This window comes from Roseovarius sp. PS-C2, assembly GCF_018862045.1.
In the GTDB taxonomy this organism is placed as follows: domain Bacteria; phylum Pseudomonadota; class Alphaproteobacteria; order Rhodobacterales; family Rhodobacteraceae; genus Roseovarius.
Genome location: NZ_JAHKSQ010000001.1, coordinates 397995 through 455665 on the forward strand (window position 1 = coordinate 397995; position 57671 = coordinate 455665).

52 protein-coding genes, 1 tRNA gene and 1 pseudogene (2 of these 54 cut by a window edge) are annotated in these 57671 nt (G+C 63.7%); 30 read left to right on the top strand and 24 right to left on the bottom strand.

Annotated features, from left to right (window positions below):
* Positions 1-485 carry the end of a tRNA 2-selenouridine(34) synthase MnmH gene (mnmH, locus tag KPG71_RS01940; RefSeq protein ID WP_216336365.1) on the top strand. The gene continues 577 nt to the left of window position 1, outside the view, so 485 of the gene's 1062 nt are visible here — the last part of the coding sequence; the start codon falls outside the window, past its left edge; it ends in the stop codon at positions 483-485.
* Here the strand turns inward: mnmH and selD are convergent.
* Positions 482-2677 carry a selenide, water dikinase SelD gene (selD, locus tag KPG71_RS01945; RefSeq protein WP_216336367.1) on the bottom strand — a complete coding sequence of 732 codons (2196 nt, stop codon included), beginning with the start codon at positions 2675-2677 and terminating at the stop codon, positions 482-484. The genes mnmH and selD overlap by 4 nt on opposite strands.
* 75 nt (positions 2678-2752) lie before the next feature.
* The gene (idi, locus tag KPG71_RS01950) at positions 2753-3283 is read right to left on the bottom strand and encodes an isopentenyl-diphosphate Delta-isomerase (protein ID WP_216336369.1); all 531 of its coding nucleotides are present in this window, start codon (positions 3281-3283) and stop codon (positions 2753-2755) included.
* Between the two features lie 225 nt (positions 3284-3508).
* Here idi and KPG71_RS01955 point away from each other — a divergent pair, with 225 nt between their 5' ends.
* The 7 genes and pseudogenes from KPG71_RS01955 to KPG71_RS01985 all read left to right on the top strand — a co-directional run bounded on the left by KPG71_RS01955 (position 3509) and on the right by KPG71_RS01985 (position 10899).
* Positions 3509-4372: a LysR family transcriptional regulator gene (locus KPG71_RS01955; RefSeq protein WP_253196011.1), complete on the top strand. Its 864-nt coding sequence runs from the start codon at positions 3509-3511 to the stop codon at positions 4370-4372.
* A gap of 110 nt (positions 4373-4482) precedes the next feature.
* A complete protein-coding gene (locus KPG71_RS01960; protein WP_216336370.1) occupies positions 4483-5934 on the top strand; it encodes an aldehyde dehydrogenase family protein in 1452 nt (483 codons plus the stop codon).
* Between the two features lie 5 nt (positions 5935-5939).
* The gene (locus KPG71_RS01965; protein WP_216336372.1) at positions 5940-6923 is read left to right on the top strand and encodes a membrane dipeptidase; all 984 of its coding nucleotides are present in this window, start codon (positions 5940-5942) and stop codon (positions 6921-6923) included.
* Positions 6924-7045: 122 nt separating this feature from the next.
* A pseudogene (locus KPG71_RS01970) lies at positions 7046-7477 on the top strand (BCCT family transporter); the annotation flags it as partial.
* Between the two features lie 69 nt (positions 7478-7546).
* Complete coding sequence (locus KPG71_RS01975) at positions 7547-9241, top strand: hypothetical protein (protein ID WP_216336373.1); 1695 nt, start codon at positions 7547-7549, stop codon at positions 9239-9241.
* Entirely contained in the window at positions 9238-9894 is a 657-nt protein-coding gene (locus KPG71_RS01980; RefSeq protein WP_216336374.1) for a DUF3726 domain-containing protein, read from the top strand. Before KPG71_RS01975 ends, KPG71_RS01980 begins: the two co-directional genes overlap by 4 nt.
* 147 nt (positions 9895-10041) lie before the next feature.
* Positions 10042-10899 carry a DUF2189 domain-containing protein gene (locus KPG71_RS01985; protein ID WP_216336375.1) on the top strand — a complete coding sequence of 286 codons (858 nt, stop codon included), beginning with the start codon at positions 10042-10044 and terminating at the stop codon, positions 10897-10899.
* A gap of 25 nt (positions 10900-10924) precedes the next feature.
* Here the strand turns inward: KPG71_RS01985 and KPG71_RS01990 are convergent, their stop codons facing one another.
* Positions 10925-11896 carry an MBL fold metallo-hydrolase gene (locus tag KPG71_RS01990; RefSeq protein ID WP_216336376.1) on the bottom strand — a complete coding sequence of 324 codons (972 nt, stop codon included), beginning with the start codon at positions 11894-11896 and terminating at the stop codon, positions 10925-10927.
* 193 nt (positions 11897-12089) lie between these two features.
* Here KPG71_RS01990 and KPG71_RS01995 point away from each other — a divergent pair, with 193 nt between their 5' ends.
* A complete protein-coding gene (locus KPG71_RS01995) occupies positions 12090-13160 on the top strand; it encodes a phosphatase PAP2 family protein (protein ID WP_216336377.1) in 1071 nt (356 codons plus the stop codon).
* Between the two features lie 2 nt (positions 13161-13162).
* Here the strand turns inward: KPG71_RS01995 and KPG71_RS02000 are convergent, their stop codons facing one another.
* On the bottom strand, positions 13163-13750 hold the full coding sequence (locus tag KPG71_RS02000; RefSeq protein ID WP_216336378.1) for a riboflavin synthase: 588 nt from the start codon (positions 13748-13750) through the stop codon (positions 13163-13165).
* A 150-nt stretch (positions 13751-13900) separates the two neighbouring features.
* Here KPG71_RS02000 and KPG71_RS02005 point away from each other — a divergent pair, with 150 nt between their 5' ends.
* From KPG71_RS02005 to KPG71_RS02015, 3 genes are all read left to right on the top strand, one after another.
* Positions 13901-15184 carry a capsule biosynthesis protein gene (locus KPG71_RS02005; protein WP_216336379.1) on the top strand — a complete coding sequence of 428 codons (1284 nt, stop codon included), beginning with the start codon at positions 13901-13903 and terminating at the stop codon, positions 15182-15184.
* A gap of 98 nt (positions 15185-15282) precedes the next feature.
* Complete coding sequence (locus KPG71_RS02010; RefSeq protein WP_216336381.1) at positions 15283-16431, top strand: polysaccharide biosynthesis/export family protein; 1149 nt, start codon at positions 15283-15285, stop codon at positions 16429-16431.
* Positions 16431-18476: a capsular polysaccharide biosynthesis protein gene (locus KPG71_RS02015; protein ID WP_216336383.1), complete on the top strand. Its 2046-nt coding sequence runs from the start codon at positions 16431-16433 to the stop codon at positions 18474-18476. Before KPG71_RS02010 ends, KPG71_RS02015 begins: the two co-directional genes overlap by 1 nt.
* Positions 18477-18486: 10 nt before the next feature.
* Here the strand turns inward: KPG71_RS02015 and KPG71_RS02020 are convergent, their stop codons facing one another.
* From KPG71_RS02020 to KPG71_RS02030, 3 genes are all read right to left on the bottom strand, one after another.
* Complete coding sequence (locus tag KPG71_RS02020; RefSeq protein WP_216336386.1) at positions 18487-19809, bottom strand: TRAP transporter large permease; 1323 nt, start codon at positions 19807-19809, stop codon at positions 18487-18489.
* Positions 19802-20290 carry a TRAP transporter small permease gene (locus KPG71_RS02025; protein WP_216336388.1) on the bottom strand — a complete coding sequence of 163 codons (489 nt, stop codon included), beginning with the start codon at positions 20288-20290 and terminating at the stop codon, positions 19802-19804. The genes KPG71_RS02020 and KPG71_RS02025 overlap by 8 nt, the downstream gene beginning before the upstream one ends.
* Positions 20291-20368: 78 nt before the next feature.
* Complete coding sequence (locus KPG71_RS02030; protein ID WP_216336390.1) at positions 20369-21373, bottom strand: DctP family TRAP transporter solute-binding subunit; 1005 nt, start codon at positions 21371-21373, stop codon at positions 20369-20371.
* A 186-nt stretch (positions 21374-21559) separates the two neighbouring features.
* Here KPG71_RS02030 and KPG71_RS02035 point away from each other — a divergent pair, with 186 nt between their 5' ends.
* Complete coding sequence (locus KPG71_RS02035; RefSeq protein WP_253196013.1) at positions 21560-22381, top strand: IclR family transcriptional regulator; 822 nt, start codon at positions 21560-21562, stop codon at positions 22379-22381.
* 20 nt (positions 22382-22401) lie between these two features.
* Here the strand turns inward: KPG71_RS02035 and ribD are convergent, their stop codons facing one another.
* The 13 genes from ribD to KPG71_RS02100 form a co-directional block, all read right to left on the bottom strand.
* A complete protein-coding gene (ribD, locus tag KPG71_RS02040; protein WP_216336711.1) occupies positions 22402-23472 on the bottom strand; it encodes a bifunctional diaminohydroxyphosphoribosylaminopyrimidine deaminase/5-amino-6-(5-phosphoribosylamino)uracil reductase RibD in 1071 nt (356 codons plus the stop codon).
* Between the two features lie 23 nt (positions 23473-23495).
* Positions 23496-23981 carry a transcriptional regulator NrdR gene (gene nrdR / locus KPG71_RS02045; protein WP_073033007.1) on the bottom strand — a complete coding sequence of 162 codons (486 nt, stop codon included), beginning with the start codon at positions 23979-23981 and terminating at the stop codon, positions 23496-23498.
* Positions 23982-24356: 375 nt separating this feature from the next.
* Entirely contained in the window at positions 24357-24797 is a 441-nt protein-coding gene (locus tag KPG71_RS02050; RefSeq protein WP_216336392.1) for a hypothetical protein, read from the bottom strand.
* Complete coding sequence (locus tag KPG71_RS02055) at positions 24794-25237, bottom strand: secondary thiamine-phosphate synthase enzyme YjbQ (RefSeq protein ID WP_216336394.1); 444 nt, start codon at positions 25235-25237, stop codon at positions 24794-24796. The genes KPG71_RS02050 and KPG71_RS02055 overlap by 4 nt, the downstream gene beginning before the upstream one ends.
* 809 nt (positions 25238-26046) lie before the next feature.
* On the bottom strand, positions 26047-26430 hold the full coding sequence (locus tag KPG71_RS02060) for a hypothetical protein (RefSeq protein ID WP_216336396.1): 384 nt from the start codon (positions 26428-26430) through the stop codon (positions 26047-26049).
* 3 nt (positions 26431-26433) lie between these two features.
* Positions 26434-28431, bottom strand: coding sequence for an RNA polymerase sigma factor RpoD (rpoD, locus tag KPG71_RS02065; protein WP_216336398.1), 1998 nt, complete (start codon positions 28429-28431; stop codon positions 26434-26436).
* Between the two features lie 118 nt (positions 28432-28549).
* Positions 28550-30502: a DNA primase gene (dnaG, locus tag KPG71_RS02070; RefSeq protein ID WP_216336400.1), complete on the bottom strand. Its 1953-nt coding sequence runs from the start codon at positions 30500-30502 to the stop codon at positions 28550-28552.
* Positions 30503-30542: 40 nt separating this feature from the next.
* The gene (locus KPG71_RS02075; protein ID WP_216336402.1) at positions 30543-30839 is read right to left on the bottom strand and encodes a DNA primase; all 297 of its coding nucleotides are present in this window, start codon (positions 30837-30839) and stop codon (positions 30543-30545) included.
* Between the two features lie 110 nt (positions 30840-30949).
* Positions 30950-31501, bottom strand: coding sequence for a sarcosine oxidase subunit gamma (locus tag KPG71_RS02080; protein ID WP_216336404.1), 552 nt, complete (start codon positions 31499-31501; stop codon positions 30950-30952).
* Positions 31494-34424, bottom strand: coding sequence for a sarcosine oxidase subunit alpha family protein (locus KPG71_RS02085; protein ID WP_216336406.1), 2931 nt, complete (start codon positions 34422-34424; stop codon positions 31494-31496). The genes KPG71_RS02080 and KPG71_RS02085 overlap by 8 nt, the downstream gene beginning before the upstream one ends.
* Complete coding sequence (locus tag KPG71_RS02090) at positions 34421-34693, bottom strand: sarcosine oxidase subunit delta (RefSeq protein ID WP_216336408.1); 273 nt, start codon at positions 34691-34693, stop codon at positions 34421-34423. The genes KPG71_RS02085 and KPG71_RS02090 overlap by 4 nt, the downstream gene beginning before the upstream one ends.
* 63 nt (positions 34694-34756) lie before the next feature.
* A complete protein-coding gene (locus KPG71_RS02095; RefSeq protein WP_216336410.1) occupies positions 34757-36010 on the bottom strand; it encodes a sarcosine oxidase subunit beta family protein in 1254 nt (417 codons plus the stop codon).
* Between the two features lie 141 nt (positions 36011-36151).
* A complete protein-coding gene (locus tag KPG71_RS02100) occupies positions 36152-37582 on the bottom strand; it encodes a Glu/Leu/Phe/Val dehydrogenase (RefSeq protein WP_216336412.1) in 1431 nt (476 codons plus the stop codon).
* A gap of 363 nt (positions 37583-37945) precedes the next feature.
* Here KPG71_RS02100 and KPG71_RS02105 point away from each other — a divergent pair, with 363 nt between their 5' ends.
* From KPG71_RS02105 to KPG71_RS02115, 3 genes are read left to right on the top strand one after another with little or no spacing between them, the layout of a single operon-like run.
* Complete coding sequence (locus tag KPG71_RS02105; protein ID WP_216336414.1) at positions 37946-39874, top strand: VWA domain-containing protein; 1929 nt, start codon at positions 37946-37948, stop codon at positions 39872-39874.
* Positions 39871-40404 carry a TadE/TadG family type IV pilus assembly protein gene (locus tag KPG71_RS02110; RefSeq protein ID WP_216336416.1) on the top strand — a complete coding sequence of 178 codons (534 nt, stop codon included), beginning with the start codon at positions 39871-39873 and terminating at the stop codon, positions 40402-40404. Before KPG71_RS02105 ends, KPG71_RS02110 begins: the two co-directional genes overlap by 4 nt.
* An 11-nt stretch (positions 40405-40415) precedes the next feature.
* Positions 40416-40976 carry a TadE/TadG family type IV pilus assembly protein gene (locus KPG71_RS02115; protein ID WP_216336417.1) on the top strand — a complete coding sequence of 187 codons (561 nt, stop codon included), beginning with the start codon at positions 40416-40418 and terminating at the stop codon, positions 40974-40976.
* 5 nt (positions 40977-40981) lie between these two features.
* Here KPG71_RS02115 and KPG71_RS02120 read toward each other — a convergent pair whose 3' ends face one another.
* A complete protein-coding gene (locus KPG71_RS02120; protein ID WP_216336418.1) occupies positions 40982-41476 on the bottom strand; it encodes a hypothetical protein in 495 nt (164 codons plus the stop codon).
* Positions 41477-41646: 170 nt separating this feature from the next.
* Here KPG71_RS02120 and KPG71_RS02125 point away from each other — a divergent pair, with 170 nt between their 5' ends.
* The gene (locus KPG71_RS02125; RefSeq protein ID WP_216336419.1) at positions 41647-42558 is read left to right on the top strand and encodes a pirin family protein; all 912 of its coding nucleotides are present in this window, start codon (positions 41647-41649) and stop codon (positions 42556-42558) included.
* A gap of 286 nt (positions 42559-42844) precedes the next feature.
* Here the strand turns inward: KPG71_RS02125 and KPG71_RS02130 are convergent, their stop codons facing one another.
* Positions 42845-43282 carry an HIT family protein gene (locus KPG71_RS02130; protein ID WP_216336420.1) on the bottom strand — a complete coding sequence of 146 codons (438 nt, stop codon included), beginning with the start codon at positions 43280-43282 and terminating at the stop codon, positions 42845-42847.
* A 262-nt stretch (positions 43283-43544) separates the two neighbouring features.
* Positions 43545-44132: a TetR/AcrR family transcriptional regulator gene (locus KPG71_RS02135; protein ID WP_216336421.1), complete on the bottom strand. Its 588-nt coding sequence runs from the start codon at positions 44130-44132 to the stop codon at positions 43545-43547.
* 107 nt (positions 44133-44239) lie between these two features.
* Between KPG71_RS02135 and KPG71_RS02140 the strand changes: the two genes are divergently transcribed.
* The 5 genes from KPG71_RS02140 (at position 44240) to KPG71_RS02160 (ending at position 48928) form a co-directional block, all read left to right on the top strand.
* Positions 44240-44530 (top strand): hypothetical protein, encoded by a 291-nt coding sequence (locus KPG71_RS02140; protein WP_216336423.1) that lies wholly within the window; start codon positions 44240-44242, stop codon positions 44528-44530.
* Positions 44531-44625: 95 nt separating this feature from the next.
* The gene (locus tag KPG71_RS02145; RefSeq protein WP_216336424.1) at positions 44626-45912 is read left to right on the top strand and encodes a homoserine dehydrogenase; all 1287 of its coding nucleotides are present in this window, start codon (positions 44626-44628) and stop codon (positions 45910-45912) included.
* A gap of 77 nt (positions 45913-45989) precedes the next feature.
* Positions 45990-46955 (top strand): class II fructose-bisphosphatase, encoded by a 966-nt coding sequence (gene glpX / locus KPG71_RS02150; protein WP_216336426.1) that lies wholly within the window; start codon positions 45990-45992, stop codon positions 46953-46955.
* Between the two features lie 12 nt (positions 46956-46967).
* On the top strand, positions 46968-48719 hold the full coding sequence (gene recJ / locus KPG71_RS02155; protein ID WP_216336428.1) for a single-stranded-DNA-specific exonuclease RecJ: 1752 nt from the start codon (positions 46968-46970) through the stop codon (positions 48717-48719).
* A 134-nt stretch (positions 48720-48853) separates the two neighbouring features.
* A tRNA-Glu gene (locus tag KPG71_RS02160) sits at positions 48854-48928 on the top strand.
* Between the two features lie 81 nt (positions 48929-49009).
* Here KPG71_RS02160 and KPG71_RS02165 read toward each other — a convergent pair.
* Entirely contained in the window at positions 49010-49531 is a 522-nt protein-coding gene (locus KPG71_RS02165) for a DUF2478 domain-containing protein (protein ID WP_216336430.1), read from the bottom strand.
* A 442-nt stretch (positions 49532-49973) separates the two neighbouring features.
* Between KPG71_RS02165 and KPG71_RS02170 the strand changes: the two genes are divergently transcribed.
* The 8 genes from KPG71_RS02170 to KPG71_RS02205 form a co-directional block, all read left to right on the top strand.
* The gene (locus tag KPG71_RS02170; protein WP_216336432.1) at positions 49974-50117 is read left to right on the top strand and encodes a hypothetical protein; all 144 of its coding nucleotides are present in this window, start codon (positions 49974-49976) and stop codon (positions 50115-50117) included.
* Between the two features lie 10 nt (positions 50118-50127).
* Positions 50128-50814 carry an adenylate kinase gene (locus tag KPG71_RS02175; protein ID WP_216336434.1) on the top strand — a complete coding sequence of 229 codons (687 nt, stop codon included), beginning with the start codon at positions 50128-50130 and terminating at the stop codon, positions 50812-50814.
* 62 nt (positions 50815-50876) lie between these two features.
* A complete protein-coding gene (locus KPG71_RS02180) occupies positions 50877-51137 on the top strand; it encodes a DUF4212 domain-containing protein (protein WP_073033087.1) in 261 nt (86 codons plus the stop codon).
* Positions 51138-51149: 12 nt separating this feature from the next.
* Positions 51150-52937 carry a sodium:solute symporter family protein gene (locus tag KPG71_RS02185; RefSeq protein WP_216336435.1) on the top strand — a complete coding sequence of 596 codons (1788 nt, stop codon included), beginning with the start codon at positions 51150-51152 and terminating at the stop codon, positions 52935-52937.
* Positions 52938-53078: 141 nt separating this feature from the next.
* The gene (locus tag KPG71_RS02190) at positions 53079-54905 is read left to right on the top strand and encodes a DUF294 nucleotidyltransferase-like domain-containing protein (RefSeq protein ID WP_216336436.1); all 1827 of its coding nucleotides are present in this window, start codon (positions 53079-53081) and stop codon (positions 54903-54905) included.
* Positions 54906-54920: 15 nt separating this feature from the next.
* Positions 54921-55454 carry a hypothetical protein gene (locus KPG71_RS02195; RefSeq protein WP_216336437.1) on the top strand — a complete coding sequence of 178 codons (534 nt, stop codon included), beginning with the start codon at positions 54921-54923 and terminating at the stop codon, positions 55452-55454.
* Positions 55444-55827 (top strand): response regulator transcription factor, encoded by a 384-nt coding sequence (locus KPG71_RS02200; protein ID WP_216336438.1) that lies wholly within the window; start codon positions 55444-55446, stop codon positions 55825-55827. The genes KPG71_RS02195 and KPG71_RS02200 overlap by 11 nt, the downstream gene beginning before the upstream one ends.
* Positions 55820-57671, top strand: the 5' portion of a protein-coding gene (locus tag KPG71_RS02205; RefSeq protein WP_216336439.1) for an exonuclease domain-containing protein. Its footprint extends 209 nt past the window's final position; 1852 of the gene's 2061 nt are visible here — the first part of the coding sequence; its start codon is at positions 55820-55822; its stop codon lies off the right edge, out of view. Before KPG71_RS02200 ends, KPG71_RS02205 begins: the two co-directional genes overlap by 8 nt.

The following is a 57671-nucleotide window of genomic DNA, read 5'->3' on the forward strand; positions in this document are numbered from 1 at the left end:
AACTGTTCGAAGGGCGGCTGGCACAGGTCGTCGCCCGGCTCGACCCGGCCCGTCCTGTGGTGATCGAGGCCGAATCCAGCAAGGTGGGCGAACGCATCCTGCCCCCGTCCCTGTGGAAAGCCATGTGCGCCGCCCCCGTGGTCGAAGTCACGGCCCCCCTGCCCGAACGCGCCCGCTATCTGGCGCGCGCCTATGCCGACATCGCCGGTGACACGGCCCAACTGTTGCATCAGCTTGACCTTTTGCGCCCGCTACGCGGCCACAAACAGGTGGATGAGTGGCACACGATGGCCGAACAGGGCGAGTTGACCGCTCTGGCCGCCAGCCTTGTCGAATTGCATTACGACCCCGGTTATGAGCGCGCGCGCAAACGCGCCGCCTTCACCCCGCCGGACCGTGTGACACTGGAGCAACTAGACGACGAGGGCCTGCAAAGCGCTCTGCCCCGGCTCGAGGCCGCACTGACCCGCGCCGCCACGTCCTAAACCAGCGTCAGACCCGGCGGCCCATCTGTCACGCAGCCAATCCGCACCGCCGCGATGCCCTCGTCCCGCAATGCCGACAGGGCGGCATCCACATCTTCCGGCGCCACTGCCGCCAAAAGCCCCCCGGCGGTTTGCGGATCGAACAGCGCCTCGTATTCCGGCGCTCCCCGATCTCCGCCCGCCCCCATCAACGCTTCGGCATAGGCCGCATTCGCCGCGTGCAAGGACGATCTCTGCCCGTCCGCCAACAATGCCCCGGCGCCCTCCAGTAACGGCACATCCGCCAGCACCAGTTCCGCCCCGCACTCACTGGCCTTGCAGATCGCCAGCACATGCCCCGCCAACCCGAACCCGGTGACATCGGTCATCGCATGCGCTCGGCCCAAAGCGCGGGCATCCGGCGCAAGAGTGCGATCCATCGCGCGCAACGCCCCCATCACCACGTCGCCATCGGCCCGTCCCCCCATCTCGGCGGCCAGAATGACGCCGGTGCCGATGGGTTTCGTGAGGATCAGAACATCGCCGGGCCGCGCGCCCGCCACGCCAATCGGTGCCCCCTCGCACAGGCCCGTCACGGTAAACCCCAGCGTCATCTCGGCCCCTTGCGTGGTGTGCCCGCCGATGATCGTGGCGCCCGCCCCGGCCATGACCTGCCCCGCCGCCTCCATGATCTCGGCCAAGGTGCGGCGTTGCAGGCGCTCGGACATGCGCGGCAGCACGATATTGACCAACGCCGCCTGCGGCTCTGCCCCCATCGCCCAGACATCGCCCAACGCATGGTTCGCCGCGATCCGGGCCATGCGCCACGGATCGAGGATGAAACCACGCAAATGATCCGTGCTCAGCACCTGGCGCTGCCCGCCCATGTCCAGAACCCCGGCATCATCCCCCGGCAGGCTGATCACGTCGGGGCGCGCCACATGCGGCAGGCCGTCCAGCAGATCGCTCAGCGCCCCCGGCCCCACCTTGGCCCCGCACCCGCCACAGATCACCGGATGATCCAAGACTTCGGCGCGCACGCCCTCGGCCACCTTGGCAGGCAACTCAGGCGCGGGCATCGCAGGCAAGCTGCGGAATTTTTCCATGAACCGCTGGTCGATCCAGTCCTTCCAGCGCCACATACCCGGCAGGCGCAGCCCGACCCCGCCCTTGTCGGCCACGGCCTGCTTGCCCCCCAGTGACACCAGTTTCAGGAAATCGCGCTGCGGGCGATAGGCGCGCGCAGCCCCGCCCGTCAGCCCCGCACACAGGTTGTCATACAGCACCGGCGCGGCGCGCACCGCATAAACCCCCGCCTTGGGCCGAGGCGCATGGGTCAGATGCGCGCAATCCCCGGCGGCGAAAATGTTTGGGTCATCCACCACGCGCAATGTTTCATCGACCTTGATGAACCCATCCTGTAACGGCAGGCCGGTCTGCGCCAGCCAGCCCCAGGGCCGCGCGCCCGCCGCGCCCACGACCAACCCGGCCCCGATCAGGCCACCATCCGCCAGCACGACGCCCTGCGCTGTCACCTCGCTGGGGCTCACGCCCTCGCGCAACTCGATCCCGGCATCGGCCATTGCCCGGCTCAGCGCCTTGCGCGTCCCGCCTGCCGTGCCTTGCAGGCCCTCGGCGGCGTCCAGAACCACGACCTCGGGGGCCTTGTCCGCAACCTGCGCCAGCCGATGATGCATCGCCAACGCCAGTTCCACACCGGCCACTCCGGCCCCGATCACCACCACCCGCGGCACGGCACGCCCCTGCGCCACCTCTTCCACGAACCCGGCCCAACGACCGGCGAACGGCCCCAGCGGCTTGGCCGCGATGCCGTATTCCGAAAATCCCGGCAGGTCCGCCATGTCCGAGGTGATGCCGATGTCGATCGACAACAGGTCATAGGCGATCTCGCCCCGTCCCTCGACCGTGACGCGCTGCGCCGCCCGGTCCAGCCCCACCGCGCGCCCCTGCACCAACCGCGCCCCGGCAAACCGCGCCAGACGCAGCAGGTCGATATCCAGCGCCTCGCGCGGGTAATGTCCGGCCACATATCCCGGCAACATGCCGGTATAGGGCGCGCGCGGGTTCGGATCGATCAATGTCAGCCGCGCACCGGGCAACGGTGCCATGCCCCAACGCCGCAACACCAGCGCATGAGCATGTCCGCCACCGATGAACACCACATCGCGGGTCAGGGGAATACGGCTATCCATGCCGCTGTCTTACCCCCTCGCCCGGCGCAGAGCCAGACAGACACACCCGAAAGTGAAAGCCAACCCCGCACACCATCAGGCGAAAATCTGCCCCGCATGTCGATCCAGATAAATCCGCAACCACGGGGTAAAACGGTCGGGGGCTTCGGCGATACGCCGGCGCAGGTCGTCCAGCGTGACCCACCCGGTCTCCATCACCTCGTCCGGGTTCGGCTGGCAGGCGATCCGCTTCTCCACCCGAGCGGTGAAGATATCGACCAGTTCATGCTCGACCAGTCCGCCGCCGACATCGGCGCGATACTCCACCTGATCGCGATAGGTCAGGCTCAGCCCCTCGATGCCCAGTTCCTGTTGCAGACGCCGATGCGCGCAGGCTTCCGGCGTTTCGTCCCAATGCGGATGGGTGCAACAGGTGTTCGCCCACAAGCCCGGCGTGTGATACTTGCCCAACGCCCGGCGCTGGATCAGCAACGCCTCCCCGCACAACACGAAAACCGACACCGCCTTGTGCCGCAACCCGCGCCGATGGGTGTCCAGCTTGCCCACCGGGGTCAGCACGCCCGCCTCCCAGGCCGGGATCATATCGGTATCGTTGGGCCGTTGCATGGTTGGGGTCTCGATCCTGCCGTGTCATATCCTGCCGATTGCGGGGGCTTTTAATACGCCCTGCCCGCCAAGACCAGCGCCGCAAACACGCTGCGCTTTCCGGCAAACCCGCCAGTCAGGCACCTCGAAAAAGATAGACTATGGTGCCCTCTTGGCGTACTTCAATATCAAGGCATATCCGACCGCAAAAGTTAAAGGGTTCTGAAACTGGCGATTAAACTGGAAATGTTGCGCTGCTTCCGTGCCGTGGCGGAGCAAGGAAGCCTTGCCGATGCGGCCGAGATTCTGGGCCGCACACCATCGGCTGTATCAATGATGCTGCGCCAGTTCGAAGATCATGTCGGCGCGCCCCTGTTCGAAAGCACCCGTAAATCCCGCCTGACCCCGTTGGGCGAACTGATCCACGCCGAGGCGCGGCGCGAACTGGTGCATTTTGACCGTACCGTCGCCGCGATCACCGGTATGGCGCGGGCCGAACTGGGCCATGTCAGGCTGGCCGTCACGCCCTCGGTGGCGCAGGTCATCATGCCTCCGATCCTGCGCGATTACATGGCCACGCATCCCGGTGTGAATGTCGACCTGCGCGACGGGGATTCGGCCACCATCCAACGCGATCTGACCGCCGAACGCGCCGATATCGCCCTGGCCACACTCGGCCCGATCCCCGGTTTCACCCGGCACCTGATCCTGACCGACCGGTTCGGCGTGGTCTGCCGGGCCGATCACCCGCTGGCGCGCGACTGGTCCGATCTGGGATGGAGCGATCTTGCGGATGTGGACTTTATCGCCAATGGGTTATGCGATCATATCCGCGACGAAAGCTTTACCCCGATCCGCAATGGCGCGCGACTGAACGTCGCCAACACGGCCTCGCTCCTCAGCCTCGTGCGCGCCGGGGTCGGCGTGACACTGCTTCCCGAACTTGCCGTTCAGCCCGGCCAGGACGATCTGTGCTTCCTGCCGCTGATCGACAGCAGCGCAAGGCGCGAAATCTGGATGCTGACCCCACCGGACGAGATGATGACTCCCGCCGCACGGGCGCTGGTTTCCGCGATCCGTTCGGCCGATCTGCGCGATCCACAATCATAAATTCAATTTGACTGAAGTATAATTCAGAACATTGCGTTTGCCTGAAATGGCATCCCGTGGCCTTCTGTCGTGCATCAAGCTTGAACCGCGACTCAGCACGGGGCGACACCATGACCGACACAAAATTGAACTACATTGCCGGCGACTGGATCGCAGGCGGCAGCGAAATCGAAAACCGCAACCCCTCCGACCTCGGCGACCTGATCGGTCGCTTCGCGCAGGCCACCCCGGATCAGCTCGACACCGCGCTCGACGCCGCCAGCGCCGCCCAGGCCGAATGGGCCCGGTACGGGATGGAACGCAAGCAGGCCGTGCTGATGAACATCGGCACCGAGTTGATGGCCCGCGCCGAAGAGCTCGGGACATTGCTGAGCCGCGAAGAGGGCAAGCCCTTCGCCGAGGGCAAGGGCGAAGTCTACCGCGCCGGGCAGTTCTTTACCTACTACGCCCATGAATGCCTGCGCCAACTGGGCGAAAACGCCGATTCCGTGCGCCCCGATATCGAAGTCGACGTGCGCCGCGAACCCGTGGGCACCGTGGCCGTGATCAGCCCGTGGAACTTTCCCACCGCCACCGCAAGCTGGAAAATCGCGCCCGCGCTGGCCTATGGCAACGCCGTGATCTGGAAACCCGCCAACCTGACACCCGCCTCCGCCGTGGCCCTGACCGAGATCATCGCCCGTCAGGACATCCCCAAGGGCCTTTTCCAACTGGTGATGGGGGCGGGCCGCGACGTGGGGCAGCGCCTTGTCGAAAGCCCCAGGGTGGATGCCATTTCCTTCACCGGCTCGGTCCCGGTCGGCAAGGGCATCGCCGCCGCCGCCATCCAGAACCTGACAAGGGTGCAAATGGAAATGGGCTCGAAAAACGCGCTCGCCGTGATGGACGATGCCGATCTCGACCTGGCCGTGACCCTGGCGCTTGGCGGCGCATTCGGCGGAACGGGTCAGAAATGCACCGCCTCGTCGCGCCTGATCGTTCACGACACCGTCCACGACGCCTTTGTCGAAAAGCTCGTGGCGGGCGCGCAGGCGATGAAGGTCGGCCATGCGCTGGCCGAGGGCACCCAGATGGGCCCGGTGGTCAGCGAACAGCAGCTTCGCGAAAACCTCGACTATGTCGAACTGGGCAAATCCGAAGGCGCCGAACTGGCCTGTGGCGGCGTCCGCCTGAACATGGGCACCGAAGGCTATTACATGTCCCCCGGCGTGTTCCTGACCACCACCAACGCCATGCGCATCAACCGCGAGGAAATGTTCGCGCCGCTGGCCGCCGTCATCAGGGTCGGCAGCTATGACGAGGCGCTGGCCACGGTCAACGACACCAATTTCGGCCTGACCTCCGGGATCGTCACGCGCGACCTCGCCCGCGCCACCCATTTCCGCCGCAACGCGCGGACAGGAGTCGTCACCGTCAACCTGCCCACGGCGGGCACCGATTACCACGTCCCCTTCGGCGGGCGCGGCGACAGTTCCTACGGGCCGCGCGAACAGGGCATTCACGCCCGCGACTTCTACACCACGGTGAAAACCGCCTACATCGCCGCCGGACGGCCGGAGTAATCGACATGACCTACCGCATCGATTGCCTGCAATACGCCAACTGGTCCGAAAAGATCTTCCGCCAGATGCGCGAGGGGGGCGTCGATGCGGTGCATGTCACCATCGCCTATCACGAGACCTTTCGCGAAACCGTCTTCAACATCGAGAAATGGAACCGCTGGTTCGAACAATACCCCGACCTGATCTTTCACGGGGAATGGGCCAGCGACGTGGCCCGCGCCCGCGAAACCGGGCGTACCGCGATCTTCTTCGGCTTCCAGAATCCCAGCCCGATAGAAGACGATATCGGCCTTGTCGAAGTGCTCCACAAACTCGGCGCACGCTTCATGCAACTGAGCTACAACAACCAGTCCCTGCTGGCCACGGGCTGTTACGAGGCCGAAGACCCCGGCATCACCCGCATGGGCCGTCAGGTGATCCGGGAAATGAACCGTGTGGGCCTTGTGGTCGACATGAGCCACTCCGCCGACCGCTCGACCATCGAAGCGGCGGATATTTCCGAACGCCCCATCGCCGTCACCCATGCCAACCTGCATTCCTGGCAACCCGCCCTGCGCAACAAGCGCGACGACGTGATCCGCGCCGTGGTGGAAAACGGCGGCATGATGGGCTTTTCGCTCTACCCCCACCACCTCAAGGGCAAGAGCGACTGCACCCTGCAATCCTTCTGCGAGATGGTCGCCACCGCCGCCGAACGCTTCGGCGCGGATCATTTCGGTATCGGCTCGGACCTCTGCCAGGATCACCCCGACAGTATCGTCGAATGGATGCGCACGGGCCGCTGGAGCAAGGATATCGACTATGGCGAAGGCTCGGCCAGCGCGCCGGGTTTCCCGCCCCAGCCCGCATGGTTCCGCGACAACCGCGATTTCGGGAACATTGAACAGGGCCTGCGCCGCGTCGGCTTCAGCGACACCGAGGTCGCCGGGCTGATGGGCGACAACTGGCACCGTTTCTTTGCAGAAAACTTCACCCCGGCCAACGCGTAGCTGGACAGCTGAGGGCCACCGCGCCCTTTCGGGATATGCGCAGGGAGGGAAGAATGTCCGACATGCCCCAAACCGATGCCACCGCCGCCAAGGGCGACTTGCATCACATCAACAAACCCCTCTTTGCCATCAGCGGCGGCACCGGAGTGAATTTCGAGTTGACCAACCCCGGCTCGGTCTCGGCGGCCTTCGAGGGCTTCAACCTGCCCGCCGCACTTCTGGCCATCACCCAGCAACTGCCGATTGGCTTTCTGGTGTCGGTGCTGTTCCTGATCCTGACCACAGTTTTCGTCGCCACGACGGGCGACTCGATGACCTACGTGATCTCGGTCGCCATGTCGAACGAAGACCTGCCCGCCCTGCCCATCCGCCTGTTCTGGGGCGTGGCCATGGGCGTCATGGCGCTGATCCTGATCTACACCGGCTCGGGTGGGGTGGGCAAACTGCAAAGCTTCATCGTCGTCACCGCCGTGCCGGTGTCGCTGGTGCTTCTGCCGTCGCTCTGGGATGCGCTGCGCATCACGCTGGCCAAAGGCCGCGAGGCCAAGAACTGACATCAGGTTCGGGGCGGCCTTTGCGGGCCGCCCCGTTTTGTTTCAAACTGAGAGGATGGGAGGAGCCCGATGGAGCAGACCCAAAGCAAAACGATCCCGCCGCGCGACCCCAATGTGGTGATGACGCTGGCCCGCCTCGGCTCGTTCCATCAATCCCGCCTCAGCTTCATGCGTATCCTCCTGCGCCGGATGGAGGCCGAACAATGGACCTTCGAGCGCCCCGTTTTCGACATCGACGCGCAGGGCGTGGGCCGTGCCGTCTATACCGCCCACGGCCCCGAGCGCAGCTATTCCCTGGTGGCTTTCGCCAACGACCTGCCCCCCGAAAAACGCTCGGACCGGGTGATCGCCACCGAATGGGACGCCACGTTCACCCTGTTCGACGGCATCCCCACCCCCGCCGATCTGGACCGCCTGCAAGATAACGTGCCAAAGCAGGAGGCGGGCCGCGTCACTGACTCCGAGCTTTCGCTCAGCCGCGCCAACCGCTCCGTGCGGCTGTGGGACGACGTGGTCGGCAAACTGGCGGCAGGCGAACAGCCTGATCGAGCCACCGTCGAGAAGGTGGGCTACCTGATGCGCACCACCGCCGTTTACGGCTCGGGCAAGTTCGGCGCGGCGGATCGCGAAGACACCGCCGAACGCCCGGAATTTCAGGCCCCCTTCCAGATCGAGATGCTGTCGGTCTACCTGACGCGCGCCTTCGTGATGGATCTCGTCGAACACATGGCCCGGATGCGCGCCCCGGACACCGCCGTTCCGCTCGATCCCGACCTGCGCCGCCGCTTCGGCATCGGCAATTCCACCGGCCTCGGCATGGCCCCCTTCCTGCTGACGCACCCGGCGCTTCTCAACAACTGGATCGCCGCGCGCGAAGAGGCCCTTGCGCGCATCCGCTCGCTGCCCGATGCGCATATGTCCGAGGTCGATATCTTCCGCAACTTCGCCCTGCGCGCCCGCCTGCACATGCAGGACTGGTATTCGGAACATCCCGTTCAGATCGCCAGGATCGACGCCCTGCGCAGGGACACCGCCAGGCTTCTGGCCCATCTCGATTCCGCCGAGCTCAGCGCCGATCATCCGTGGAACCGCCTCTGGCTCTGGGCCGAGGACGCGCTGTCGCTCGAAGGGCAGGAGCTGCTGGCCTCCTTGCTGATGGAGCCCTATCCCCATCTGGTCGACGGCCTGTCCGCCTGCATGGCGGCGGACGAAGCCGCCACCTGGCGCATCGACGGGGCCATGAGCACCGACCGCCTGCGCACCCTGACCCAAAACATCTACCGCTGGGCGCTCGACACCGACTGGACGGTCCCCGAAGCGCAGGCGCGCGTCTGGTATACCTCCGAGGAAAAGCTGGAGCCCCGCCTCGGCGACCGGCACACAGACCCCGTCGAACCCTACGAACAACCGCTCTGCCCCGGTCGCGATGCCGCGCGCATGTATGGCGACCTGACAGCCACCGGCGAAACCACCGTCGCGGGTTTCCTGATGCGTCACCCCGAACACCGCCATATCGTGCGCCGCGCCCAGATCGCCGACCGCCTGCCCTATGCCGAAATCCGCGACAACACCATCGCCGCGACGGTTCTGCCCATCGACATGCTGCGCATGAAGCTCGCCTTTTTCGGGGCCAGCCACTTCGATCCCCGCTCGGATCGCTGGGTGCGCATCAACATGTACCAGCACGCGCCGTTTCCACACGAGTTGGGCGCGCGCTCGGGCGACGACTGGGCCTATCCCTTCCTGACGGGAGCCGCGTCATGACCTGGTCTCTGAACGAAATCGAAACCCTGTCCCGCAAGGCCGCCCGTGGCGCGGGCCTCAGTTGGGGACTGGCCGAAGAGGCCGGCAAGGCCACCCGCTGGCTCAGCGCCGCCGGGCTGCCGGGGCCGCAGGTGCTCGCCGAGCTGCTGATCCGTAACGACGGCACGGATTACGATACGCTCTGCCCGCTTGAACACAGCGAGGGGCACTGGACCGCCAAAGAGGGCACGCTCTGCCCGCTGATCTCGGGCGCGGCGCTTTGCGACAGCGCGGCGCGGCTTGCCTCGGGCGACGATCTGCACCTGGGCCGCACCGCCTGCCCGGTATTGCTGCTGCCCTATCTCGCCGCCGCCGTCGGCATGACCGGGACGCGCCTGACCGTGACATGGAGCGATGTCAGCATCACGCTGGACGCCGATACGCATATCGGCCCGCACGACCCCGAAGCGCTGAACGCTGTCGTGGTCGATGCCGTGCACATCGCCCGCGCCGAAACCAACGAACTGACGGCACCGCTGACACCGGGCAACCGTGGCGAGATGCCCGCCGAAACCGCCCGGCAACTCACCGCCTTCGCCCGGCGCACCTATGCACCCGCCACCTCGGAAGGCCGCCTGTCCGGGGCGGGCGCGGGCCTCACCGACAACGACTGACCCGAACGCGCAGTCCCGAAATCGTGAACCCGTTCCGCGAGCAGGCGTGTTATCCTCATGCCTGCGCGGGTCTTCCGCCGCTGCCCAAGTCCCGCCATTTGCCCGGCCCGAGCCATTGCTCGACCGGCCAGAAACAGGAGGGACCAAATGGTCAGGACAATCGGAAATCCACTGTCATGGGCCGCCCAGGGCCTTTCCAATGCCGGCCACGCCGTGGGCGATGCGACATCCGCACTGGGAAGCGAAATCATCGAACCGCCCGAGGTGCGCCAGATCACCCGCGACGACCTGCGCGAGGCGCTGCGCAAGGGCTATGCCGATTTCGCCCGCTTCCGCAGCGACGTGATGTTTCTCGTGCTGATCTATCCCGTGATCGGCATCTGCCTCGCCGTTCTGGCCTTCCATCAGGCCCTACTGCCGATGCTGTTCCCGCTCGGCGCGGGTTTCCTGCTGCTTGGGCCCATCGCCGCCATCGGCCTTTACGAAATGAGCCGCCAGGGCGAGCAGCGCGAGGATGTCGGCTGGACGGCGGCGCTCTCGGTGCTTCGGGCGCGCAATATCGGCCCGGTCTTCGTGATGGGGGTCTACCTGCTGGGGCTGTTCCTGCTGTGGATGCTTGCGGCAGTACAGATTTACAACTGGACACTCGGCCCCGGTGCCCCCGCCAGCGCCACCGATTTCGCAATCGAGGTGCTCACCACCGGCCCCGGCTGGCTGATGATCGGGCTCGGCATGGGCGTGGGCTTCGTCTTTGCCGCGCTGGTGCTGGTCGCCAGCCTGACCACCCTACCCATGCTCATCGACCAGCGCGTCGGCCTGCCTGTCGCCGTCATGACCTCGGTCGCGGTCATGCGCAGGAACCCCGCCACCGTGGCCACCTGGGGGTTGATCGTGGCCACCCTCATGCTCTTGGGAACGCTGCCGTTTTTCCTTGGGCTGATCGTCGTGCTGCCAGTTCTGGGGCACGCCACATGGTATCTCTACCGCGCGGCGGTGCCCCGCTGATCCGGCCCCGCACCGGGCCTCGCGCTCAGGTTTCGAACTGCCAGAGCGCGGGGATGAACCGATACACATCCCCGTCGCGCTGCACATGGCCCACGCCGGGAAACGGGAAGTGATAGCCCAGAATGGCGATCCCGTCCTCGGCGGCCATGTCCAGCAGCCGCTTGCGGGTCGCCACCGTCTGATCGCCATCGGCATCGAACCCGTTATACCACTCGGGATGGGCAAAGTTCGTATAGGCGTGGCTCATGGAATCGCCCAGCGCGATCAATGATTTGTCGCCACTGTCCACCCGCAGGCTCATGTGCCCCGGCGTGTGTCCCGGCGTGTCGATCATGGTCAGGCCCGGCACCACCTCGTGACCGTCCTGCACCAGCGTCCATTCCGCACCGTCCACGTTGATCGAATTGACCGCCCCCAGCACGAATTGCTGGTCTTCGGCGGGAACGCGATCCACCAGCCCGTCCTGCATCCAGTAGCCATGTTCGGCCTCACCGAGCAGATATTCGGCATCGGGGATGATCGCCTCGTCGAAATCGTCGCGAATGCCCCAGACATGATCGGGATGGGCATGGGTGATCACCACATGGGTGATCCCGTAGGGGTCGATTCCGGCGGCATCCAGGTTGTTCATCAGCCGCCCCGTGGTTTCCATGAACCGGTTGCCCGAGCCGACATCGACCAGCACCTTCGCATCGCCGATCTCGACATACAGATGGTTGGTATGCGAATAGCCCAGTTCGGGCGACAGGAAATGCCGCTTCAGAAACGCCTGCACCTCGGCAGGATCGGCATTCACCCCAAGGCCGCTGGCCGGCAGGCGGAAAAAGCCGTCCGACACGATGGTGATGCGCGCATCCCCCACCGAAAAACGGAAATGCGACGGATTCTCGCCCTGCGGCACGCCCAGTTCCGCCCGCACGGCAGCCGGCATTGCAAAAGCGGGCGCCGCGGCGGCCATCTTCAGAAGATCGCGGCGCGTCGGTTTCAGCACAGTCATGAATAGCCTCCCTTGGTTTCCCCCCAAGGATAGGGCGCGCTGACATTTACGCAATACGTTTCGTGAATATGATCGCTACAGAAATCCCGTGCCAAACGCCCCTTAATCGCCAGAATTGCGTCCTACCCACGCCCAGAACCCCCTTGATGCTGCCCACAAGTGATCTACCGCGCGAGACAGGAAGTCCCGGACCATGAGTGCAACGAGTTTCTACAACGATCAGGCCCGGACACCCCGGCGTTTCAGCCGCAACCGCCTGTTGTATCTGATCGTCAGCCTGTACATTCTCGTCGTCAGCGCAATCGGCCTCATGGTGGGACAACCCCTGTTCACCCAGACGATGACGGGCCTTCTGACGATGGGCCTGACCCTCGCGCCCACCTTCCTGCTGGTCCTCTATATCTGGCATTTTTTCAACCTTGCCGTCATCGTTCGCCCCGAGCGCCCCATTCAGCGTTTCTTCGGCGACATGCGCGCAGGCGTGCTCGATGGCGACAAGATTCTGAACGGCACCCTTGCCCTGATCGCGATGGTGTTCTTTTTCAGCACCTTCAATTTCGCCAAGGACAAGATAACCTATTTCCAGCCCTTCGTCTGGGACAGCTATTTCGCCGATCTCGACCGCATCCTGCATTTCGGCCGGGCCCCGCATGAATGGCTTTACCCGCTGTTCGGCACACCGCTGGCCACCACGGCCCTGAACGCCGCCTATCATTTCTGGTTTTTCCTGATGTATTTCCTGGTGTTCATGGCCTGCTATGACCGCCGCTCGCGCGCCCAGAGCACCGCGTTCCTGTTCGCCGTGGTGATCTGCTTCGTCTTCGGGGGCAACATTCTGGCCACCCTCCTGTCCTCGGCGGGGCCGGTCTATTATCAGGAAATGGGGTTCGGGACGGATTACGTGCCCCTGATGGACATGCTCTACCGCTTCAACGAAATCAGCCCCGTCTGGGCCCTGCACGTACAGGAAATGCTGCTCGAAGCGCATCACATGGGCGGCGCGATCAAGGGAATCTCGGCCATGCCCAGCATGCATGTGGCCACGACCGTGGTCATGACATGCTACCTGTTCACATGGCGCCGCTGGGCCGGCTGGCTGATGGTGGGCTTTACCACGATCATCATGATCGGGTCGGTTCACCTTGCATGGCATTACGCGGTGGACGGGTATCTGGCCATCCCTGTCGCGCTGGTGTCATGGTGGCTGGGCCAGAAACTGACCCGCCTCGTGACCGTCACGCCCGAACCCGGCGAAACCGCCTGATCCTACAGCGTTTCCTGCAACCGCGCGACATAGCGCGCCAGCGTGTCGATCTCGAGATTCACCCGATCCCCCACCGCAACACCGCCCCAAGTGGTGGCCTCCTTGGTGTGCGGGATGAAGTTGATCCCGAAATCGCACCCGTCCACCTCGTTCACCGTCAGCGATGTGCCGTTCAGCGCGACCGATCCCTTGGGCGCGATGAACCGCGCCAGCGTCTTGGGCGCGCACAGGGTCACGCGGGTGCTGTCGCCCTCGTCGCGAATGGCCACCACCTCGGCCACACCGTCGACATGGCCCGACACGATATGCCCGCCCAGCTCGTCGCCCACCTTCAGCGCGCGCTCAAGATTGATGCGGCGCTCTTCGGCCCAGACATCGAGGTTGGTTTTCGAAACGGTCTCGGCGCTGATATCCACGTCGAACCAGTCCGCGCCCTTGTCCACCACCGTCAGACACACCCCGTCGCAGGCAATCGAGGCCCCGATCTCGACACTGTCCATGTCATAGGCGGTGCCGATCCGCGCCCGCAGATCGCCGCGCTTGTCCAACCGGCGCACGCGCCCGACATCGGTGATGATCCCTGTGAACATGGCTGACCTCCGGTTGCTCCCTGTCCGAGTTAGCCCCGCCGCGCCCCCGTGACAAGGTATCGCCACGCCCCGGACGGGACTTATTTTTGCCGGGAATATGCGCTAACGGTAAGCAACGGGTAACGGTTTGACGCGTAAGGTGCGATTTCAATGACAGGCAGCGGGCGGACATTTCTGTTTCTGCAAGGGCCGCACGGGCCCTTTTTCCATCGGCTCGGGCAGATGCTCACGCGCGCCGGGGCCACCGTCTGGCGCGTGGGTTTCAACGCCGGGGACCGGGTGTTCTGGCCCGACCGGCGCAGCTATGTCGCCTTTCAGGACACACCACAAAACTGGCCCGCCACCTTCACCCGGCTGCTGGCCGACAAGGGCGTCACCGACCTCGTGCTGTACGGCGATACCCGACCCATCCACGCACAGGCCGTGGAAATCGCCCGCAACGCGGGCCTGCGCATCCATGTCTACGAGGAAGGGTATCTGCGCCCCTACTGGGTCACCTATGAACGGGGCGGCTCGAACGGGCATTCGCGCCTGATGGACATGACCGTGCCGGACATGCGCGAGGCGCTGGAAAACTCCGACATGGACACCGCCCTGCCCCCGGCCAGTTGGGGCGACATGCGCCAGCACGTCTTTTACGGCGCGCTCTATCACGGCTTCGTCCTGCTGCCGAACCGCCGCTACCGCAATTTCCGCCCCCACCGCGCCCTCGGCGTCGGCAAGGAATTCCAGCTTTACCTGCGCCGCCTGCTGCTGATGCCCGCACAGGCCATCGAACGGCGTCTCGCCACCCTGCGCGTGCGTCATGGCGGGTTTCCCTATCACCTCGCGCTGCTGCAACTGGAACACGACTCCTCGTTTCAGGCGCATTCACCCTTTTCCACGATGACCGAATTCCTCGAATGCGTGATCGAAGGCTTCGCCGCCGGTGCGCCGCCGCATCACCACCTCGTGGTCAAGGCCCACCCGCTCGAAGACGGGCGCGCCCCCATCCGGCGCGAGCTGCGCCGCCTGTCGCGCGCCCACGGCGTGCCCGACCGGGTGCATTACGTGCGCGGGGGCAAGCTGGCGCAACTGCTCGATGAGGCGCGCAGCGCCGTCACCGTCAATTCCACCGCCGGTCAGCAGGTGCTGTGGCGCGGCATCCCCCTGCGCACCTTCGGGGCCGCGGTCTATGCCAAGCCCGAATTCGTCTCGCAAAAGCCCCTGCCCGAATTCTTCGCCGGGGCCGAACGCCCCGACCGGCGCGCCTATACCGATTACCGCCGCTTCCTTCTGGAAACCAGCCAGGTCGCGGGCGGGTTCTACTCGGGGCGCGGGCGGCGGCAATTGCTGCGTCAGGCCGTCGACATGATGCTGGCCGACGAAGACCCCTACGATGCCCTGCGTTCGGGCACCGCGGCACCACGGCAACAGTTGCACATCGTGAACTGATCGCCCCTGCGCGAACCGCTGGATTTTTCGACCGGATTCCGTTAGGTTGCGGAAAAAATACCGAGGCAGAACAATAACAGGTCGAGGAGACCGAAGCAGTGAAACCCCAAAACAGCGGATGGGCCAAACCCATCGCAGCATTTGTCGTTGTATCCCTGGTTGCGTCCTGTGGGGTATTGCCGCGCGTCGGCCCGAACAAACGTGAAATCTATGCCGGTTCCGTACAACGCGAGGGCGATGCCTTTGTCGTCACCGTGAACGACCGCGTCACGCGCGCCACGGCCGTGCAACCGGCGCTCGGCTTTTCCGAAACCTTCCGCAATGCCGGGCGTCTCGGATCGGACACCATCCGCCCCGGCGACGTGCTGGGGCTGACCATCTGGGAAAACGTGGATGACGGCCTGCTGGCCGGGGAAACCGCCAATCAGACCGTTCTGCAAGAGGTGCAGGTCGATGGCTCGGGCTTCATCTTCGTCCCCTATGCCGGGCGCATCCGCGCCGCCGGCAACACGCCCGACGGTATCCGCCGGATCATCACCTCCAAGCTCGACGAACAAACCCCCGATCCGCAGGTCGAGGTCCGCCGCCTCGCTGGGGATGGCGCGACGGTTTCCATCGTCGGCTCCGTGAGCGGTCAGGGCGTCTATCCGATCGAACGGCCCACCCGCACGCTGTCGGCCATGCTGGCCGCCGCCGGGGGCATCGCAATCGAACCCGAAATCGCCCTGATCACCGTGATCCGCGGCGACCAGCGCAGCAAGGTCTGGTTCCAGGACCTGTACGAAGACCCCTCCTTCGATATCGCCCTGCGCGGCGGCGACCGCATCCTTGTCGAACAGGATACGCGCGCCTTCACCACGCTTGGCGCCACCGGCGCACAGGCCCGCGTTCCGTTCAAGACCCAGACCCTCAGCGCGGTCGAGGCCCTGGCCCAGGTCGGCGGCCTCAACCCCAACGCCTCGGACCCCACGGGCGTTTTCGTGATGCGCAACGAACCGGATGTCATCGCCAATCAGGTGCTGGGCCGCAACGATCTTCAGGGCGCGCAACGCATGGTCTATGTGCTGGACCTGACCAAGCCCAACGGCATGTTCATGGCGCGTGACTTCGCGATCCGCGACGGCGACACGATCTACGTGACCGAAGCCCCCTTCGCCCAATGGAGCAAGGTGATCTCGGCCCTGACCGGCACGCTTGGCGCGGTCAGTTCCGTCGCCACCTCGGCCGACGCCTTCAGCGGCAATTGATGCAGGCGCCTACCGCGCCCGACCTCGCCGCAGAGCCCACCGGCCCGCGGCGGGTTTTCTATTTCAACGCCGGGTTCCTGCGCCAGCGCCGCCTGCGCCGCATCCTGCAACTGGCCGGGTACGACCTGCGCCTTGGCCGCCCCGGCGCGGACGACCTGATCGCCGTCTGGGGCCACAGCCCCTATGCCCATCGCGGCGAAACCATGGCCGAACGCAGCGGCGCCAGCCTGATCCGGCTCGAGGATGCCTTCCTGCGCTCGCTCCACCCCGGCCGCAGCGGAGAGCCCCCACTGGGCCTGTTGATCGACCACAGCGGCGTGCATTTCGACAGCTCCACCCCCTCCGATCTCGAAACCCTGCTGGCCACCCATCCGCTGGACGACACCCCCCTGATGGAGCGCGCCCGCGCCGCCATCGCCCGCCTGCAAGAGGCACATCTAAGCAAATACAACGCCTTCGATCCGGCCACGCCCTGCCCCGATCCGGGCTATGTTCTGGTGATCGACCAGACGCGCGGCGATGCCTCGGTCACCCACGGCGCGGCGGATGCCAACAGCTTCCGTGAGATGCTGTATTACGCGCAAGAGGAAAACCCCGGCGCACGCATCCTGATCAAGACCCACCCTGAAACCGTGGCGGGCCACAGGCAGAGCTATTTCACCGCCGACGACGAAACCGACCGGATCACGCTGTTTTCCGATCCGGTCAGCCCCTGGGCGCTGCTCGGCGGCGCGGTCGGGGTCTATACCGTCAGTTCGCAACTGGGGTTCGAGGCGATCTTTGCCGGGCACCGCCCCCGCGTCTTCGGACAGCCTTTCTATGCGGGCTGGGGCCTGAGCGAGGATCGCAATCCCAAACCCCTGCCGCGCCGGGGCCGCCAACTCAGCCGCGCACAACTCTTCGCCGCCGCGATGATCCTCTATCCCACATGGTACGATCCCTACCGGGACAGGCTGTGCCAGATCGAACAGGTCATCGACACGCTCACCGCCCAAAGCCGCGCCTGGCGCGAGGATCGCACCGGCTGGATCGCCTCGGGCATGCGCCTGTGGAAACGCAAACCGCTGCAAGGGTTCTTCGGCCAGTCCGGCAAACTCGTGTGTTTTCGCGCCACACCGCAATCGGCAAACGAACTGGCCGCCCGCACCGGCCGCCGCCGCATGATCTGGGCCAGCCATGCCACACCGGACGACGACGCCACCCGTGTCGAAGACGGCTTTTTGCGGTCTCGCGGTCTGGGGGCCGATCTGGTGCCGCCACTGTCGCTGGTCTGCGACGATCTGGGCATCTACTACGATCCCACACGCCCCAGCCGGCTTGAACACCTGATCGCACAGCGCGCCACCCTGCGCCCCGATCAGCACGCCCGCGCCACGGCCCTGATCGCCACGCTGACCGGCGCGGGGCTCAGCAAATACAACCTTGGCGGCGCCACCCCCGCCCTGCCAGACGGCCACCGCATCCTTGTCCCCGGCCAGGTCGAGAACGACGCCTCGATCCGCCTCGGCGCGGGCGAGATCGCGACCAACCTTGCGCTTCTGCAAAAGGTGCGCGCCGAACATCCCGGCGCCGTGATCCTCTACAAGCCCCACCCCGATGTCGAAGCCGGACTGCGCCCCGGCGCGGTCCCGCCGGAGGACCTGCACGGGCTGGCCGACATGGTGCTGTCCGGCACCGATCCCGCGCTCCTGTTCGGCGAGGTGCAGGAGGTCTGGACCATGACCTCGCTCATGGGGTTCGAGGCGCTGTTGCGTGGGCTGCCCGTCACCACCACCGGCGCACCCTTCTATGCGGGCTGGGGCCTCACACGCGATCTGGGGCAGGTTCCGGCCCGCCGTGCCGCACGGCCCTCCCTGGCCGGTCTGGTCCATGCCACGCTGATCGACTACCCGCGCTACCGCGATCCGCTCACCGGACAGCCCTGCCCGGTCGAGATCGTCGCCGACCGTCTGGCCCAGGGCCCCCTGCCCCGGCGCGGCCTCGCAAACCGGGCCTTGTCGAAACTTCAGGGGGTTTTCGCCAGCCAGTCCTGGCTCTGGCGCTGAGGTCGCCCCCTCACTGCGGCTGCCCCAGCAGAACCAATGACAGCTGCGGATAAAGCCCGATCACCGCCAGCCCCAGCAAGCACACCACCAGAAACGGCAAGGCACCGCGCGCCACCTTTTCGATGGACATGCGCGTCACGTTCGCCGCGACATAGAGATTGATGCCCACCGGCGGCGTGATCAGCCCGATGGCAAGGTTCACCATCACCAGCACCCCGAACCAGACAGGGTCCCAGCCCAGTTCCCGCACCACCGGCAGGAAGATCGGCAGGGAAATGAACATCACCGTCACCGCATCCATGAACATGCCCGCGACAAGCAGGATCAGCATGATCACCAGAAGGATCACCATCTCGTTCCCGCTCAGCCCCAGCAGCGCGCCGGAATAGGTGCCAATCAGGTCTTCGACCGTCACCACCCAGCCGAACAGGCTGGCATAGGCCACGACCAGCATCACCGTGGCCGAGGATGCCGCCGCGCCGGTCAGGCTGTCGTAAAGCCCCCGGATCGTCAGCGTGCCATAGGCCAGCCAGCCCACCGCCAGCGCATAGACCGTGGCCACCAGCGCCGCCTCGGTCGGGGTGAAAACGCCCGAATAGATACCGCCCAAAATCACCACCGGGGTCATCAGCCCCCAGAAACTGTCCTTGAACGAAATCCACAACCGAATCGGATAGGGTTTGTCGGCATGCGGCATCGGGAACATCGCATCCAGCGCCTCGGTCCCGCGCGCCTTGGCAAACGGCAGCGTCAGCAGCATCATCACGCCCATGAACAGGCCGGGCAGGATCGCCGCCAGAAACAGCTTGGAAATCGAGGTTTCGGCAATGACGCCATAGATCACCAGCCCGATCGACGGCGGGATCACGATGGACAGCGCCGCACCGGCACAGACAAGCCCCGCCGCATAGGCGCGCGAATACCCGTCCTCTTCCATGCCTTTGATGATCATCGGCCCGATGGCCGCAACCGAGGCCGGGCCCGAACCGCTGACCGCGCCCCAGAACAGACAGACAACCGTGCCCACAACCCCCATGCCGCCGGGCGTGCTGCCCACCAGCACCCGGAAGAACCGGATCATGCGCTCGGCGATCCCGAGCGACCCCATGAGCGTCCCGGCCAGGATGAAGAACGGAATCGCCAGAAGCGAGAATTTCGACACCCCGGTCGCGATCAGGTCGCCCGCCAGTTCCAGACCGAACCCGATCTGCCACATGGCATACATCGCCGACAGGCCCAGCGAAAAGGCCACCGGAACCCGAAGGGCGATCAGGATGAAAAACAGGATGATCATCTCGGTGCCCGCGGGCACGGACGGGAACAGGTCAAACATCGGGAATAACCTCATCGTCCGGCGCGCCGCGCATGACATCGACCGCATGTTCGAGATACCGGATCAGGATCAGCCCGAAACCGAACGGCACCGCGATCTGGTAATACCACGCCGGGATGCCCAACCCGTAAGAGCGCATGCCGTTGCTGATCAGGTTGGCCACGGACTGCCACGAAAACCACGCCGACAACGCCAGAAGGCCCAGCGACAGCACCAGGGACAGCAGAAAGACCACACGTTGCAGCACCGGCGGCAACAAATCGTGCACCAGCGTCACCGCCAGATGCTCGCCCCGCCGCGCAGCCACCGCAGCGCCGAACACCGTCAGCAACAAGAACCCGTTGGTCAGAAGTTCCTCGGTCACGGCCAGCGAATAATTCGTGCCGTACCGCACGACGACATTGGCAAACCCGAGAAAGGTCATGGACAGGAAAAGCACCGCACAGATGATCTTTTCCGCCTCGCGCAGAATGAAAGACATCACCCCTCCCGCCAATTGATTGATGCCGCGCAAAAAGACGCGCCCGGATGATCCGGGCGCGTTTGGTTCAGGTCAGGCTCAGTTGGTCGCCGCGACCGTGTCCTCGAAGGCCTTGACGATCTCGTCACCGACCTTGGCCGCCCATTCGTCATAGGCGGGTTTGGTCGCGGTCTTGAAGGCCCCCAGTTCCTCGGCGGAGGGCTGATAGACTTCCATGCCCTTTTCCTCCAGGAACGCGATCCCGCTTTCGGTGGCCTCGCGCGAGATTTCACGCTGGTAGGTCATCGCCTCCTGCGCAGCGGCGCGCAGCTTTTCCTGCGTTTCGGCATCGTAGCCGTTCCATTTCTGCTCGCTGATGCCGACAAAGATCGGGTCATAGGAATAGTGCCAGGTGGTCAGGTACTTCTGCACCTCATAGACCTGCTGCGGAATGATCACCGCGCCGATGGGGTTTTCCTGCCCGTCCACGACACCCTGTTGCAAGGCCGTCATGGTTTCGCCCCACTGCATCTGCTGGGGGTTCGCGCCAAGCGCATTCATCACGTCGATATACATCGGGCCGGCGACCCGCATGTTCAGGCCCTTCATGTCGTCAGGCGTCTTGATCGGACGAATGTTGTTGGTGATCTCGCGGAACCCGTTCTCCCCCCATGCCAGAACGACGATTCCCTTTTCACCAAGGATCTCGGCCAGCATCTCGCCCGGCGCGCCCTGCGTGGTGGCGTCGACCTGGTCGTAGTTCGAATACATGTAAGGCAGCGAGAAGACCGCCATTTCAGGCACCAGGGGAGTCACGTTGATCGCCGAGGTCACCACAAGGTCCAGCGCGCCGCGCCCGACCATCTCCGCCTGGCGCATCTGGTCACCGCCCGAAAGCTGCGCGTTGGGGAACACACGCACGCTGATATCGCCGCCCGTGGCGTCCGAAATCAGTTCCGCGAATTTCTCGGCGCCCTTGTGCCATGTCGTCGTGTCGCCGGTATTGTGCGACAGGCGCAGGGTTTCCGCAGCCGCACCGCCAACCATGAGACCGCCTGCCAACATGCACGCCAGCGCAGATTTTCCGAAGTTCAAAATTGTCATGTAGTCCTCCCAAACTATTACCCCATGACGGGCAAGATATGCGCCGCAACAATCGGCACCACGTGATCCATATAATGGAATATTATGTCCAACAAGAGAAATAAAACCTTGAAAAGTTTTCCCAAACCTCAAAGATATCAGGAAAATAGGAAAATCCACCAAACGCAAGGCGTAGAACTGGTCCACATGATGGAACACGACGGGTTATCTCTCGACGCACCCAAGGCCGCCGGGGCCCAGACCGTGGACCGTGCGCTGGCCGTGCTCAGCGCCGTGAGCCGCCATTCGACCGACGGGGTCAGCCTTGCGGAACTGGTCGGGGAAACGGGGCTCAACAAACCCACCGTGCGGCGGCTGCTGCTGGCCCTGATGCGTGGTCGCATGGTCGAACAGAACGCCGGCACCCGCAGGTATTTCCTTGGCGAAGAGGCCTATATCCTCGGCACGTTCGCGGCCCAGCGCCACGGGATTCTCGAACATTGCTCGCAATCCCTGACCCGTCTGGCCCGCGACACCGGCGATGCGGCCTTCATCTCGGTCAGGCGCGGCCACTCGTCCCTCTGCCTGCACCGCGAAGAAGGCTCCTATCCCATTCGCACCCATGCGCTGACCACCGGGCAACTCCACCCCCTGGGGGTCGGCGCCGGGTCGCTGGCGATGCTGTCCGCCCTCCCCGATCCCGAGGTCGAGGCCGTGCTCGACGCCAATGCGGCCGTACTGGCCAGCGACTATCTAGAATTTTCTCAGGACACGCTGCGCAAACACATCGCCATAACCCGTGAAAACGGGTTCGCGCTCAATCCCGGCCTGATCTATCCCGATTCATGGGGCCTCGGCGTGGTGCTGCGCCGCTTGGATGGGGCCATCGCCGGGGCCTTGTCGCTGGCCGCGGTCGAAAGCCGCATGCAGCCCGCGCGCCGCGCCGAACTGCTCGGCCAGTTGCAACGCCACGCCCGCACCATCGAAGACTCCCTCGCCCGGCTCTACGCCCCGCGCCTCGGGACGTGATCAACCCGCCGTTCCGGCGGTCAGTCGCGCAGCCAGCGATGCATCACGTCGCCACCCACTGCGCGCGTCTCGGCCAGGCGGAAGCGATGCGCGGCCTCCAGCCGCTCCAGCCCCAGCGCGCCGATCCCCGGCAGGCCCTCGGCCCCGATGGCCAGCCCGGCGGTGAACCCCACCAGTTCGTCCACCAGCCCCGCCTGCAACAGCGACGCCGCCAATCCGCCGCCGCCCTCGCAGAAAATCCGCGTCAGCCCGCGGTCGCCCAGTTCCTCCAGAACCGACGCCACATCCAGTTGCCGCCCCACCAGATCGCAGGCGATCCGGCTCGCCCCGACACCGTCCCACGCCTCGGCCAATACGTCATCGGGGTCCGGCCCGTGGCACAGCCATAGCGGAATGTCCTGCGCACTGCGCGCCAGTTGCGACATCAGCGGCAGGTCCAGCCGCCGCGACACGACCACCCGCACCGGCTGGCGCACCGCGCCATGCCCGCGCACCGTCAGCATCGGATCGTCGGCGCGCGCCGTGCCCGCGCCCACCATCACCGCGTCATGGCGCGCCCGCAGCCCATGCACCAGATGCCGCGCCGCCGGGCCGGTGATCCACTGGCTGTGCCCCGTCGCCGTGGCGATCCGCCCGTCGAACGAGGTGGCCAGCTTCAGCGTCAGATGCGGCCGCCCGCCGGACTCCCGGCGCAGGAACCCGCCCAGATCGGCCATCGCCTGCTCGGCGCAGACACCTGTCGTCACCTCGATCCCCGCCGCGCGCAGCCGCTCGAACCCCTTGCCCGACACCCTTGGGTCGCTGTCCGGCACCGGCGCGACCACCCGCGCCACACCGGCCCCGATCAGGGCATCGGCGCAGGGCGGGGTCTCGCCGTGATGCGCGCAAGGTTCGAGGCTGACATAAACAGTGGCGCCGCGCGCCGCCGCACCGGCCCGCGCCAGCGCCTGCGGCTCGGCATGGGGCCGCCCGCCCGGCGCGGTCCAGCCGCGCCCGACAATCCGCCCGTCCTTGACGATCACGCAGCCCACCGCCGGGTTGGGCCAGCACCGGCCCTGCCCCCGCCGCCCCAGCGCCAGCGCCAGGGCCATGAAGCGGGCGTCGCCGGCGCCGCTCACTCGTCCGATTGCTTGGCTTCGGCGATCGCCTCGTCCGGGCGCAATTCGCTCACGAACTTGTCGAAATCGTCCGCCGCCTGGAAGTTCTTGTAGACGCTGGCAAAGCGCACATAGGCCACGGTGTCGATCCGCGCGAGGCTCTCCATCACGATCTCGCCCACGGTTTTCGACGGAATGTCCGTCTCGCCCATGCTTTCCAGCCGCCGCACGATGCCGGAAATCATCTGCTCGATCCGCTCCGGCTCGACCGGGCGTTTCTGCAAGGCGATCCGGATCGACCGCTCCAGCTTGTCACGGTCGAAATCCTCGCGCCGCCCATTGCTCTTGACCACCACCAGATCGCGCAACTGCACGCGCTCATAGGTGGTGAACCGCCCGCCGCAGGCCGGGCAGAAGCGCCGCCGCCTGATCGAAACATGATCCTCGGCGGGCCGTGAATCCTTTACCTGGGTATCGATATTTCCGCAAAACGGGCAGCGCATCGGCCGTTCCCCTTTTCTTCATCTGCCTCTCGGTCATGGGTCTGTTCGCCCACTTATCCACAGGCACTATAGGACACCCTCTATCAATTGTGTAGGGGGGAAATGCAGCCCCCAGATCATGGGGCCACCGGCCTGAAAATCCGGCGTAAATCGCCCGATACGGAACGCCCGGCAACATGTATCCCGACAGATCCGAAACAGAACAACGCCAGGGTCGCGCCCGACCCCGAGGGTGGGCGCGGTGACATCCGCACCGGCATCGCCTCACAAGGCCAACGTCATAATCTGTTGAAACGCTCGTACAATTCGCGCCCGCCCTGGGGGGCGGGGTCGGGCGCGAACCGGATCGCACGCGATCCGGGATATCTTCGAAACCTAGTACCCGTATTCCACCGTCCCCGCACGGCACCGCAGATGCGCGATCTCGCCCATACCGTCGCGGTGCACCACGATCCCGCCGAACAGCCCGTCGGGCGGCCCCGGCTCCACCGCGTCGATCTTGTCGATCCCGGCATAGACCTCATAGACCACATCGTTGTTGCGCAGCCGCATCGCCTCCCAGATGGTGCGCCCGATGCCCGGCCACGGCTCATGGTCGGCCCCCTCGCCAAACCGCAGGCTCAGCGCAAGCTCCGGCGCGCCGCCCTTGGGTCCGAACCGATAGCTCAGCCTCCGCTCGTCATGGCAGAGTTCCACCGCCTTGCCGCCCCCGTCGATATCGCAGCGCAGGAACACCTCCTGCCCCGCCGGGCAACCGGCCCGGACCGGCGCGGCCCACAGGCCCAGCACCGCAAGACCGGCGCAAACCGTCCTCATGGCTTCCACTGCGGATTGTGGCTCTCCGAGATATGCGCGGCCACCTGCCGACTATGCGGGGCGTCGCGATGCTCAACCACGTAAATCCCCTGCCACTGGCCCAGCACGGGGCGGCCATGCGCCACCGGAATTTGCAGGCTGACCGGCAACAAGGCCGCCTTGATATGGGCCGGCATGTCATCGGGCCCCTCCAGCGTATGGGTCAGGTAAGACATCGACGGATCGTCGCCGCGCGGCACCAGACGGTTGAAATAGGCCATCAGATCACGCCGCACATCCGGGTCGGCGTTTTCCTGTATCAGTAAACTGGCCGAGCTATGGCGGATGAACAGCGTCAGCAACCCCTGCTGCACCTGCACCTGCCGCACCCAGCCAGCCACCTGATCGGTGATCTCATAGAGCCCCGGCCCATGCGTCGGAATGGTAAAATGGGTTTGCATGGCGCTACGCTGCGCCAAAGCGCCCCCCGGCGCAAGGGGAACGGCCCGGCCCGCCGCACGCCTTGGGGGACGCGTGGCGTATCGGTCTTGCGTTGCGCCCGAAGCCGGCCTTGCGAGCCGGGCAAGGGCAAGGTCCGGTATGTCCGGTATTGTTGCACACGGCACCATGTCCGACGGTTGTTCGGATCGAGCGCATTGGAGCCTTTCCCCCAAGCGCGAAACAGCGGCCGCAGGTCGCCGCGCATCGCCGGGCCACCCGTCGCACCAAAGGTGCGCCGACTATGATTGGCACGCCTTTGGCGTGACGGCACGGCGATTTGTCTGATGTAAGCGCCACGCTCTGACCATTTCATGATTTGGCTGCCATAAAGTGCCACTACCCACAGGAAGGATCGCCGCACCGCGGCCCAGCGATACCCGGCTCTGCACCAGAAACGTTAAGCGACCGCACAAACCGGGCACAAATCCAGCCACGCTCTAACCGCCGCCCGCCCTGTTCACCATTACCCACCGCACGCCCCGTTAACCCGGCCCCGCAAAACCACGCGCCCCCCTGCCTCATCCTCCCGCCGGTTAACAGCCCGCCCGCAAACTCCGCCCCCCAAACCCGCCGAAACCGTCCATTGCGTCCATCATGGAGACACCTCCACCGGATCACCCAGAGTTTCGTACAAAACCCGCGTACACTTCGTACGTTTTGTACGAAACTCGAACGAAAAAGGGCCGCGCGATGCGCGACCACATATCCAGCCCAAACTATGAAGTTACGACTAAGTTCCACAAAGGTAGCAAAGTAACATCATTTCAAGTCAGGTGAGCTTTGCAATTACAAAGTCCAGAACGGCGTTTGCTTGAACCGCATCCCGAACAAACAACTTATACTCCCCATTGGACACGATTTCTCCGTTAGGAAATTTGGCAACAACTTCACGCTTATCAAAAAACCCCGCATTAAATGCAGGATTTCTAAAATAGCATGTGAGCCTATCTCGCGCGCCCTTGAAGGCAAAGCAGTTTTGATTGTCTTTCAACACCCTAAAATCTGAAAATGCACCATGAGGTCCTGCCTGACATTGCAAAGATGAGCAGCTTAGAAAACCCACAACAAGCATGAAGAATGCTCGTTTAGCGTCGTGATTTTCCAAGCTGCCATACAAGGCAATGAATCTGTCAAGTTCTTCAAGTGAAGTCATCACTTACTGATCCAGGAAACTCCGCAGCTTCCGGCTCCGGCTCGGGTGCTTCAGCTTGCGCAGCGCCTTGGCTTCGATCTGGCGGATACGTTCGCGGGTCACGCTGAACTGCTGGCCCACTTCCTCCAGCGTATGATCGGTGTTCATCCCGATGCCAAAGCGCATCCGCAGCACCCGTTCCTCGCGCGGGGTCAGCGATGACAGAACCCGCGTCGTGGTTTCCTTGAGGTTGTCCTGAATGGCGCTGTCCAGCGGCAGGACCACGTTCTTGTCCTCGATGAAATCGCCAAGCTGGCTGTCTTCCTCGTCCCCAATGGGGGTCTCCAGCGAAATCGGTTCCTTGGCGATCTTCATCACCTTGCGAACCTTTTCCAGCGGCATCTGCAGCTTCTCGGCCAGTTCCTCGGGGGTGGGTTCGCGGCCGATCTCGTGCAGCATCTGGCGGCCCGTGCGCACCAGCTTGTTGATGGTTTCGATCATGTGCACCGGAATACGGATGGTGCGCGCCTGATCGGCGATCGAGCGGGTGATCGCCTGACGGATCCACCATGTCGCATAGGTGCTGAACTTGTAGCCCCGGCGATACTCGAACTTGTCCACCGCCTTCATCAGGCCGATGTTACCTTCCTGAATGAGATCAAGGAATTGCAGGCCGCGGTTCGTGTATTTCTTGGCAATCGAGATCACCAGCCGCAGGTTGGCCTCGACCATTTCCTTCTTGGCCAGGCGGGCCTCTTTCTCGCCCTTCTGAACCTGCGCGACGATGCGGCGGAATTCGCTGATATCGAGGCCCACATACTGGCCCACCTGCGCCATGTCAGCGCGCAGTTCGGCCACCTTTTCGGGGCTGCGTTCCATGAACATCTGCCAGCCGCGGCCGGGCTTTTGCGCCATGTCCTCCAGCCAGTTCGGGTCCAGTTCGCGGCCCCGGTACTCGTCGATGAACTCGCGGCGGTTGATGCGGGCCTGATCGGCCAGCTTCACCATGGCGCTGTCGATCTGCATGATCCGGCGGTTGATGCCGTAGAGCTGGTCGATCAGCGCCTCGATCCGGTTGTTGTGCAGGTGCAGCGAGTTCACCAGTTCCACGATTTCCGAGCGCAGCTTCTGATAGGTCGCTTCCTGCTTGTCGCTGAACGAGCCATCCTCGTTCAGCGTGGCGGAAATGCGGCTGTCCTGCATTTCGCTCAGCATTTCATAATCGTCGGCGATCCGGTCCAGCGTCTCCAGAACGCGCGGCTTCAGCGCCGCCTCCATGGCCGCAAGGCTCATGTTGGCCTGTTCGTCGTCCTCGTCGTCGTCATCGTCCTTGGCGATGGGGTTGCCATCAGCGTCCAGCTCGGGCTGGTCGTCGTCCTTGCCCTTGCTGCCCGGCGCGTTGGACACATTGGCCGCCTCGACAACCGGCTGCCCGTCGTCGTCCCCGTCCTCGCCCATCTGGTTGCCAAAGGTCGTCTCGAGGTCGATCACATCGCGCAGCAGGATGTCTTCGCCCAGAAGTTCGTCGCGCCAGATGGTGATCGCCTGGAAAGTCAGCGGGCTTTCGCACAGCCCCGCGATCATGGTGTTGCGCCCGGCCTCGATCCGCTTGGCGATGGCGATCTCGCCCTCGCGGCTCAGCAACTCGACACTGCCCATCTCGCGCAGGTACATGCGCACCGGATCGTCGGTGCGATCCAGCTTCTCTTCCTTGCCCGAGCCAAGCGTCAATTCGCCCCGGCGCCCCACTTCGGCCACCGCGGTGGATTTCTGCTCTTCCTCTTCGGCCTCGTCATCCTCGATGATGTTGATGCCCATCTCGCTGAGCATCGACATCACATCCTCGATCTGCTCCGACGAGACCTGCTCGGGCGGCAGAACCTTGTTCAGCTGATCGTAAGTGATGAACCCCTTCTCACGCGCCTCCGCGATCATCTTCTTGACCGCAGCCTGGCTCATATCCAGAGACATCTCCGTGTCCTGATCGTCGGGCTTCTGGTCTTCGTTATCCTTGGCGGCCATGAAGGTCTCCTGAGCAGTGGGCGGTCGGGCGATTCGCAATTCCGAATCAATACCGTCACAAAGTGATTCGCAAACCCGTTTACCCTGTTTTCTTTACCTATTCCTCACCAAACCGCAATCAACGCGTACGCTTGGTGTAACTGATCTTCTCCAAAAGCGCATCGAACTGCTCGCGCTCGTCGCGATTGATTCGCGCTCCGTTCTCGGCAAGATCGTATTCCACACGGTCCTCGGTCTGGTTGCGCAGGGCGCGCTGGCGTTCCTCGGCGGCCTGCCCCAGACGCCATGTCACCGCCTCGTCGGCCAGCCCGGCCAGATCCTCGGCCGCTTCACTCACTTCGGCACTCAATCCGCGCTCGGACGACAATTTGGCCAGTTCCGCAGCGATCGTCAAACGTGCCATCTCGGCATCGCCCGGATGGCGCACCGGCGGGGCCAGCGCGACATGGGGCAGCCGCAGCAGGTTTTCAAGGGCCTCGGGGCCCATTGCCGCCTCGATCTGGGCGTGCAATGTCTCGACCCCCGCAACGGCATGGTTCAGGATCAACTCGCGCAAACGGTCATGCTCGGGGTCCGAGCAGACCATCACTTCAAGCGCGCTTTCGAATTCCTCGAACACCTCGGGCGTGCAGATCAACGAGGCCAGGATCGCGGCCTCGCGCAGGCGCGTCTGCGCCGCCTCGTCCGCCGCCACCAGAAGCGAGGATTTGGTCGAGGGCATTGCCGTCGGGATCGGCTGCCACTTGCCTCCGCGCGCCCGCGCGCCGGGCTTGAAACTATCCCGCCGCGGGTTGAACAACTGCCAGCGCAAATCCTTGATTGCCTGCCCGTAATGGCTGCGGATCGACGGATCGCGGATCAGCTTGATCTTTTCGCGCAGGGCCTTGTCCAGCGCCGCGCGCCGCTCGGGGCTGTCGAACACCCGGCCTTCGGTTTCGCGCTGCCACAACAGTTGCACCATGGGCAGCGCACCGTCCAACACCGCCTGCACCGCCGGGGCGCCCTTGGCGCGCAACAGGTCGTCCGGGTCCTGCCCCTCGGGCATGATGGCAAACCGCAGCGATTTTCCCGCCTCCAGCAGCGGCAGCGCAAGGTCGATCACCCGATGCGCCGCGCGCAGGCCCGCCGTGTCGCCGTCCAGTGCGATGATCGGCTCGTCGGAGATACGCCACATCATCTGCAACTGATGTTCCGTCACCGCCGTGCCAAGCGGCGCAACCGAGGCCCCGAACCCCGCCAGCGCCAGCGCGATCACGTCCATGTACCCTTCGGCCACGATCAGCGGCTGCCCCTTGCCCGCCGCCTCGCGCGCAGGGCCGTGATGATAGAGCGTGCGGGATTTGTCGAACAGTTCGGTCTCGGGCGAGTTCAGGTATTTCGCATTGTCGTTCGGGTCCATCGCCCGGCCACCGAAGGCAATACACCGCCCGCGCGGATCGCGGATCGGAAACATGATGCGGTTGCGGAACGTATCATAGGGCCGCCCGCCCTTCTGGCTGGGCTTGGCCAGCCCGCAGGCGAGGATCAGGTCATCCTCGACCCCTTTGCCCTTCAGATGATCCCACATGCCCTGCCACGCATCGGGGGCGAAACCGATCTCGAACCGCTCAAGGGCCGCCTCGTCCAGCCCCCTACCCGCCAGATACGCGCGCGCGGCAGCGCCTGCGCCGGTTTTCAATTGCAGACGGAAATGGCCCACGGCCATGTCCATGACCTCGGCCAGTTGGGTGCGCCGGTCGGCCTTTTGCTGCGCCTGCGGATCGCGTTCGGGCATGGGCATGCCCGCCTCCTGCGCCAGAATGCGCACGGCCTCCATGAAATCCACGTTTTCGGTTTCCCGCACAAAGCTGATCGCATCACCCTTGGCGTGACATCCGAAGCAGTAATAATACCCCTTGCGGTCATCGACATGGAAACTGGCGGTCTTTTCGTGATGGAACGGGCACGGCGCCCACAGATCGCCCTTGCCCTGATTGGACTTGCGCGTATCCCACATGACCTTGCGGCCCACCACTTGGGCAAGCGAGGTGCGCGTTCGCAGTTCGTCCAGAAATCCAGGGGGCAGGCTCATGTCTCAATATATGGGCAAAGCCCCGCCTTTGGGCAAGGGACTACTGCGCCAGACATTGCTCTTTGTAGGACACTTCCACCGCATCGCCCAGAACTTCCTCAGGCAGAGTGTAAACCCAATCCACGATAGGCTGCACGGCAGGCCTGTACCGCGCATCGGTATCGCCGATCGTGCCGGTAACGGCCTTGACGGTGGCCTCCGCCGCCGCCCCGTCGGCGCGGGACGTCACGGCCTTGCCGACGATATCGGCAGTCTTTTCGCACATGGTTTCCTTGTCCTGCGCCGCAACTGGCGTGGCCATGAGCAAAGCGGCGGCAAAGGCGGCAAGACGTGTCATAAAACCCTCGAATCCGTATCACTTGATCCCCCAAGGTAATGCAGTGATCCGAAATTGAAAGGGCCGGACGCGGGGAATGCACCGCCCGGCTTCCCATCCGCCACCCCCCCCTATCGACCGGCACGGGCCGCCACGCTCTCCATCACGTCGCGCAGGTCATGCACCAGCGCGCGCGCCATGCTGCGAAAGACCATGATCTCGAAAGCGTCGCCCGACAGCCGCGTGATCGCGGCCTGCATATGCCGCAGCTCGCTGCGCGCCGTGGCGCCCGGCGCAAACGCACTCTCCCGCAAGTCGACCGGCACCAGCCGCGCCAGCACATCCACCGCCCCCGGCCCTTCCAGCCGCACGACGGCCCAGGCATCGGAGTGATCGGCCACCGCCGCATACTGCGCCAACTCCGGCGCAGGCTCCGGCCCGATCAGCAACAGCGTCTCGCGCCCGAACCACAGGATACGCGCGCCATCCGACACCGTGCTGCGCCCCGGCGCAGGGGCCGCGATGCCACAGGCGGCCTCCAACGCCCCGGACAGCGCCCCCGCCCGCCCCTTGTACGGCATCAGGCAGGTCATCGCGCCCGGCGCGCCTTCGGACAGGGTGACCCCGCCAATACTCAGCGGCAGCAGCCCGTCACACGGGGATTTCGCCCTCAGTTCAATCACGCAACCGCCCTCCGTCCGGGTCGTACTGCACCGGGTCCTGCACCTCGCACAGGGTTTGTGACCCCTTCATGCGATCCACCATGCGGATCACCTCGCCATGCCGGGCGCGCCCGTTTTTCAGAAACCCCAGCCCGATCATATGCCCGAAGGTCGGCGAAAACCCGACCGAGGTGACATAGCCCTGATCGTTATCGCTGACCGCCTCGGCGGCGCGCGCAAACAGATGCGCCCCGGCCACCAGTTCCCTGACCGCGCCAACGGGTTTCAGCCCCACCAGTTGTTCACGCTCCTCGCCCAGCAATCCGGGGCGCGCGGCGGCGGCCTTGCCGATGCATTCCTTGGCGCTGCTCATCATACCGCCCATTCCAATGTCGAACGCCGTGGTGCGCCCGTGAATTTCGGCATGGGTGATGAACCCTTTTTCCAGCCGCAGCACGTTCAGCGCCTCCATCCCATAGGGGCCGCCCCCTGCGGCCTCGGCCCGATCCACCAGCAGATCGAACAGCGCCGCGCCGTAACGCGCCGGCACCGCGATCTCATAGCCCTGCTCGCCCGAGAACGAGATACGAAACAGCCGCCCGGCAACACCGCCAAGGCCGACCGCCCCGCATGACATGAACGGCCAGTCCCCGCCCTCGATCGGCGCATCCAACACCGCGTTCAGCACCTCGCGCGCCCGCGGCCCGGCCACGGCAAACTGCGCCCATTGCTCGGTGACCGAAGTGAACCGCAGATCCCATTCCGGGTGCAGGCACTGATGCACGAATTCCAGATGCCGCATCACCTGCCCCGCCGCCGCTGTGGTGGTGGTCATCAGGAAATGATCCTCGGCAAGCCGCGCGGTGGTGCCGTCATCCATCACATGCCCGTCCTCGCGCAACATCAGCCCATAGCGCACCCGCCCGACCTTGAGCGTCGAGAAGCGATTGGCATAGACGAAATCCAGAAAACGCCCGGCATCCGGCCCCTGAATGTCGATCTTGCCAAGGGTCGAGACATCCGCCACCCCGACCGCCTGTCGCACCATCCGAACCTCGCGATCGCAGGATTGCCGCCAATGGGTTTCGCCCTTGGCCGGGAAATAGCTGGGCCGATACCACAACCCCGCCTCGACCATAGGCGCGCCGCGCTCCACGCTGGCCGTGTGCGAGGTGGTCAGCCGCTCCGGCGCAAAACCGCGCCCCCGCCCGCCCGCACCGAGCGCGGCAATCGCCACCGGCGTATAGGGCGGGCGATAGGTGGTCGTCCCGGTCTCGGGGATGCCCTGCCCGGTGGCGTCGGCCAGCACCGCCAAAGCCCCGATATTGGAATTCTTCCCCTGATCCGGGGCCATGCCTTGGGTGGTGTAGCGTTTCATGTGCTCGACCGAGCGGAAGTTTTCAGCCACCGCCAGTTGCACGTCCTTGACCGTCACGTCGTTCTGGAAATCCAGCCAGGCGCGCCCCTTACCCGGCACATGCCACAGCGGCTGAATGTCATAGGCCCCATCCTCGGCACGCGGCACCGGAACCTCCGGCACGCTCAGGCCCATGTCCTCCAACTCCGCCCGCGCGGCCTGCGCACCGCTCTCCAGACAAGCCTGCGTCGAGAACGCACCGTTGCACGCCCCTGCGGCGCGCAACCCCGGCACCGCGCCCTCGCGCGGGACGAACCCGGCGATCTGCGCGTTCCAGTCGGGCCGCCCGCCCATATGACAGGTCAAATGCACCGTCGGGTTCCAACCGCCCGAGATGCCCAGACAATCCGCTTGTATCCGGTCCATACCGCGCGGCCCGGTCAGCGTGATCGCTTCCAGCCCCTTGCGCCCATGTGCATCGCTCACCTGCATTCCGGGATAAAACGGCACGTCCAGATCGCACCTGGCCCCGTGCCGCGCGTCGATCAGCGCGGCCACATGCACCCCCGCCGCCAGCAGATCGGCCGCCGTGCGATGCGCGCTGTCGGTATTGCCGAACACCGCCACACGCTGCCCCGGCGCCACCCGCCAGCGATTGACATAACCCCGCACGGCCCCCGCCGTCATGATGCCGGGCCGGTCGTTATTGGCGAATGCCACGGGCCGCTCCAGCGCACCCGCCGCCAGCACCGCGCGCCGCGCCACGATCCGCCAGAAACACTCGCGCGGAGCACCGTCCCGTGCCGCCACATCGGGGGCCAGCCGCTCCAACGCGCCATAGGTGCCCTGATCGTAGGCTCCGATCACGCTGATGCGCGGCATCAGGCGCACATTGTCCATCCCGGCCAGTTCCGCCCAAATGTCTGCAGCCCAGACATGCCCCGGACGCCCGTCCACCTCGATCCGCTCCAGCGTCAGCCGCCCGCCGGGGCGCGTATCCTCGTCGGCCAGGATCACGTCCGCCCCGGCGCGTGCCGCCATCAATGCGGCCATCAGCCCCGCAGGCCCCGCCCCGATCACCAGAAGATCGCAATGCGCAAAGGCCTTTTCGTACCGCTCCGCCGCCGCCTCGCGCGACAGCGCCCCCAACCCGGCGGCGCGGCGGATCACCGGCTCGTAAACGCGTTCCCAAAACGCTTTGGGCCACATGAAGGTCTTGTAATAAAACCCAGCCCCCAGAAACGGCGCTGCAAGGGCGTTGATGCCCATCACGTCGAAATCGACCGACGGCCAGGCGTTCTGGCTGCGCGCCTCCAACCCCTCGTACAGCTCCAGCGTGGTCGCGCGCAGGTTGGGTTCCTGCCCCGGCCCCTTGCCCACCGTGACCAGCGCGTTCGGCTCTTCGCTGCCCGTGGTGAACACGCCGCGCGGGCGATGATACTTGAACGAGCGCCCGACCACGCGCAACCCGTTGGCCATCAGGGCCGAGGCCAGCGTGTCGCCCTCGAACCCCCAGTACTCGCGCCCGTCAAAGCGGAATTTCAGCCGCCGCTCGCGGTTGATCAGGCCCTCGCCGCCGATCCTCATGCGCCCGTCCTCTTCGCATCCGTGGCCAGTTCGACCTCCAGCACCTCGTGGGTGGCGGTGTTGCGCGTCACCACCAGCCACGCGCCACAGCCCATCTCGTGATGCCATAGGTCACGGGTCACGCCGCAAGGGTTCTCGCGGTTGTGGATGTAATCGTCCCATGCCGCTTCTCCGGCCTCCGCTCCGGGCCGGTCCAGCGCCACCGCCGCGCCCTGATACCAGAACTCGCGCCGGTCCCGCTCACCGCATAGCGGACAGGTGATCCTCATTGCGCCCTCCCCGGCTTTGTCTCGGTCAAAATTCCCATATCCCGCGCCCTCGATCCTGCGCCGTCAGTGCAGGTTGTGCTGGCTGCCGGTGCCTTCTTCGTCCATCAGCCCCCGGCCCGTGCGGAACCGGTCCAGCCGGAACCGCGCCGCCGGGCCGTGGTGGCGATCCGTCGCCACCAGATGCGCCATGGAAAAGCCCGAGCCCGGCACCGCCTTGAACCCGCCATAGCACCAGCCGCAATTCAGATAGAGCCCGCCGATCCCCGAATGGTCGATGATGGGCGACCCGTCCGGCGTCATGTCCATGATCCCGCCCCAGCTGCGCAGGACCTTGGCCTTGCCGATCATCGGCATCAGGGCCATGCCGGCCTCCATGACATGCTCGACCAGCGGCAGGTTCCCCCGCGCCGCGTAAGAGGCATACATGTCCAGATCGCCCCCGAACACCAGTCCGCCCTTGTCCGACTGGCTGATATAGAAATGCCCCATGCCGAAACTCACCACATGGTCGATCACCGGCTTCAGCCCCTCGGTGACGAACGCCTGCAGGACATGGCTTTCGATCGGCAGGCGCATCCCCGCCATCGCCGCCACCTGGCTGGATCGCCCGGCCACGATCACCGCGACCTTCTTTGCCCGGATCGCGCCGCGGCTGGTCTGCACCCCGGTCACGCGCCCGCCCTCGATGTCGATCCCCGTCACCTCGCAATTCTGGATCAGGTCGACGCCCCGGTCGCTGGCGCCGCGCGCATAGCCCCAGGCCACCGCGTCATGACGCGCCGTGCCCGCGCGCCTCTGCAGAATGCCGCCATGAATCGGAAACCGCGCCTGTTCATAGTCGAGATAGGGCAGGAGCTTCTTCAGCTGCGGCACGTCCAGCAACTCGGCATCGTCCCCCTGATTGCGGATCGCATTGCCCCGCCGGATCGCCGCATCGCGCTGCGCGTCCGAGTGGAACAACCCGATCTGCCCGCGCTGGCTGTGCATCACGTTATAGTTCAGGTCCGCCTCCAGCCCCTCCCACAGTTTCAGGGAATGGCTGTAGAATTCCGAATTGCCGGGCAAAAAATAATTGGCGCGCACGATGGTGGTGTTGCGCCCCACGTTGCCGCCGCCCAGATATCCCTTTTCCAGAACGGCGACATTGGTGATCCCGTGTTCCCGCGCCAGGTAATAGGCCGTGGACAGCCCATGCCCGCCGCCGCCGATGATCACCACGTCATAGGCATCCCTGGGCTCTGCATCGCGCCACTGCGCCTGCCAGCCCTTGTTCCCGCGCAGCCCTTCCCTGAGAACGCGCAGACCTGAAAACCGCATCACACACTCCCTGATCCTTCCTTCGGACTGAACCAAGAGCCCACTCAAAACGCAATGATCAAAACGGCGAATGGCCGGGGCAACACCCGGCCATTTCAGTATCGGATCGCATGATGCGCGCCGGGGCGCGCCAACCGGGCGCTACAGCCCGAGCGCGCGATAGCTGGCCGCGACCTTCTCGATCGACACCAGATAGGCCGCGGTGCGCAGGTCGTCGCAATCCTCGCGCGAATGCCAGACTTCGCGCATCGACTGGTAAGCCGTGCGCATCGTGTCATCCAGCCCCGAACGCACCAGTTCCAACTCACCCGCGCCGCGCAGGTATTTCTCCTTGAAATTGGGCGACATGGTCCAGGCGTCGCCCAGATGATCGTCCAGTTTTTCCAACTCGCGCACGATCAGCTCGTGACGCGCCTCTTCCTGACGGCGGCCCATGCGGCCAAAGCGGATATGGCTCAGGTTCTTGACCCATTCGAAATACGATACCGTCACACCGCCCGCATTGGCATACATGTCGGGGATGATCACGATCCCCTTGTTGCGCAGGATCTCATCCGCCCCGGCGGTGACCGGCCCGTTCGCCGCCTCGATGATCAGCGGGGCCTTGATGTTGTCGGCATTGCCCAGGTTGATCACCCCTTCCAGAGCGGCGGGGATCAGGATGTCGCATTCTTCCTCAAGATATTTCGATCCGTCCCGGATGAACTTCCCGGACGGATATCCATCGACCCCGCCATGCTTGGCGATCCAGGCGTGCAGATCTTCGATATTCAGACCGTCGGGATCATACAGGCCACCGTCCCGTTCGATCACCGCGATGATCTTACACCCGTCTTCTTCGCTCAGGAACTTGGCGGCATGATACCCCACGTTCCCAAGGCCCTGTACGATCACGCGCTTGCCATCGAGCGACCCGCTCAGACCGGCGGCCTTGATATCCTCGGGATGGCGGAAAAACTCACGCAGGGCGTATTGCACACCCCGGCCCGTGGCCTCGGTCCGGCCCTGAATGCCGCCCGCATTCACCGGCTTGCCGGTCACGCAGGCCCGCGCGTTGATATCGGTGGTGTTCATGCGCCGGTACTGATCGGCGATCCAGGCCATTTCACGTTCGCCCGTTCCCATATCGGGGGCCGGCACGTTCTGGCTGGGGTGGATCAGGTCGCGCTTGGCCAACTCATAGGCGAAGCGGCGGGTGATCCGTTCAAGTTCGTACTCGTCCCATTCACGCGGGTCCACGCACAAGCCGCCCTTCGAGCCGCCAAACGGCGCCTCCACCAGTGCGCATTTGTAGGTCATCAGCGCGGCCAGCGCCTCGACCTCGTCCTGATTGACCTCCGTGGCATAGCGGATACCGCCCTTGACCGGCTCCATATGTTCCGAATGAACACTGCGGTAGCCCACGAATGTCTGCATCTGGCCGCGCAGGCGCACCCCGAACCGCACCGTATAGGTCGCGTTGCAGACCCTGATCTTTTCCTCCATGCCGGGCGGCAGATCCATCAGCGCCACCGCGCGATTGAACATCAGGTCCACGCTTTCGCGAAAGGTCGGTTCTTTAATGGCTGACATCACAGGTCTCCCTTATACCTCCGGAGTGCCTCCGGCCGTTGCGATCAATACGCCGCAATCGTAGGGACATGGTTAATGCCTGCGACAATTTTGTCCACCCATGCCGCCTGAAACTTGTGCAATTCGTTTTCGCCCTAAAAGTACCTTGACAACCATGGCGCGAACTGGTGGTTTTCCCCTACCGAGACCACGGCATTGTCAGAGCTTCGCGAACAATGGTCGAGACTCGGAAAGATTGAATAAAATCTCCGCATAAACAATGCATTAGAGGCGGTTTTTCGCCTTATTTTTGCCATATAATTCATTAATACAGCCTACCTTGTAGTCCGTTACAGGGGATATTTTTCCCCGAAAGGTGTGAACATGACAGGTTCGGCTAAGACACATTTCAAACGTACCATGATCGCGTCGTGGAGCTCGCTGAAAATTCCCGAAAAATTCAACGCACGGGCCCGGACGTTCGCCTCTGACGACTCCGGCGCGATGGTCATTCTCGCGCTGTTCTTCTTTGTCATAATGCTGGCCGCTGCGGGCCTCGGTGTCGACACGATGCGCCACGAGATGCAGCGCACGCACATTCAGGCGACGCTGGACAGCGCCGTGCTTGCGGGTGCGGGCGCTCCGGCGGGGGCGACGAAAGAGGATATCAAGGACATCGTCGAGGATTACTTCGACGCCGCCGGGTTGCAGGACTACCTGCACGAGATCGACCCCGACAAGGATATCGACGCCGGCATCAACAGCAAACGCGTGACGGCCTCGGCCTCGATGACGATGAACACGTTGCTGATGAAACTGTCGGGTGTCGACACGCTTAACGCGGGCGGCGGCTCCACGGCTGCCATCGCATCGCCCAAGATGGAAATCGTTCTGGCGCTCGACGTGTCGGGCTCGATGGCCGGCACCCGCCTGACCAAGCTGAAGGAAGCCGCCAAGGAATTCGTCAGCGACGTCCTGAACAAGTCGGACGAAGGCTCCACCACCATTTCCATCGTTCCCTACAGCTGGAACGTCACCCCGACGCAGGAAATTTTCGACGCGCTTTCCGTGGACCAGCAGCATGGCTACTCGACCTGCCTGGACTTCACCGACGATGAATTCAACAGCTCGTCGATCGACCCCAATCGTGCCTATGCCCAGACGATTTTCACCTCGGTCTATGGCAATTTCGGCGAGGTCGGCAACGGCAACGTGGAATACGGCGGTTCAAGCGCCTATAACCGCAGCTGCTTTACCGACGACTATTTCCGCATCCTGCCCTATGCTAGCACCTACGCCCCGCTGGAGGCGAAGATCGAGTCGCTCAAAGCGGCGGGCAGTACCTCGTCGGACATGGGCATGAAATGGGCCTCCGCGCTGATCGACCCGGCATTCCGTCCGGTCGTGACCGAGCTTCAGAAAGATCGGGCCGGGACCGACAGTGACGGCAATGCCATCACCTACAACATCGTCAACCCCGACATCAACGACCTGCCCGCGCTCTACACGACCGGTCAGGTGCGCAAGATCATCATCCTGATGGGCGATGGCGCGAACGACTGGTCTTATCACCTGAATGACCCCAACGACCTGATCGACCCGGACGTGCCCAAGGATCACACCTGGGACGACTACCGCGGGCCGGACTCAAACCTCTATTTCGTCAAATACAACGAAAAGGAATTCGAGCGCGCCAAACTGGTGAATCAGTCCGGCAATGTTCTCGAGTATTCGAATTCCGAGTCCAATTGCGGGGATGACGAATACGAGTGGCAATACAATTCCAGGAGGAGGAGATGGGAGCAAGTCTATGTCGGCACCTGGGAATGTGACTACACCCGCGGCAGCGAAGAGTTGACCGGATACTACATCTACACGCCGCTGAAGTATCAGGATTATTACGAACCGGAAGACAACAGGTATTACTCGGACCTCGACGACCTCTACCCCTTTATCATCGAGCAAACCCGTCTGTCCTGGGAACAGGCCTGGGGCCTGATGTCACCGGATTACTATCGTCAGAAAAGCGGCGACAGCACCCCCGACAACCAGTTCGCGCGCTATAGCTCGGGCAGCATCAGCCCGTCCGACAAGGACGACCGTATGAGCTCGATCTGCGCCGCCACCAAGGCCAAGGACAACGTCCTGATCTTCACCATCGCCTTTGAAATGGGCGATCAGAGCAGCGCCGCGGACAAGCTCCGGAGCTGCGCCTCGGAAGTGGGCTATCACTATGACGCCAACACGGTGAACATCAAACAGGCGTTCGGCTCCATAGCCGCCAACGTCCAGAAGCTGAGGCTGACCCAGTGATCCGTTTCCTTCGCAACAGGCTTGCGCGGTTCAGGCGCGACGACGGGGGGAACGCCTCGGTCGAGTTCGTGATCATCGTCCCCGTGTTCATCGCATTGCTGGTGTTTTCGATCGAACTCAGCCTGATCACGCTGCGCCACGCGCTGCTGGAACGCGGTCTCGACCTGACCGTGCGGCAAATCCGGCTGGGCTACGCCATCCCCCCCGATCACCCCACGATCAAGAACATGGTGTGCGACTTCTCCAAGCTGGGCGGAAACTGCAGGGAAAACCTGCGGCTTGAAATGAAGCCCGTGGACATCCGCGCCTATGCCAGCCTCGACCCGATTCCCGATTGCACCGACGCCGCGGAACCGACCAAGCCCGTGCGAACATTCGATCCCGGCCAGACCAACCAGCTCATGCTGTTGCGCGCCTGCCTGAAATACAGCCCGCTAATGCCCGAGGCGACGCTCGGCAGGGCGCTGGCAAAAGACAGCAGCGGGCGGGCCGCCGTTGTGTCCATGGCCGCTTTCGTTCAAGAGCCGTGAGAAAAATACCGATGTTCATTCCCCTGAAAAATCGTCTCGCCCGCTTTCGCGACGCCACCCACGGCACCGTGACCGTCGAGGCCGTGATCATCGTCCCGATCCTGTTCTGGGCGGTCGCGGCAACCGCCGAATTTTTCGAGATGTACCGCTACAAGAGCATCCGCGAAAAGGCGAGCTATACGGTCGTCGACATGATCTCGCGCGAACAAAGCAGCCTTTCACAGACCTATATCGACAACACCAAGACCCTGTTCGACGATTTCACCAACAGCGAGACCGAAGACCAGATCCGCATATCCGTCGTCACCTATAACGAGGACGATGACGAATACGCCATCGTCTGGTCACAGGTCCGCGGCACCGGGCCGCTTCAGGCACTGACCACCGACGAGGTCAAGACGCGGCACGACATCCTGCCGATCATGGGCAATGGCGAACACCTGATTCAGGTTGAGTCCTATTCCAAGTACCATCCCACACTGGATGTCGGTTTTGACGAGGATATCGGCGTCGAGACCCGTGTTTTCACCAGCCCGCGTTTCGCCGAACAGGTCAAATGCGTCGGCTGCTGAGCCGATTATTCCCCGGCCTCAGCGTCTTCCAGTATCAACGCCGACAGGATTTCGGCCATCGCCTTGGCCTGGTGGCCCGGCGTGACACCACCCACCCCCACCCGGCGGCCCATGCGCCACCAGAGGCCCGGCTCCCACCGTCTGCGGCCCGCGTCCGTCCCTGCCCGCATACGCAGCATGAACCCGTTTGACGGCTTGAAGGCGAACGCCCCACGTTCGACAGCCTCCACATCGGCGACCCGCGCCAGCACCTCGCCCGACGAGCTGCGCACCTCATTGCGCGTCAACTCCAGCCGATACGCCGTCGCCCGGCGCATCCTCTCCGCCAGCCACAGTGCCCCGAGCCCCAGAACCAGCAGGAACGCCATCCATACCGGGTTTTCCGGCGGGCGGGCCAGCGCCACGTAAACCGCGACCACCCCCAGAACCAGTATCGCGCCCAGCCCCAGCACCCGCCGCGGGGCCGAGGCGGAAATCACCGCCAGCACCTTATCGCTCATCGTCGTCTCCTTTTGCAGGCCGCTTACCCCGAAACCGGAACCGATGCGAGAGTAAGCCGCCACCGACCCGCCATTTCACATTTCCACACAGCCCCGGTTCGCCCTGCCACAGTCCTCCCTATTGCGAAACCAGCGCCAAAAGTTACCTGATAAGCGAAAGGAGATGCGCCATGTCCATCAGACCCACCCTTGAAACCCGCCTCGCCCAACCCACGATGGAAGGCGCAGGCGTTCACCTGCACCGCGCCTTCGGCTTTCACAACCCGTCGGAACTGGACCCGTTCCTGCTGTTCGACGATTTCCGCAACGACGACCCGGCAAAGTTCGAACAGGGCTTCCCGTGGCATCCCCATCGCGGGATCGAAACCATCACCTATGTCCTGTCCGGCACCGTCGATCACGGTGACAGCCTTGGCAACAGCGGCACATTGGGCGCCGGCGATGTGCAATGGATGACCGCCGGGTCGGGCATCCTGCATCAGGAAATGCCCAAGGGAAACGCACAGGGCCAGATGCACGGCTTCCAACTCTGGGCCAACCTGCCCTCGGCGCACAAGATGACCGCGCCGCGCTATCAGGATGTCAAATCCGGCGAGATTCCCGAAATCACCGATGACGACGGCACCACCGTGCGCGTGATCGTGGGCGATTTCTGGGGCAAACGCGGCCCCGTTGACGGGATCGCCGCCGATCCGCAATACCTCGACATCTCGGTGCCGGCGGGCGTGAAAAAGACCTTCCGGGTCGATACCTACCGCCGCGCCTTCGCCTATGTGTTCGAAGGGGCCGGCGCCTTTGCCGATGCCAGCCAGCCCTCGGGCGTGCTGCTGGAAAAGGAAGTCATGGGCGAAGAGGTCAACATCCGCGATATGTCGGGCAACCGCACTCTGATCCGTTTCGGCACGGGTGACGAAGTGACGGTGCAGGCCGGCGAACAGGGCATCCGCTTCCTGCTGATCTCGGGCGCGCCCATCCAGGAACCCGTCGCATGGCACGGCCCCATCGTGATGAACACGACCGAGGAACTGCAACAAGCCATGCGAGAGCTGCGAAACGGCACCTTCATCAAGCCCGCGCACTGATAGGGTCAGGACCCATTAATCCTGCACCACCGGTTTCCCTGATTTTTCCGCTGACAAGGCACAGCTCCGCAGGAATAGTGGTTCTATTTCAAGGAGATGTAACGCAGATCAGAGGGAAAATCAGGGAAATCCTTCGGACGCGCGGAGCGCTGCAAAGCAGCGGCTTTGACCGCTTGGAATTGACTCCGCCAGTCCCGGCGCGTTCAAATCCTCTGCTTTATTGCCCTTCGCGCGCCGGTGGTGCAGGATTAATGGGTCCTGACCCTACGCAAACGGCGGGCCGGGATCACCCCGGCCCGAACGCCGCCCGCAAATCCTGCGCGATCCCCGCCATCTGGTCATCGGGCAGTTGCGGCGGCAGGGAATACCCGTCGGGCCCGTCCCCCAGATACATCTGCGACGACACGTCATGCACATGATGCATCGGCACCACATGGGCATGGGCGTGGGGCACATGGATGCCGGTATAGAACATCGACACCCGCTCGACCCCGTAAAGCGCCTTCATCTGCCGCGCCAGCACCTGCGCGCAGGTGGTGATCCGCGTCGCCAGATCTTCGGGTAAATCCTCGAACCAGACATGATGCGCCTTGGGAATGACCAGCGCATGCCCCGCACGAATGGGGTGCAGGTCCAGAAAGGCCAGGATGTGCTCGTCCTCGTACACCCGATGGGCGGGCAACTCGCCCTTGGCGATCCGGCAAAACAGGCAATCATCGGTCATGGCGGCAGGTCCCTTGCTGGCGATATCGGCACCATCCCCGCCCCGCCGGGGAAAGGCAAGTGCGGCGCGGGATGCGGTCGCGAAATGCGCTTTTGCGTTTCGTACGAAACCCGCGTCCATTTCGTACGTTTCGACCTGCGCGCGCCCCGTTAACCCCCGGTGTTTCGGTGCCCCGCACCGACGCGATACCGACGTTTTACCGACATGATACCGAACCGGAATATCTTTTCGGGTCAGTCTGTTACCCGCGATTCGCCCGAAATCAGGCCGACACCGCCTTGCGCACCATGCTCCAGTAGATCTGTTCGACCTCCGGCAGGCTCAACCGCCCTTCCTCGCGATACCATGTATTGACCCCCGTCAGCATCGCGATCACCGCCATCGCCGCGATCTTGGGATCAGCCACATCAAACGCCCCGGCGGCCACGCCACGGCGCAGGATCGCTTCCAACTGGTCTTCGTATTTGCGCCTAAGCCCTTCGATTACCTCGAAATTTTCCGGCGTGAGGTTGCGCAACTCCATATAGGAGACGAACACCGCTTCGGGCCGGTCGTGGTGAAACCGGATATGAAACCGGGTGAATTGCTCCAAAGCCATCTGCGGCGTCTCGGGCACGGATTGAGCCGCCCACGCCCGCAACAGATCGTCCATATGCCCTTTCATCAGGTCGAACAGAAGGCTCTGCTTGTCGGGCGTGTAATTATACAGCGCCCCCGCCTGCACCCCCACGTCACCGGCAATTTGTCTCATGGAAACAGCAGCATAGCCGTTTTCGGCGAACAGCCGAAGCGCCGCCTCCCGCACACGCGGGCCGGTGATATCGGAATGTGATCCCTGGGTTCTGGCCATGATCCCAGAATTATCTGAACACCCGTTCAAATCAAAGCCCCCGCTTGCCCTTGGGGGTCAAACAGTGGCAAGAGGGAAACAACACCACGCTCCGAGGTTCCCCGCCGATGCGCTCTGATGCCCTTGTTTTCCTGGCCCTGACAGCGGTTTTCGCGACCGGATGCACTCAATTCCCCGCGCTTGAGGACACCGTCAGCGAAGAGGCCCGCAACGCCCCCTACATGTCTCTGGAGCCCGTCGAAAACCTGCGCGCCGGTGTTCCCGAGGACAGGATCGCGGACACCGACACCGCCGCGATGGAAGCCCGCATCGCCCGCCTGCGCGCCCGCGCCGCCCGCCTCAGCGGCAACGTGGTCGACAGCCGAACACGCTCCCGCATGTCCCGAGGCGTTGAATAACAACGCATTTCACGCAAAACCCGCGTTGCAAGGCACTGTCGAACCCGTTACATCGCGCTTCGATAGCCGCCGACATGTGACGATTGGAGACCGACATGACAGACCCTCTGCGCCTTGGTATCGCTGGACTCGGCACTGTCGGAACAGGCGTCGTCAAGATCGTCCGCCAAAAGGCGGAACTGCTGGCCGCCCGCGCCGGACGCCCGGTTGCCATTACCGCCGTATCGGCCCGCACCCGCGACAAGGATCGCGGCGTCAACCTGTCCGACTACGCATGGGAAGACGACCCCGTCGCACTGGCCACACGCGATGACGTGGACGTGTTCGTGGAACTGATGGGCGGCAGCGACGGCCCCGCCAAGGCCGCAACCGAAGCCGCCATCGCCGCAGGCAAGGACGTGGTCACGGCCAACAAGGCCATGCTGGCCCATCACGGCCAAGCCCTTGCAACAGCGGCAGAATCCGCCGGAAGCGTCTTGCGGTTCGAGGCCGCCGTGGCGGGTGGCATCCCGGTCATCAAGGCCCTGACCGAAGGGCTGGCCGGCAACGACATCACCCGCGTGATGGGCGTGATGAACGGCACCTGCAACTATATCCTGACCCGGATGCAGGCCACCGGACAGGGCTACAACGCCCTGTTCGAAGAGGCCGACAAACTGGGCTATCTCGAAGCCGACCCCAATCTCGACGTGGGCGGTATCGACGCCGGGCACAAGCTGGCGCTGCTGTCTTCGATCGCCTTTGGTACGCAGGTCAGTTTCGATGCCGTGGAACTGGAGGGCATCCAGTCGGTCACGCTGGAGGATATCAACCACGCCGCCGACATGGGATATCGCATCAAACTGCTGGGCGTCGCACAACTGACCGGACGCGGGCTGGAACAGCGCATGTCGCCCTGTCTCGTCCCCGCCAGCAGCCCCCTTGGCCAACTCGAAGGCGGCACCAACATGGTGGTTCTCGAAGGCGATATGATCGAACAGATCGTGCTGCGCGGTCCCGGCGCGGGAGAAGGCCCCACTGCAAGCGCGGTAATGGCGGATGTGATGGATATCGCCCGCGGCATTCGCCTGTCCACATTCGGCCAACCCGCTACAAAACTGCAACAGGCGAAACCGGCCCGTGCAGCCACACCGGCCCCCTATTACCTTCGCATGTCGCTCGAAGACAAACCCGGCGCCCTAGCCAAGGTGGCCACCGTTCTGGGCGAGGCAGGCATCTCGATCAACCGGATGCGCCAGTACCGCCATGACGACACGACCGCGCCAGTGCTGATCGTGACCCATAAAACCACCCGCACCGCACTCGACGGTGCCCTGGATGCAATGACCAAACTGGATGTGATCGCCTCGGCCCCTGTCGCCCTGCGGATCGAAACGGTTTGAACCCGCACTTGTGCCACACCGGTCCTGCCGCTAATGCTTGGCAGGCTTGAAAAGAACGAAAACACCAAGGAATTGCCATGACAGCCCCTGCCGATTTCAACGACCGCATGCTTTCTCTGGGCCTTGCCCGTGTGTCCGAGGCAGCCGCCCTGGCCTGCGCCGACCTGATCGGACGCGGCGACGAGAAAGCCGCCGACCAGGCTGCGGTGAACGCCATGCGCGAGCAACTGAACATGCTGGCGATCAAGGGTGTTGTCGTCATCGGCGAAGGTGAACGCGACGAAGCGCCCATGCTGTATATCGGCGAAGAGGTCGGCTCCGGCGACGGCCCCGGCGTGGATATCGCGCTCGATCCGCTGGAAGGCACGACGCTGACCGCCAAGGCCATGCCCAATGCGCTGACCGTCATCGCCATGGCCCCGCGCGGCACGCTGCTGCACGCCCCCGATGTCTATATGGACAAGCTGGCCATCGGGCCGGGCTACCCCAAGGATGTCGTCTCGCTCGACATGAGCCCGCGCGAACGGGTCGAAGCACTGGCCAAGGCCAAGGGCTGCAAACCCTCCGACATCACGGTCTGTATTCTGGAACGTCCCCGCCATGAGGAAATGATCGCAGACGTGCGCGCCACCGGCGCGGCGATCTACATGATCTCGGACGGCGACGTGGCCGGTGTCATGCACTGCGCCGAACCGGACCTGACCGGTATCGACATGTACATGGGCGCAGGTGGCGCCCCCGAGGGTGTTCTGGGGGCCAGTGCGCTGAAATGCATGGGCGGGCAGATGTGGGGCCGGTTGCTGTTCCGCAACGACGACGAAAAGGGACGTGCCGCCAAGGCGGGGATCACCGATCTGGATCGCGTTTATTCGCGCGACGAAATGGTGACCGCCGACGTTATCATCGCGGCAACGGGCGTGACCAACGGTTCGGTGGTGTCGGGTATCAAGCAGCGCGACACCTATGTTGAAACAGAAACCGTTCTGATGCGCTCGAAAACCGGATCGCTGCGCCGCATGATCTACCGCAACCCCATTCGCTGAGATCGCGGGGCGGTGGTGGACGCCTATCTGGGGATCACCCAATCGCTGAGCGGTCGGCGCTGGATCGGCCCCGGCCCGGAGGTCGAGCGCCTGGCCGAGGCAATGGCCCAGTCCACCGCCCTGCCCCGTCCGCTGTGCCAGACATTGGCGCGGCTTGGCGTCCCCGAGGCCGAGGCGGAAACCTATCTCGCCCCGCAATTGCGCGACCTTCTGCCCGACCCGCGCAGCCTGAAGGACATGGAAGTTGCGGCAACGCGTTTTCTGCAAGCCGCAACCACCCGGCAGAAGATCGCGATCTTTGCCGATTACGATGTGGATGGCGGCAGTTCGGCGGCCCTGCTGATCGACTGGCTGCACCAGATGGGGCTGCAAGCCACACTGTATATCCCCGATCGCATTGACGAAGGGTACGGCCCCAACGAACCGGCCATGGCCGATCTGGCTGCCCGGCACGACCTGATCGTCTGCGTCGATTGCGGCACGCTCAGCCACGATGCCATCGCCGCCGCAAAAGGGGCGGACGTGATCGTTCTCGATCACCACCTGGGCGGCGAAACCCTGCCCGAGGCGCTGGCCGTGGTGAACCCCAATCGGCAAGACGAATCCGGCGACCTGGCGCATCTCTGCGCCGCTGCAGTGGTGTTCCTTATGCTGGTCGAGGCGGGACGCCAGTTGCGCGAGGCCGGGCAGAAAGGCCCCGACCTGATGGCGATGCTGGATCTTGTCGCGCTGGCCACCGTGGCGGATGTCGCCCCGCTCAAGGGGGTCAACCGCGCCTTTGTGCGACAGGGCCTGCGGATCATGGCACACCGGGATCGTCCGGGCCTCGTCGCGCTCGGCGATATCGCAGGTCTGGATACCGCGCCGACGGCCTATCATCTGGGGTTTGTTCTGGGGCCGCGCATCAATGCTGGCGGACGGATTGGCAAGGCCGATCTGGGCGCCCGCCTGCTGGCCACCCGCGACCCGTCCGAGGCTCGTGCGCTGGCCGAAAAGCTGGATCAGCTCAACACCGACCGGCGCGAAGTCGAAGCCGCCGTGCGTGCCGCTGCTCTGGAACAGGCCGAGGCGCGCGGGCTGGATGCCCCGCTGGTCTGGGCCGCTGGCGAAGGCTGGCATCCCGGCGTTGTCGGGATCGTCGCCTCGCGCCTCAAGGAACTGACCAACCGCCCCGCCATCGTGATCGGGCTGGACGGGGACGAGGGCAAGGGCTCGGGCCGGTCGGTCTCGGGCATCGATCTGGGGGCGTCGATCCAACGTCTGGCGGCTGAAGGGCTCTTGATCAAAGGGGGTGGGCACCGCATGGCTGCGGGCCTGACCGTGGCACGCGGCCAGCTGGACGCGGCGATGGAGCGGCTTTCAGCGTTGCTGAAACGTCAGGGAGCGGGCAGCACCGGCCCCGCCGACCTGCGGCTGGATGGGGTCCTGATGCCGGGCGCAGCCAGCGTCGATCTTGTCGAACAGATCGACAGCGCCGGCCCCTTCGGCGCAGGGGCGCCGGGGCCGCGCTATGTCTTTCCCGACATGAGCATCGGATTTGCCAAACGGGTGGGCGACTCGCACCTGAAACTGCGCTTTGGCGACGGGCTGTCAGGCCAGATCGACGCCATCGCCTTCGGCGCGTTCGACGGCGCGCTCGGACCCGCTCTGGAAAATCACGGCGGGGCGCGATTCCATTTGGCTGGTCGGCTGGATGTCAACAGCTGGGGCGGCCGTCAGACCGTGCAACTGCGCCTCGAAGACGCCGCTCCGGCCACGAGCTGAGCCCTGCAAATTCCATGTTTACAAGGGGTTTGCGAAACCGCCCTGATTAAAAGATCGCGGACATGCACTTTTTTGCAAAATGCCTCTTGCGTCGGGGCCGGGTTTTTTCTAGGTAACGCCTCACGCCACGGCATGGCCCGTTCGTCTATCGGTTAGGACGCCAGGTTTTCAACCTGGAAAGAGGGGTTCGATTCCCCTACGGGCTGCCATTTTCCAAAGCAGTACAGAACCATATCCGGCAAAATCCGGGCGGTAATGCATGCATTTTCATGGATGATTCCGCTTTGTGATCAGGCGGCGTGTGGGCCTTGCGGCAGCACCTCCTGCACCCAGTTGTCCAAAGCCTGCTCTGATGCGTCAAGCTGCGCGGCCAGCCCGTCGGAAAACTTCAGGAACGAAGCATAGTTCCCACGATTCACGCCCAACAGGACCGGGATGCCATCGGCGAGGCAATGTGCGATCAGGTCTCTAAATCCACGCCCATTGGCCTCGTGCTTGCCGAATTTGTTGACGATCAGGAGGTCCGGCCTGTGCGAAAGCCCGGCTTCGACAGCAGCCACCGCCTGCTCCAGCGCCGCCGGGTCCAGACGGCACCCCCGCGCATTTGCACCGAGCGACTGCGATATCCGGAACACCGCGCCATTCGGCAAAACCCTGACATCCATGTCGCAAAGCCGCGAGTCGGCGCAATCCGTATTGGTCTGAACAACCCCGGCAGCCCGGCGACCCCTGGCAGCGCAAAGAGCCGCGAAATCGCACAGAAGCCTGTCCGTCGCTCCGGGCTTGTCAGTCATCACATAGGCAAGACTCATACGCAGTTCCCTTTCTCCAGTGCCCCATGAGTAACCCGTCACAAACATCTATGCCACCAATCGCGCCCAACCAGCCCAATGAAACTCAACCATGTCGCGAGATCGATTCGCACAATGCTCCATGACGCTTGCCGCAACGCCGCAATTCAGGCTTCCCCAGTTATGCGCTGGATTCTGTTTGCGCAAACAAAACGGCGAACAACGGCATACATTTGTATACCGATCCTGATGCACCATATTGAAATTCTTTAAAAATTCCCTGAATTGAAATTTTCTTCACAAATTTACAAAGTAAAATTGAAATTTTTTTACATATAATTCACTGAAAACAATATAATTTTAAAAAATTGTCAAAAAATGTGCTAGACCCGCTCACAGAACGGTTTGCGATTGTCGTGAGGGAGAGACGCGGCAACACGAACCGAAATTCGGAGGGGGACATATGGCCAAAGCACCGATCCGGTCGGCTGGCGACGATCTGCTGCAAGATGCGTCCAATGGTCATGCTGCAGGTGCATGGTGGCCTGTTGGCTCTATCCGCTGCCATGCGGCGTCCAATATCACCTCCGGCTGCGAAAAAGACTGAGGGGGACCCCATGGACGGAACAGCCACATCGAAAACCACGGCCAACCTCGTATTGCTCGGACCGCCCGGCGCAGGCAAGGGGACGCAGGCGCGCAAGCTGGAAGAGACGTTTGGCCTGATCCAGTTGTCCACCGGGGATCTTCTGCGCGCCGCCGTGGCCGCAGGCACCGAGGCGGGCAAAAAGGCCAAAGCCGTCATGGAGGCAGGCGAACTGGTCAGCGATGACATCGTGATCGCCATCCTGCGGGATCGCATGGGCGAACCCGATTGCGTCAAGGGCGTGATCCTCGATGGCTTCCCCCGCACGACCGTTCAGGCCGAGGCCCTGGATACTCTCATGCAGGATACGGGCCAATCCATCACGGCAGCGATCAGCCTCGAGGTCCAAGACGATGCCATGGTTGAGCGCATTTCGGGCCGCTACACCTGCGCCAAGTGTGGCGAAGGCTATCACGACAGGTTCAAACGCCCCGAAACCGAAGGGGTTTGCGACAAGTGCGGCGGTACGGACATGACCCGCCGCGCCGATGACAACGCCGAAACGGTCGCTCAACGTCTCAAGGCGTATCACGCGCAAACCGCACCCCTGATTGCCTATTACGACGACAAGAATGTTCTGCATCGCATCGACGCCATGAAAGCCATTGATGCGATCACGAAGGAAATGAAATCGGTCGTGAAAATGGCGACCACCTGAGGGAGATCGGGCGCGGGACGCTCCCGCACGCTCATGAGGAAACTGAAAAGGGAGGACGAAAAGTGTCCGACAACTCATCCAAGAACGCATATTGGTCCGCCAATTTGCGTCTCATCGTCTGGAGCCTGGTCATCTGGGCCCTGGTATCATTCGGCTTCGGCATCCTGCTGCGTCCGATGCTGTCCGGCATCCCCGTGGGCGGCAGCGACCTGGGGTTCTGGTTCGCGCAACAAGGGTCGATCCTGGTCTTCCTCGGCCTGATCTTCTTTTACGCGTGGCGCATGAACAAACTCGATGCCGAACACGGCGTCGGTGAAGAGTAAGGAGCGCAGATCATGGATCAGTTTGTTATCAACCTGCTGTTCGTCGGCGCGTCCTTCGCGCTTTACATCGGCATCGCGATCTGGGCCCGTGCGGGCTCGACCTCGGAATTCTACGCCGCCGGGCGCGGCGTTCATCCCGTCACCAACGGCATGGCCACTGCGGCCGACTGGATGTCGGCGGCGTCGTTCATCTCGATGGCGGGCCTGATTGCCTTTACCGGCTATGACAACTCCAGCTTCCTGATGGGCTGGACCGGCGGATACGTGCTTTTGGCGCTGCTGTTGGCGCCCTATCTGCGCAAGTTCGGCAAGTTCACCGTGTCCGAATTCATCGGCGATCGTTTCTACAGCCCGACCGCGCGCCTTGTTGCCGTGATCTGCCTGATCGTTGCCTCGGTCACCTACGTGATCGGGCAGATGACCGGCGTCGGCGTGGCCTTTGGCCGCTTTCTGGAAGTCTCCAACACCACCGGCCTGCTGATCGGCGCCTGTGTGGTCTTTGCCTACGCCGTGTTCGGCGGCATGAAGGGCGTGACCTATACACAGGTGGCGCAATACTGCGTCCTGATCCTAGCCTACACGATCCCGGCGATCTTCATCTCGCTGCAACTGACGGGCAACCCGATCCCGGCGCTTGGCCTGTTCGGCGATCATGTCGCCAGCGGCGAGCCGCTTCTGGCCAAGCTGGACCAGATCATCAGCGAGTTGGGCTTTGCCGAATACACCACGCATCACGCCGACACGCTGAACATGGTTCTGTTCACCCTGTCGCTGATGATCGGCACCGCCGGCCTGCCGCACGTGATCATGCGTTTCTTTACCGTACCCAAAGTGGCCGATGCGCGCTGGTCAGCCGGATGGGCACTGGTCTTTATCGCACTTCTTTATCTGACGGCCCCGGCCGTCGGCGCGATGGCCCGCCTGAACATCACCGAACTGATGTGGCCCAACGGAACAGATAACGAGGCCGTGTCCGTTCAGATGATCGAGAGCGAGCCGCAATATGACTGGATGGCCACCTGGCAGAAAACCGGCCTTCTGGACTGGGAAGACAAGAACGGCGACGGGAAAATCCAGTACTACAACGACGCATCCGAAGCCATGCAGGCAAAGGCGGCTGAAAACGGTTGGCAAGGCAACGAGTTGACCAACTTCAATCGCGATATCCTGGTGCTTGCCAATCCCGAAATCGCCAACCTGCCCAGCTGGGTGATCGGTCTGGTGGCCGCTGGTGGCCTTGCCGCCGCCCTGTCCACCGCGGCCGGTCTGTTGCTGGCGATTTCATCGGCGGTCAGCCACGACCTGATCAAGGGGCAGATCAACCCGAGCATCTCGGAAAAGGGGGAACTTCTCTCCGCCCGGATCGCGATGGCGGTTGCCATCGTCGTGGCCACCTATCTGGGCCTGAACCCGCCGGGCTTTGCGGCGCAAACCGTGGCATTGGCCTTTGGCCTTGCGGCTGCCTCGATCTTCCCGGCGCTGATGATGGGAATCTTCTCGACCAAGATCAACAACCGCGGCGCCGTCGCGGGGATGCTGGCCGGTCTGATTGTCACGCTGGTCTATATCTTCCTGCACAAGGGCTGGTTCTTCATCCCCGACACCAACAGCTTCACGGATGCCGATCCGCTGTTGGGTACGATCAAATCGACCTCGTTCGGTGCGGTCGGTGCGATGATCAACTTCGCTGTGGCCTATATCGTGGCCAACATGACCGAAGAGACCCCGCAGGAAATCAAGGATCTGGTGGAAAGCGTCCGCATACCGAAAGGTGCGGGTGCGGCCACCGCCGATCACTGATCACAAAAACGGGGGCGCGGCCACGCGCCCCCTGCCCCACGGGACAGTTCGGCGTTAAACTGAACACATCCCTTGGCCTGCCACCAAACGGCGGGCACCTTTCGTAAAGATTTTTCGCGCAGCCGCCACAGGAGGGCCTGCATGTCACAGGACCAATCCACCATACTGGACAGCCTGTCACGCCACGCCCCCTTTGACATGCTACCGCCTGAAACACTCGCGGTGATGGCCGGTGAAATCGAGCGTATCACGGCCAGACCCGGCGACATCCTGTTTCGCGAAGGTGACCCCCTGAAAGGGCTCTACTTCGTCGAAAGCGGTCTGCTGGATATCGAATCCGCCAATGGCGATCTGATTTCGCAACGCGGACCCGGTGACATCATGGGCGAACGCGGCCTTCTGCGCGATGGCAACGCCTTGCTCGGAGCCCGCGTGACGGAAACCGTCAACCTGTTGCTGATCCCCCCCAAACGGTTCCTCACACTGCTGGACGACAGCCCGGTCTTCGCCGAATGGTTCCGTCCGCGCCCCGCGCCTGCGGCGGAAGACAGCGGCGCGCAATCTACGGGCCTGACCGCGCTTCAGGTCTCGGATCTGATGGTGAAGTCCCTGTTCTCGTGCGCCCCCGGCGACACGGTGCAAAGCATCGCCGAAACCATGCGTGACAAAGGGATTTCCTCGCTTCTGGTCATGGATGGAAAGGTGCTCATGGGCATCGTCACCGTGCACGACCTGACCAACAAGGTTCTGGCCGAAGGGCTGAACGGCGACATTCCCGTTTCGCAGGTCATGACACCGAACCCCGTCACCATCTCGCCCGATGCGCTTGGGCTGGATGCGCTGATGCTGCTGGCCAACCACAAGTTCAACCACCTGCCCGTGGCCAAGGGCAAGCGCGTGGTCGGGATGATCACCCGAACCGACCTGATCCGCCAACAGGCCACCACGGCCAGCCATATCGCCGCCGACATCGTGCAATGCGACAGTGCCGAGGGCATGGCGAAAGTCATGACACGCGTGCCCACCCTGCTGACCCAACTGGTCAGCGAAGGCATCAAGCATCAGGCGATTACCCGCCGGATCACCAACATCACCGATGCGATCACCCGCCGCCTGCTGCTTCTGGCCGAGAAAAACCTGGGCCCCCCGCCCGTGCCTTACCTGTGGCTGGCCTGTGGATCGCAAGGGCGGCAGGAACAGACGGGCGTCAGCGATCAGGACAACTGCCTGATCCTTGACGATGCGTTCCAACCCGAGCATGACGCCTATTTCGCGCAGCTTGCACAATTCGTTTCGGACGGGCTGAATACCTGCGGCTTCATCTATTGCCCCGGTGACATGATGGCCACCAATCCGCGCTGGCGACAGCCTCGCAAGGTCTGGCGCAACTATTTCAGCGGCTGGATCAACGAACCCGACACCGAGGCGCAGATGCTTGCCTCGGTCATGTTTGACCTGCGCCCGATCAGCGGTGAAGCGGCACTTTTCGATGACTTGCAGCGCGAGGTTCTGGATCAGGCCAAGGGCAATTCGATCTTCGTGGCGCACATGATTTCCAACTCGCTCAAACACACCCCGCCGCTCAGCCTGTTCCGTGGGTTCGCGCTGATCCGTTCGGGCGAGCACAAGAACACCATCGACCTCAAGCACTCCGGGGTCGTGCCGGTGGTCGATCTCGGGCGGGTCTATTCATTGCAGGGTGGATTTGAGGTGGCCAACACCCGTGAACGCCTCAAAGCCGCAGCGGATCACGGCACTATCTCCACGACCGGCGCAATGGACCTGATCGACGCCTACGACATGATCGCCGAAACACGCCTGCGCCATCAGGCCGAACAGATACGCAAGGACCAAAAGCCCGATAATTTCCTGCCGCCCACGCAATTGTCGGAACTCGAACGCAACCACCTGCGCGAGGCCTTCATGGTGATCAAAACCATGCAATCCGCGCTTGGCCGCGCGTCCTGACGGAAAGGAAGGCGCATGTTTCTGGAATTGATCGCCACCTTCACCGCCGCTGTCGGCGCCGCCGGGCTCGTTCTGTTGATCAACAAACTGACGGGGGGGCGGCTGCCCAAATGGGCCATGCCCGTCGCTGCCGGAGTGACGATGATCGGCTACACGATCTGGTCGGAATACAGCTGGGCGGACCGCACCGCCGCGGATCTGCCCCCCGGCATGGTGGTGGTCGAGCGGATCGAACAGCGCGCCATATGGAAACCCTGGACCTATCTCAAACCGCAGGTTACCGCCCTGGCGGTTCTGGATCGGGCCGGGATCAAGACCCGTCCCGACATGGCCGAGATCAAGCTGGTCGATCTTTATGTCTTTGCCCGCTGGCGTCAGCCCGCAATGGTGCCGCAACTGCTGGATTGCGCCAATCGGCAACGCGCGGATGTTACCGATGCCGCACTGACCAACCCCACCGCCGCCGATTGGCGCGAAGTGACAGGCAGTGGCACATTGCTCGAGACCGCCTGCGCCGATGGACAACAGGACGAGACCGATGGCGGATAAATCGGTTCTCATCGTCGAGGACGAAGACAACTTCGCCCGCGCGCTTGAAATCATCCTGACGCGCCACGGCTACGCCACGCACCGTGCGTCGGATGGGGATGCGGCGTTGACCGCACTGAACGACAATCCCCCCGCTCTGATCCTTCTGGACGTGTTGTTGCCCAACCGCTCGGGGTTTGAAATCTGCCAGACGATCCGCCAGACCCCGCATTTGCGAGATACCAGGATCGTGATGATGAGTGCCCGGAACGGACAGGCCGAACAACGCAAGGGCATGGCCATGGGCGCCGATGCCTTTTTGAACAAACCCTTTCCAACCTCGGACCTGCTGAGCCTGATCAACAAGTTGACGGGGAAGGATACGCATGCGTGAACGGCTGGGCCTGAGACTGCGATTTGCCTTGTTTTTCGCCGCGCTCGCCCTGGCGGGGGCGGCCCTGATCGCAGGCGGGCTCTGGCTGGGACATTCGCGCTATGGCGGTCCGGTCGAAGGGTATGTCATCGCCGGGCTGATCGCCGCATTCGGCCTGTTTGGCATCTCGGCCTGGATCGGTTTCCTGTTCGATGAAAATGTCGCCCGTCCGGTTCTGGCGCTGGCCTCGGATCTGCAAACACGGGCGCGGGCCAAGGTGGATCAGGGAATCGATCAGGACCAGGCCCGCCATCTGGGCGCGCTCGCCCCCGCCGCCGATGCCATCCATACCGCCCTTGCCGAAGCACGGCAGGCTCAGCGCGAGGCGGTAGAACATGAAACGGCCGCCATCAACCGTGAAAAAGCCCTGTTCGAGGCTCTCTTGCGCGACCTGACCGAAGGCACCGTCGTACTGACATCCGACCGGCGCATCATGCTTTACAATCGTGTCGCTCAGGACCTGCTGGGCGATATCGGGCTGAACCGGCCAATCGACCGCTTTTTTTGTGGCGAGCCGCTCTTACACGCGCTCGAACGGCTGACGGCCAAACACGCGCGCGGCGATACCAGTTCCGAACGGTTCCTTTCGGCCACCGCCGATGGCCGCCGCTTTGTCATGGGGCGTGTGAGCCCGGTGCGCCATATGGGTGAAACCGCCGGCCATGTGCTGACCTTCCACGATGCCACTGACGATCTGCGCAGCCATGCCGCGCAAGACCACCTGTTCAACACCCTTCTTGAAGAAATCCGCCGGCCCGCCGCCGCAATCACCGCCCTGCTGGACGCCACCGGGATCGAACCCGAAACGGCAAAGACCGAAAGCACCGGCCTGCCGGACGCCATGCGCGAGGAAATGAACCGCCTGTGCCAGTGCCTGCGCGACAGCGGTGAAAAATACCGCGCACAAATCCCCACGCACTGGCCCCTGGCCCAAGTGGCGGTGGACGATATCCTTGACACGCTGACAGCCCGCGATCTGGTCCGTGCTATCCCCACGGGACACACCGATTTCCTGTTGTGCGACGGGTTCGCCATCGCCGGCCTTCTGGCCCGCGTGATCGAGGGGCTGAGCGATGACGGCACCCGCAGCCACATCACCCTCAGCGCCGAGCCGCATGGTGCAGAGGTGTGGCTGACCCTTGGCTGGCAAGGGCCTGATATAACCGACGGCAGGCTGGACAGCTGGCTGCGTCGTCCACTGTCGGAAGGCTATGGCGATTATTCCGGGCGAGACGTTCTGGAAAGCCACCGCACCGAAATCTGGAGCGATCCAAGCCGCGTCGAAAACCGCATTGTCCTGCCCCTGCCCAAAGCCGGACCGCCAATCCTGACACCCGATCAGCCGCGCCCCGAATTCTATGATTTCAATCTGCCCGCTCAGGACACGGGCAGCGATCTGGCGACGACCCCGCTCAGCGAGCTGCAGTTCGTCGTGTTCGACACCGAGACAACCGGCCTCGCCCCGCGCGAGGGTGACGAGATCGTGCAAATCGCTGGCGTGCGGGTGGTGAATGGCCGGATTCTGAGTGGCGAAGCCTTCGATACATTCGTCGATCCCGGTCGCCCCATCCCCCCCGCCTCAACCAGGATTCATGGTATCAGCGACGAAATGGTGCAGGGCGCGCCGGACATTGCCGAAGCCGGTCGCCGCTTTCACGCCTATTGCGAGGGGGCGGTTCTGGTCGCTCACAATGCGCCTTTCGACATGGCATTTCTGCGCCTCAAGGAAGACCGTATCGGCCTGACCTTCGATCAGCCCGCGCTGTGCACCGTTCTTTTGTCCGCCGCCCTGTTCGATCACACCG

What these genes read in the sequence shown, in the direction of transcription:
- KPG71_RS02185 (WP_216336435.1), top strand. Translation starts at nt 51,150, where the DNA reads ATGGATCAGTTTGTTATCAACCTGCTGTTCGTCGGCGCGTCCTTCGCG.
- KPG71_RS02000 (WP_216336378.1), bottom strand. Translation starts at nt 13,750, where the DNA reads ATGTTCACAGGGATCATCACCGATGTCGGGCGCGTGCGCCGGTTGGAC.
- KPG71_RS01990 (WP_216336376.1), bottom strand. Translation starts at nt 11,896, where the DNA reads ATGACTGTGCTGAAACCGACGCGCCGCGATCTTCTGAAGATGGCCGCC.
- idi (WP_216336369.1), bottom strand. Translation starts at nt 3,283, where the DNA reads ATGCAACGGCCCAACGATACCGATATGATCCCGGCCTGGGAGGCGGGC.
- KPG71_RS01995 (WP_216336377.1), top strand. Translation starts at nt 12,090, where the DNA reads ATGAGTGCAACGAGTTTCTACAACGATCAGGCCCGGACACCCCGGCGT.
- KPG71_RS02195 (WP_216336437.1), top strand. Translation starts at nt 54,921, where the DNA reads ATGTTTCTGGAATTGATCGCCACCTTCACCGCCGCTGTCGGCGCCGCC.
- KPG71_RS01960 (WP_216336370.1), top strand. Translation starts at nt 4,483, where the DNA reads ATGACCGACACAAAATTGAACTACATTGCCGGCGACTGGATCGCAGGC.
- KPG71_RS01985 (WP_216336375.1), top strand. Translation starts at nt 10,042, where the DNA reads ATGGTCAGGACAATCGGAAATCCACTGTCATGGGCCGCCCAGGGCCTT.
- KPG71_RS02200 (WP_216336438.1), top strand. Translation starts at nt 55,444, where the DNA reads ATGGCGGATAAATCGGTTCTCATCGTCGAGGACGAAGACAACTTCGCC.
- ribD (WP_216336711.1), bottom strand. Translation starts at nt 23,472, where the DNA reads ATGGCCCTGGCGCTGGCGCTGGGGCGGCGGGGGCAGGGCCGGTGCTGG.
- KPG71_RS02060 (WP_216336396.1), bottom strand. Translation starts at nt 26,430, where the DNA reads ATGACTTCACTTGAAGAACTTGACAGATTCATTGCCTTGTATGGCAGC.
- KPG71_RS01955 (WP_253196011.1), top strand. Translation starts at nt 3,509, where the DNA reads ATGTTGCGCTGCTTCCGTGCCGTGGCGGAGCAAGGAAGCCTTGCCGAT.
- nrdR (WP_073033007.1), bottom strand. Translation starts at nt 23,981, where the DNA reads ATGCGCTGCCCGTTTTGCGGAAATATCGATACCCAGGTAAAGGATTCA.
- KPG71_RS02025 (WP_216336388.1), bottom strand. Translation starts at nt 20,290, where the DNA reads ATGTCTTTCATTCTGCGCGAGGCGGAAAAGATCATCTGTGCGGTGCTT.
- KPG71_RS02165 (WP_216336430.1), bottom strand. Translation starts at nt 49,531, where the DNA reads ATGAGTCTTGCCTATGTGATGACTGACAAGCCCGGAGCGACGGACAGG.
- KPG71_RS02145 (WP_216336424.1), top strand. Translation starts at nt 44,626, where the DNA reads ATGACAGACCCTCTGCGCCTTGGTATCGCTGGACTCGGCACTGTCGGA.
- KPG71_RS02190 (WP_216336436.1), top strand. Translation starts at nt 53,079, where the DNA reads ATGTCACAGGACCAATCCACCATACTGGACAGCCTGTCACGCCACGCC.
- selD (WP_216336367.1), bottom strand. Translation starts at nt 2,677, where the DNA reads ATGGATAGCCGTATTCCCCTGACCCGCGATGTGGTGTTCATCGGTGGC.
- KPG71_RS02135 (WP_216336421.1), bottom strand. Translation starts at nt 44,132, where the DNA reads ATGGCCAGAACCCAGGGATCACATTCCGATATCACCGGCCCGCGTGTG.
- KPG71_RS02170 (WP_216336432.1), top strand. Translation starts at nt 49,974, where the DNA reads ATGGCCAAAGCACCGATCCGGTCGGCTGGCGACGATCTGCTGCAAGAT.
- KPG71_RS02075 (WP_216336402.1), bottom strand. Translation starts at nt 30,839, where the DNA reads ATGACACGTCTTGCCGCCTTTGCCGCCGCTTTGCTCATGGCCACGCCA.
- rpoD (WP_216336398.1), bottom strand. Translation starts at nt 28,431, where the DNA reads ATGGCCGCCAAGGATAACGAAGACCAGAAGCCCGACGATCAGGACACG.
- KPG71_RS02005 (WP_216336379.1), top strand. Translation starts at nt 13,901, where the DNA reads ATGACAGGCAGCGGGCGGACATTTCTGTTTCTGCAAGGGCCGCACGGG.
- KPG71_RS02130 (WP_216336420.1), bottom strand. Translation starts at nt 43,282, where the DNA reads ATGACCGATGATTGCCTGTTTTGCCGGATCGCCAAGGGCGAGTTGCCC.
- KPG71_RS02115 (WP_216336417.1), top strand. Translation starts at nt 40,416, where the DNA reads ATGTTCATTCCCCTGAAAAATCGTCTCGCCCGCTTTCGCGACGCCACC.
- KPG71_RS02090 (WP_216336408.1), bottom strand. Translation starts at nt 34,693, where the DNA reads ATGAGGATCACCTGTCCGCTATGCGGTGAGCGGGACCGGCGCGAGTTC.
- KPG71_RS02140 (WP_216336423.1), top strand. Translation starts at nt 44,240, where the DNA reads ATGCGCTCTGATGCCCTTGTTTTCCTGGCCCTGACAGCGGTTTTCGCG.
- KPG71_RS02085 (WP_216336406.1), bottom strand. Translation starts at nt 34,424, where the DNA reads ATGAGGATCGGCGGCGAGGGCCTGATCAACCGCGAGCGGCGGCTGAAA.
- KPG71_RS01965 (WP_216336372.1), top strand. Translation starts at nt 5,940, where the DNA reads ATGACCTACCGCATCGATTGCCTGCAATACGCCAACTGGTCCGAAAAG.
- KPG71_RS02035 (WP_253196013.1), top strand. Translation starts at nt 21,560, where the DNA reads ATGATGGAACACGACGGGTTATCTCTCGACGCACCCAAGGCCGCCGGG.
- KPG71_RS02050 (WP_216336392.1), bottom strand. Translation starts at nt 24,797, where the DNA reads ATGAGGACGGTTTGCGCCGGTCTTGCGGTGCTGGGCCTGTGGGCCGCG.
- KPG71_RS01975 (WP_216336373.1), top strand. Translation starts at nt 7,547, where the DNA reads ATGGAGCAGACCCAAAGCAAAACGATCCCGCCGCGCGACCCCAATGTG.
- dnaG (WP_216336400.1), bottom strand. Translation starts at nt 30,502, where the DNA reads ATGAGCCTGCCCCCTGGATTTCTGGACGAACTGCGAACGCGCACCTCG.
- KPG71_RS02100 (WP_216336412.1), bottom strand. Translation starts at nt 37,582, where the DNA reads ATGTCAGCCATTAAAGAACCGACCTTTCGCGAAAGCGTGGACCTGATG.
- KPG71_RS01980 (WP_216336374.1), top strand. Translation starts at nt 9,238, where the DNA reads ATGACCTGGTCTCTGAACGAAATCGAAACCCTGTCCCGCAAGGCCGCC.
- KPG71_RS02055 (WP_216336394.1), bottom strand. Translation starts at nt 25,237, where the DNA reads ATGCAAACCCATTTTACCATTCCGACGCATGGGCCGGGGCTCTATGAG.
- KPG71_RS02030 (WP_216336390.1), bottom strand. Translation starts at nt 21,373, where the DNA reads ATGACAATTTTGAACTTCGGAAAATCTGCGCTGGCGTGCATGTTGGCA.
- KPG71_RS02175 (WP_216336434.1), top strand. Translation starts at nt 50,128, where the DNA reads ATGGACGGAACAGCCACATCGAAAACCACGGCCAACCTCGTATTGCTC.
- KPG71_RS02095 (WP_216336410.1), bottom strand. Translation starts at nt 36,010, where the DNA reads ATGCGGTTTTCAGGTCTGCGCGTTCTCAGGGAAGGGCTGCGCGGGAAC.
- KPG71_RS02020 (WP_216336386.1), bottom strand. Translation starts at nt 19,809, where the DNA reads ATGTTTGACCTGTTCCCGTCCGTGCCCGCGGGCACCGAGATGATCATC.
- KPG71_RS02125 (WP_216336419.1), top strand. Translation starts at nt 41,647, where the DNA reads ATGTCCATCAGACCCACCCTTGAAACCCGCCTCGCCCAACCCACGATG.
- KPG71_RS02015 (WP_216336383.1), top strand. Translation starts at nt 16,431, where the DNA reads ATGCAGGCGCCTACCGCGCCCGACCTCGCCGCAGAGCCCACCGGCCCG.
- KPG71_RS02120 (WP_216336418.1), bottom strand. Translation starts at nt 41,476, where the DNA reads ATGAGCGATAAGGTGCTGGCGGTGATTTCCGCCTCGGCCCCGCGGCGG.
- glpX (WP_216336426.1), top strand. Translation starts at nt 45,990, where the DNA reads ATGACAGCCCCTGCCGATTTCAACGACCGCATGCTTTCTCTGGGCCTT.
- KPG71_RS02105 (WP_216336414.1), top strand. Translation starts at nt 37,946, where the DNA reads ATGACAGGTTCGGCTAAGACACATTTCAAACGTACCATGATCGCGTCG.